The 57671-nt window shown below is 54.8% G+C and carries 45 protein-coding genes, 1 pseudogene and 1 riboswitch (2 of these 47 running past the window's edge); of the genes and pseudogenes, 8 read left to right on the top strand and 38 right to left on the bottom strand.

The genetic code is table 11. From position 1 onward, the window contains the following. From AB1500_01040 to AB1500_01005, 8 genes are all read right to left on the bottom strand, one after another. On the bottom strand, positions 1-418 hold the 5' portion of the coding sequence (locus AB1500_01040) for an ABC transporter permease (protein MEW6181749.1). Its footprint begins 365 nt before the window's first position; only the first 418 of its 783 coding nucleotides appear in the window; its start codon is at positions 416-418; its stop codon lies beyond the left edge, outside the window. Then, positions 418-1434 (bottom strand): ATP-binding cassette domain-containing protein, encoded by a 1017-nt coding sequence (locus tag AB1500_01035; GenBank protein MEW6181748.1) that lies wholly within the window; start codon positions 1432-1434, stop codon positions 418-420. Before AB1500_01035 ends, AB1500_01040 begins: the two co-directional genes overlap by 1 nt. Next, positions 1418-1888, bottom strand: coding sequence for a MarR family transcriptional regulator (locus AB1500_01030; protein MEW6181747.1), 471 nt, complete (start codon positions 1886-1888; stop codon positions 1418-1420). The genes AB1500_01035 and AB1500_01030 overlap by 17 nt, the downstream gene beginning before the upstream one ends. A gap of 219 nt (positions 1889-2107) precedes the next feature. Further along, positions 2108-2965, bottom strand: a complete 858-nt coding sequence (locus AB1500_01025; protein MEW6181746.1) for an ABC transporter permease — start codon at positions 2963-2965, stop codon at positions 2108-2110. Then, complete coding sequence (locus AB1500_01020) at positions 2955-3887, bottom strand: ABC transporter ATP-binding protein (GenBank protein MEW6181745.1); 933 nt, start codon at positions 3885-3887, stop codon at positions 2955-2957. The genes AB1500_01025 and AB1500_01020 overlap by 11 nt, the downstream gene beginning before the upstream one ends. 163 nt (positions 3888-4050) lie before the next feature. Then, positions 4051-5196, bottom strand: a complete 1146-nt coding sequence (locus AB1500_01015) for a zf-HC2 domain-containing protein (GenBank protein ID MEW6181744.1) — start codon at positions 5194-5196, stop codon at positions 4051-4053. 23 nt (positions 5197-5219) lie between these two features. Beyond that, positions 5220-5786 (bottom strand): sigma-70 family RNA polymerase sigma factor, encoded by a 567-nt coding sequence (locus AB1500_01010; protein MEW6181743.1) that lies wholly within the window; start codon positions 5784-5786, stop codon positions 5220-5222. A gap of 333 nt (positions 5787-6119) precedes the next feature. Continuing rightward, positions 6120-6353: a hypothetical protein gene (locus tag AB1500_01005; protein ID MEW6181742.1), complete on the bottom strand. Its 234-nt coding sequence runs from the start codon at positions 6351-6353 to the stop codon at positions 6120-6122. A gap of 490 nt (positions 6354-6843) precedes the next feature. Continuing rightward, positions 6844-7032: riboswitch (cobalamin riboswitch) on the top strand. Between the two features lie 243 nt (positions 7033-7275). On the opposite strand from AB1500_01005, the gene AB1500_01000 reads away from it, so the two are divergent. The 7 genes from AB1500_01000 (at position 7276) to AB1500_00970 (ending at position 18506) form a co-directional block, all read left to right on the top strand. Beyond that, the gene (locus tag AB1500_01000; GenBank protein MEW6181741.1) at positions 7276-11091 is read left to right on the top strand and encodes an S-layer homology domain-containing protein; all 3816 of its coding nucleotides are present in this window, start codon (positions 7276-7278) and stop codon (positions 11089-11091) included. 53 nt (positions 11092-11144) lie between these two features. Further along, positions 11145-11843, top strand: coding sequence for a DUF4430 domain-containing protein (locus AB1500_00995; protein MEW6181740.1), 699 nt, complete (start codon positions 11145-11147; stop codon positions 11841-11843). 186 nt (positions 11844-12029) lie between these two features. After that, the gene (locus AB1500_00990) at positions 12030-13412 is read left to right on the top strand and encodes a stalk domain-containing protein (GenBank protein MEW6181739.1); all 1383 of its coding nucleotides are present in this window, start codon (positions 12030-12032) and stop codon (positions 13410-13412) included. Between the two features lie 352 nt (positions 13413-13764). Beyond that, entirely contained in the window at positions 13765-14694 is a 930-nt protein-coding gene (locus AB1500_00985) for an energy-coupling factor transporter transmembrane component T (protein ID MEW6181738.1), read from the top strand. Further along, positions 14589-16382, top strand: a complete 1794-nt coding sequence (locus AB1500_00980) for an ATP-binding cassette domain-containing protein (protein MEW6181737.1) — start codon at positions 14589-14591, stop codon at positions 16380-16382. Before AB1500_00985 ends, AB1500_00980 begins: the two co-directional genes overlap by 106 nt. A 219-nt stretch (positions 16383-16601) precedes the next feature. Then, a complete protein-coding gene (locus AB1500_00975; protein MEW6181736.1) occupies positions 16602-17321 on the top strand; it encodes an ECF transporter S component in 720 nt (239 codons plus the stop codon). 69 nt (positions 17322-17390) lie between these two features. Further along, positions 17391-18506, top strand: coding sequence for a radical SAM protein (locus tag AB1500_00970; protein MEW6181735.1), 1116 nt, complete (start codon positions 17391-17393; stop codon positions 18504-18506). Positions 18507-18685: 179 nt separating this feature from the next. On the opposite strand, the gene AB1500_00965 is transcribed toward AB1500_00970, so the two are convergent. From AB1500_00965 to AB1500_00925, 9 genes and pseudogenes are all read right to left on the bottom strand, one after another. Then, the gene (locus tag AB1500_00965; protein ID MEW6181734.1) at positions 18686-19141 is read right to left on the bottom strand and encodes a hypothetical protein; all 456 of its coding nucleotides are present in this window, start codon (positions 19139-19141) and stop codon (positions 18686-18688) included. Positions 19142-19509: 368 nt separating this feature from the next. Continuing rightward, positions 19510-19830 carry a nucleotidyltransferase domain-containing protein gene (locus AB1500_00960; protein ID MEW6181733.1) on the bottom strand — a complete coding sequence of 107 codons (321 nt, stop codon included), beginning with the start codon at positions 19828-19830 and terminating at the stop codon, positions 19510-19512. Positions 19831-21152: 1322 nt separating this feature from the next. Further along, positions 21153-21803 (bottom strand): hypothetical protein, encoded by a 651-nt coding sequence (locus AB1500_00955; GenBank protein MEW6181732.1) that lies wholly within the window; start codon positions 21801-21803, stop codon positions 21153-21155. Between the two features lie 449 nt (positions 21804-22252). Then, positions 22253-25063 carry a BPTD_3080 family restriction endonuclease gene (locus AB1500_00950; GenBank protein MEW6181731.1) on the bottom strand — a complete coding sequence of 937 codons (2811 nt, stop codon included), beginning with the start codon at positions 25061-25063 and terminating at the stop codon, positions 22253-22255. Then, complete coding sequence (locus AB1500_00945) at positions 25056-26771, bottom strand: DUF87 domain-containing protein (GenBank protein ID MEW6181730.1); 1716 nt, start codon at positions 26769-26771, stop codon at positions 25056-25058. Before AB1500_00945 ends, AB1500_00950 begins: the two co-directional genes overlap by 8 nt. After that, positions 26768-27919, bottom strand: coding sequence for an SIR2 family protein (locus AB1500_00940; GenBank protein ID MEW6181729.1), 1152 nt, complete (start codon positions 27917-27919; stop codon positions 26768-26770). The genes AB1500_00945 and AB1500_00940 overlap by 4 nt, the downstream gene beginning before the upstream one ends. Positions 27920-28334: 415 nt before the next feature. Beyond that, positions 28335-28640, bottom strand: a complete 306-nt coding sequence (locus AB1500_00935; GenBank protein MEW6181728.1) for a four helix bundle protein — start codon at positions 28638-28640, stop codon at positions 28335-28337. A gap of 1099 nt (positions 28641-29739) precedes the next feature. Continuing rightward, a pseudogene (locus tag AB1500_00930) lies at positions 29740-30702 on the bottom strand (site-specific DNA-methyltransferase). A gap of 570 nt (positions 30703-31272) precedes the next feature. Further along, complete coding sequence (locus AB1500_00925) at positions 31273-31902, bottom strand: hypothetical protein (protein ID MEW6181727.1); 630 nt, start codon at positions 31900-31902, stop codon at positions 31273-31275. Between the two features lie 426 nt (positions 31903-32328). Between AB1500_00925 and AB1500_00920 the strand changes: the two genes are divergently transcribed. Then, the gene (locus AB1500_00920) at positions 32329-33312 is read left to right on the top strand and encodes a diacylglycerol kinase family protein (protein MEW6181726.1); all 984 of its coding nucleotides are present in this window, start codon (positions 32329-32331) and stop codon (positions 33310-33312) included. A 200-nt stretch (positions 33313-33512) separates the two neighbouring features. Here AB1500_00920 and AB1500_00915 read toward each other — a convergent pair whose 3' ends face one another. The 21 genes from AB1500_00915 to AB1500_00815 form a co-directional block, all read right to left on the bottom strand. Then, a complete protein-coding gene (locus tag AB1500_00915; protein MEW6181725.1) occupies positions 33513-35060 on the bottom strand; it encodes a hypothetical protein in 1548 nt (515 codons plus the stop codon). Between the two features lie 252 nt (positions 35061-35312). Further along, positions 35313-37211: a phage tail protein gene (locus tag AB1500_00910; GenBank protein ID MEW6181724.1), complete on the bottom strand. Its 1899-nt coding sequence runs from the start codon at positions 37209-37211 to the stop codon at positions 35313-35315. A 151-nt stretch (positions 37212-37362) separates the two neighbouring features. Next, on the bottom strand, positions 37363-39243 hold the full coding sequence (locus AB1500_00905; GenBank protein MEW6181723.1) for a putative baseplate assembly protein: 1881 nt from the start codon (positions 39241-39243) through the stop codon (positions 37363-37365). Positions 39244-39413: 170 nt separating this feature from the next. Then, entirely contained in the window at positions 39414-42728 is a 3315-nt protein-coding gene (locus AB1500_00900) for a putative baseplate assembly protein (protein MEW6181722.1), read from the bottom strand. Further along, entirely contained in the window at positions 42729-43130 is a 402-nt protein-coding gene (locus AB1500_00895; GenBank protein MEW6181721.1) for a GPW/gp25 family protein, read from the bottom strand. Between the two features lie 206 nt (positions 43131-43336). Next, entirely contained in the window at positions 43337-43612 is a 276-nt protein-coding gene (locus AB1500_00890; GenBank protein MEW6181720.1) for a PAAR domain-containing protein, read from the bottom strand. Positions 43613-43790: 178 nt separating this feature from the next. Next, positions 43791-44453: a phage baseplate assembly protein V gene (locus tag AB1500_00885; GenBank protein MEW6181719.1), complete on the bottom strand. Its 663-nt coding sequence runs from the start codon at positions 44451-44453 to the stop codon at positions 43791-43793. Further along, positions 44450-45520 (bottom strand): hypothetical protein, encoded by a 1071-nt coding sequence (locus AB1500_00880; GenBank protein MEW6181718.1) that lies wholly within the window; start codon positions 45518-45520, stop codon positions 44450-44452. The genes AB1500_00885 and AB1500_00880 overlap by 4 nt, the downstream gene beginning before the upstream one ends. A 4-nt stretch (positions 45521-45524) precedes the next feature. Then, positions 45525-46193 carry a LysM peptidoglycan-binding domain-containing protein gene (locus AB1500_00875; protein MEW6181717.1) on the bottom strand — a complete coding sequence of 223 codons (669 nt, stop codon included), beginning with the start codon at positions 46191-46193 and terminating at the stop codon, positions 45525-45527. Further along, positions 46184-46984 carry a hypothetical protein gene (locus AB1500_00870; protein ID MEW6181716.1) on the bottom strand — a complete coding sequence of 267 codons (801 nt, stop codon included), beginning with the start codon at positions 46982-46984 and terminating at the stop codon, positions 46184-46186. Before AB1500_00870 ends, AB1500_00875 begins: the two co-directional genes overlap by 10 nt. 778 nt (positions 46985-47762) lie before the next feature. Then, positions 47763-48908, bottom strand: coding sequence for a DUF4157 domain-containing protein (locus AB1500_00865; GenBank protein ID MEW6181715.1), 1146 nt, complete (start codon positions 48906-48908; stop codon positions 47763-47765). Beyond that, complete coding sequence (locus tag AB1500_00860) at positions 48901-49515, bottom strand: hypothetical protein (protein MEW6181714.1); 615 nt, start codon at positions 49513-49515, stop codon at positions 48901-48903. The genes AB1500_00865 and AB1500_00860 overlap by 8 nt, the downstream gene beginning before the upstream one ends. 4 nt (positions 49516-49519) lie before the next feature. Then, the gene (locus AB1500_00855; protein MEW6181713.1) at positions 49520-50449 is read right to left on the bottom strand and encodes a HEAT repeat domain-containing protein; all 930 of its coding nucleotides are present in this window, start codon (positions 50447-50449) and stop codon (positions 49520-49522) included. A 16-nt stretch (positions 50450-50465) separates the two neighbouring features. Next, positions 50466-51779 (bottom strand): hypothetical protein, encoded by a 1314-nt coding sequence (locus AB1500_00850; GenBank protein MEW6181712.1) that lies wholly within the window; start codon positions 51777-51779, stop codon positions 50466-50468. An 11-nt stretch (positions 51780-51790) separates the two neighbouring features. Next, positions 51791-52225, bottom strand: a complete 435-nt coding sequence (locus tag AB1500_00845) for a phage tail protein (protein ID MEW6181711.1) — start codon at positions 52223-52225, stop codon at positions 51791-51793. Positions 52226-52296: 71 nt separating this feature from the next. Next, positions 52297-52482 carry a DUF6760 family protein gene (locus tag AB1500_00840; protein ID MEW6181710.1) on the bottom strand — a complete coding sequence of 62 codons (186 nt, stop codon included), beginning with the start codon at positions 52480-52482 and terminating at the stop codon, positions 52297-52299. Continuing rightward, the gene (locus tag AB1500_00835) at positions 52479-52844 is read right to left on the bottom strand and encodes a phage tail assembly protein (GenBank protein ID MEW6181709.1); all 366 of its coding nucleotides are present in this window, start codon (positions 52842-52844) and stop codon (positions 52479-52481) included. Before AB1500_00835 ends, AB1500_00840 begins: the two co-directional genes overlap by 4 nt. A 104-nt stretch (positions 52845-52948) precedes the next feature. Next, a complete protein-coding gene (locus AB1500_00830; GenBank protein MEW6181708.1) occupies positions 52949-53392 on the bottom strand; it encodes a phage tail protein in 444 nt (147 codons plus the stop codon). Positions 53393-53415: 23 nt separating this feature from the next. Continuing rightward, positions 53416-54888 carry a phage tail sheath family protein gene (locus tag AB1500_00825; protein ID MEW6181707.1) on the bottom strand — a complete coding sequence of 491 codons (1473 nt, stop codon included), beginning with the start codon at positions 54886-54888 and terminating at the stop codon, positions 53416-53418. A 119-nt stretch (positions 54889-55007) separates the two neighbouring features. Next, positions 55008-55847 (bottom strand): Pvc16 family protein, encoded by an 840-nt coding sequence (locus tag AB1500_00820; GenBank protein MEW6181706.1) that lies wholly within the window; start codon positions 55845-55847, stop codon positions 55008-55010. After that, positions 55841-57671 carry the 3' portion of an AAA family ATPase gene (locus tag AB1500_00815; GenBank protein ID MEW6181705.1) on the bottom strand. Its footprint extends 371 nt past the window's final position, so the window shows 1831 of its 2202 coding nt (coding positions 372-2202); its start codon lies off the right edge, out of view — the gene reads right to left on this strand; the stop codon is at positions 55841-55843. The genes AB1500_00820 and AB1500_00815 overlap by 7 nt, the downstream gene beginning before the upstream one ends.

Genomic DNA, 57671 nt, shown 5'->3' with positions numbered 1-57671 from the left:
TTGAGACGTGGACCCCCAGCAGAAAACCGATCAGCACAATCAGCAGCGCCTGAAACACCGACTGCACAACCAGGGCCGCGAGTTTGCCGACCGGTATCGCCGCCCTGTGTATGGGCGCGGTAAGCATCTTGTTGAGAAAACCGAGCCTTCTGTCCCAGAGGATCGACATACCGCCGAAGACACCTCCGAAAAGGGCGGTCATTATCATCACGCCCGGCATCATAAAATCGAGGTAATTACCGGTGCCCAGCATTCTCGCCGCCGCAGGGTTGTTTGTCAGCCCCGACATGGCATTGCCCATAAGCACCAGCCACACCACAGGCTGGACGATCGCCATCAGGATCCTGGTTTTCTGTCGCATAAGTTTTTTCATCTCGCGCCAGAACACCCAGTAGGCGTCCGCTATGAACACGACCATTATCGTCTCGTCCTCCTCATGATCATCCTCGAACGCAGGGCGTCTTCCTTTCCGCCGCCGTCCTCCCTCATTTCACGGCCGGTATAGTGCAGGAACACATCGTCGAGTGAAGGCTGCTTGAAGGATATGGAACCTATCCTGGCGGTAAAACCGTTCAGCGCCTCGAATATCGCCGGCACCGAAGCCTCGCCGTTCGTTACCGAGGCGATGTAGCCCCTCTCGCCCGCTTCAGTGACGTCTTTCACAAAACCGATCCCCTTGATTTTATCGAGAGCGGCGTTGATATCCTCCGGGCCGCCCCTGGCGAATTTAAACACGACGATCTCGTTCCCCAGGGAGCTTTTCAGCACGGCCGGCGTGTCGAGCACCTTTATGCTTCCCCTGTCGATTATGGCGATCCGGTCACAAAGGGCGTCCGCCTCGTCCATGTAGTGCGTCGTAAGGAATATGGTCATTTTCGTTTCTTCTCTGAGTTGGTTTATGTATTTCCAGATCTCCCGCCTGGTCTGGATGTCCAGCCCCAGCGTGGGCTCGTCGAGGAACAGCAGCCTCGGTCTGTGGATGAGGCCGCAGGCGATGTCCAGCCTTTTCCTCATGCCCCCGGAGTAAGTCTCAACCAGGTCTTTTGCCCGATCTTTCAGCTCTACCATCTCCAGGACTTCATCGATCCTTTTCGCCGATTCAGCGCGCGGGATGTGGTAGAAACCTGCCTGGAGCCTCAGGTTTTCATATCCTGTAAGAGAGTCGTCCACCGCTAGGTCCTGCGAAACATAACCGATGACCAGGCGGACGCTGTACGCCTTCCTGGCGACGTCGAACCCGGCGACCCTGGCCGTTCCGCCCGTAGGTTTCATAAGTGTTGTCAGCATGGCGATGGTGGTGGATTTTCCGGCGCCGTTCGGGCCGAGAAATCCGAATATCTCTCCCTCCTCCACCGTGAAGCTGACACCGTCCACCGCCGTTATCCCGCCCGGGAATCTTTTTGTGAGGCCCTCGGTCTCAATTATTCTGCTCATTCGCGCCACCTTCGGTGTTGATATTGTTTTCAAGAATCTTCTTCAATGTCTCAAGCCCCTCCGTTATTTTGTCTAATTCCTCTTCTCCCGCTTTACTGAGGAGGATGGTCATGTAGTCGTTCATTTTCGCGTGCATATCGCTGTGCAGCGTCTCGAATTTATCGGAAAGCCTTACGTACACTACCCGTCTGTCTTCCCTGCTCCTTGTTCTTTCAACGAAGCCCTGGGCTTCAAGCCTGTCAAGTATTCCCGAAACCGTGCTGTCCTTGAGTTTTAATTCCTCGCTGATTTCGCTTACCTTCGCCTCTCCCTTTTTCCTTAGCGCGATGACGACACCGAGCTGCGGAATTGTCAGTTCGGTGTCATGAAATACCTTCTTTATCCCCTGTCTCAAAAGGAGATTTATATCTTTGACCAGGCTAGCTATTGCCGCACCTTTCTCAAACCTCCCCATTATTCCATCACCTCTAATTTGCGCTGTTGCTTAGCATACTAATAATTAGCGTACTAAACATTTGCATTTTAACATAAATCAAAAAGACCAACAACAAAATTTTAAGTTATGTTGTTGGTTCACAGTTTTTTAAAGCTAAGCTGGAAGTTATCTTGGGATTCGGAATCGAGAAACGGGAAGGGTAGTTGACCGCGCGTACTTATTGAAAAGGACAGAAAATCAGATGTCCTTACGGGAGAATAGGTACGTGGCGGCCGCCATGCACACCAGGATATACCCCGCGGCGTAGACCACCATCCAGACGCTGGGCGCCGACAGGCTCCCGAAGGGGCCGAGGTTCTGCAGGATGTTGCCCACGGCGCCGGTCTCGCTCGATATGAGATAGATCGAACGGCGGTACAGGGCGTCGACGGGCAGGATCAGGCTGGTGATGATTCCGACGTTCATCAGGACGTTTACGGTGGTCTCGCTGAACCCCCCGGCAAGGGCGCCGACCTGCTCGACAAGCCCTCCCAGCAAAGCCACCCCGTAAAGCAGAAAAACAGTGATGCCGTTGGCGAGACTGGAAAAAAGGACGCTCCCCAGAAAGGAAAGCGCCAGCATCACGAGCGTTTCCAGGAGTAGAAGGGGAAGAACCTGAACGACTCCCGGCACGGAAGCCCCTAACTGCCACACCGTCACCCCCCAGATGGCGAGCAGGACGACGGCGTCATAAAGACCCAGCAGGAGGGCGTAACCCAGATACTTGCCGAGCAGAATCCGGGACCGTGAGACCGGGTTGGCCAGCAGACCGTACGCCGTGCCGGTTTCGATCTCCCCGGATACCACGCTCACCCCGGCAAAAGCGGCAATTACCACGATCAGAAAAGTGGTGACGTATAGCCCCATGCTGAAAAACTGGACCCCCACCAACTGCTCAAACGGCGTCCCGTGGATTTGCCCCTTGATAAAGTGCAGCCCGATGCCGAATAGAAGCACAAAGGCCCCCGTGAGAATCCCGCCGGCGACCAGCACCTTCTTGCGTAAAACCTCCCGCAGGGCAAACCCGGCCAGTATCACCAACGTCTTAAGTCCCATGGTCCCCACCTCCCACCAGGTCCATAAAAACTTCCTCGAGCGAATTCCGTACCGGGCTGAGGTGGTAAAGTTTTACGCCGCAGGCAACCACGGTCTCCGACAGAAGCGGCAGGCGTTCCCTGTCGGTCACCCGCATCCGGAGTTTTTGCATATCCCCCTGTTCACCCTCTTCCCGGTAAGAAACATCGCCGATCCCGGCCAGCCTTCCGAGCAGTTCTTCCGTTACGCCCCCCACATGCATCTCGACCTCGAGACCGCCGCCGAGCAGTTCATCGAGGCTTCCCTGCGCCATAATCCTCCCTTTCTTAATCACCGCCACCCTGTGACAGACCTGCTCAACCTCGGTCAGGAGGTGGCTGTTAAGGAAAACGGCCGTTCCCTCGCTCCGCAGCCGCAGTATGATCTCCCGGATTTCCTTCCGGCCTATCGGATCAAGGGCGGAAGTGGGCTCGTCTAAAAACAGGAGGCGCGGCCCCGGAAGCAGGGCCACCGCCAGTCCCAGCCGCTGCTGCATGCCCTTGCTGAAGGTGCGTACCAACCGGTTTTCGACACCCTGCAGGTTCACCAGCGCAAGGATCTCCGGAATCCTCCTGCGAATCTCTTGCGAATCAAGGCCGTGCAGGGCGCCGTGAAATCGCAGCAGCTCTCTTGCGGTAAGCCAGTCATGATACCGGAAATTCTCCGGCAGGTAGCCGACCCGGCGGCGCGCTGCAGGAGAACGCAGGGGAAGGCCGAGAAGCCGACCTTCCCCTCCCGTGGGTCTAAGCAGTCCCACCAACATTTTAATAAAGGTGCTCTTCCCGGCCCCGTTGGGTCCCAGCAAGCCGAAGACTCCGCCGGGTTCCACCGCTAGAGATACTTCGAAACAGCCCCCGCCGCTAGGATAAACCTTCGTCAGTCTCTTTGTCTCTAAAACAGCCATCCGCAACCTCGCTCGGTCAAAGGATTCAAAGTTCAAGGTTCAAGGTTCAAAGTCAGAATTAAGTAAATAGTAAGTAGAATATAGAATGTAGAATATTGGACCTGAGACTTGGAACTCGTAACTCGTAGCCCGTGACTCGTAACCCGTGATTCGCGACTCGCAACTATTTAACGCATTTCGCTATTTCCCGGGCCTGATCCAGTTCAAAAGACCCCTCCAGGGCGTTCCAGACCGTACCCTGCGGCCAGATAAGCACCCGGTGAGACGATGAAACATCCCCTCCGGTATTACCCGGTATCATGAACACGCCTTTGACACCGTTGACAAGGACCTCCTTCACAGTGCCGTTTTGCGCCGTCCCGAAGTCGGGGATAAGAAGGGTGCTCCCGAAAGGATCGATCCCGGCAAGGGTGTTTTTCATCCGCTCGGGTAGAATCGGTATGTCCAGCAAGGCCGCCCGGACCTGCGCCACGTCCACACCTTCGGGCACACTGAATTCCGGTGAAACGGACCTGAACAGCGTAAAATCGGTGCTCCCCGCCCGGTAGGGTTTCGCCGCCACCGGCGGAATAACGACGGTAAAGGTCTTCCCGTCCAGTTCCCGCGGCATCAGCCTACGGCTCCCCAGGCTGGACAGGAAGCCGTTGATGCCTTCCACCCTGGGTTTTACCGACAGCCTTTCTCCCGGCTCGACCCTTAAACCGCCCGCCGCGGAGAATGATCCCAACTGCTCCGGCAGGCTGACGGACTGACCGGCTATGTTCACCGTATCGGCATCCAGGCGGCTGAAGTCTTTGTTCTCCGCCCGCTCGATCTCCCCGAAGCTGGCGATATCCATGTTCTTGCCGTAGGTCTGCAGCGCCTTCTCCAGCTCCTGGACATCCGCGGGATTAAAGTGAACGATTTGCACCTGGTTTACCCGGAATACCCTCAGAACCTGCGCCGCAAAACTCCTAACCGGTCCGTAACTGAACAGCCCCACGACCACCGCCGCTACGGCCACTGTGGCCAGCGCTCTCTGGTAGCGTTTCATCTGCCATAACACTCCTTTTCTCGTTAAAAGGTTATCTATCCCGCCCGTAACGGGAGAGCCTTGCTTCCCCGTTGGGAACGGTTTCCCGCCGCCCGCCGCAACCGCGGGACGCGCAGCGCCCTCAACCGCGGCTCGGTAGGGCTCCAGTATCGAAGTAATCTTCGCCCGTTCGGTGTCCAACGCCTCAAGCCTCCGAGCGCAACCGGAACACCGCGAAACATGGTCCGCAACCGCGGCCATTTCCTTTGGGGCAAGCTGACCGTCAAGATAAGCCATTAACTTCCCCTCTTTGTAACACATCAGCTTTCTTCCCCCTTTCGCGGGTTGTACCGTTCCAGGAACATGCGCTGGGCACGGACCAGAATGGTCCCGACGGATCCCGCGGAGACCCCCAGTATACGGGCGATCTCCTGGTAGGTCATCCCGCTTTGGCGCAGGAGCAGAGCCATGCGGTACCGCTCCGGCATCCCGTTCAGAACCTTTCGTACCGTCCTGACCGTTTCCTGCCGCCACAAGCCTTCCTCAAGGGGGATCACTTCCCCCGGCAGGCCGTCCGCCCGCTCCTCCCACTTTTGCCTCCGCTTCTCACCCCGCAGGTAGTTGAACGCAATCCGGGCGCCGACGCGGTGCAGCCACCCGGCCAGGTTCTCCCGCGTGGGAGGCGGCACCGTATAAAGCTTTAGAAAGGTTTCCTGAGCGACCTCTTCGGCCGCTCCCCTGTCCCCGATCAGGTAAGCAAGATGCCTGACAAGACGGTCGTAAAAGACCCGGTATACCTCATCAAAAGATCCGTCTGACGGTTCAGCCGCGCCGGCCGGACGATGATCAACCGTTTTCCCCCGGCCGGGCGTGCTTCTTTCAGCCATCTCCACACTCCCGACAAATTATTCTTTGTTTCCTCACATACAAAGAGACTTCTGTATCCGCACCGGTAGTCCTGCCGCAAAGCACCGGTAAAATAGTGTCTCCGGCAAACCGCCCCCTTTATCGGAAGTGACTATTCAGCCGTCACCTAACACTTACGGAACGCCGCGCCCCTTGGAAGTATCTGAATAGTTACTTACGGTAAATGTCCTTCTATAAATTTCAACACCGGCCGCACCGGTTTTTGTGACATAAAATAAAAACGCCGCCGGAAAGCAGCCGGGGCGGTTTTTAGGGCGGGATATCAAGGGTTAATTATCCGTTATATCATCACGTTACCGCAGGGCGCAGGAACGCCTTTCGTCATACAGATTCACGGACATCCTCCCCCTGGCGTCGAGGATGATGCCGCTGGTCTTGAAGTCTTTAAGCGTGGCGATTCTGACCCGATAAGGCCCGCTCCCCTGTCCGAACGCCTGCTCGGCGTACCTTTCGGCGATTTCGGCGGAACCGGCTCTCACCAGCGCCTGATAACCTTTAAAACTTACGCAGTACACTTCCTTTTCCATAAAACGTCCCTCCCGTTGATAATTCTCATATCGGCACAAATCCAGTAAACCTTTACCGCAAATTCTTTTACGTTACGCAGGGGGAGTGTTTAAGGCGCCATTGGTTTATGTAATCCAAAAAGCCTTGATGCACCATAAGCTATCACAAGCCGGCGCCTGAAGAGGTCCGACCCGAAACCCGGCGTCTTCATCGGGATTTCGTTTATAGTCCCACAGAATTTTCTGCTAAAAAAATATCATGCGTTGCAGGAATCGGCATATAAGGTGATGAAAAAGAAGCACTAAGGTTTTGTCAAACACAATTTAATATCTCGGATCAGGTCGCTCATAAGAGTAACCGTTCAGCCTCCCACATTACACTGACGGAACGCGTCGAGAAGTGATGTAGTGCAAGGAAGACCAGGCGGGGACGAACCGGAGTGTACATAGAAGTGCATGAGGATTCGGCTCCACTCGGCTGACGCAGCAATGCGTTGCTTATCGTCGCATCCACTGGAGAAACTGAATTGTTACACAAGAAATGAGCGGTAAAAGGGAAGCCGGTGCAAATCCGGCGCGGTCCCGCCACTGTCAGGGGGATGGCCCTCAAAGAACGCCACTGGGATTAATGGGTCCCGGGAAGGCTTGAGGGGACAAATGAACCCGAGCCAGGAGACCTGCCTGTTCCGTCCACCACCGAAACCTACGCTGGATAGGGAGGTGATGCGGCCGGACCGTCTTGCCGAAAGCAAGCACAGGTTGGCTCAGACCTTAACCCCTTCCGTACTGCGGAGGGGGTTTCTGTTCTGCCGCAAACCGTGATGGATGTTAGGGTGCTATGTTTGATTATTTAAAAGTTCCAAGCTGAGATTAACTTCAGGCAGGCCTGCCCGAAGCAGATTCAGACCGGGGGCCGTTGCCATGTTAAAGTGGGGTGTTTAGTATGAGTAATAGAAAAATGAAAAGACGTTTATTTTTATCAGTTTTGGTTGCCTTGTCGGTAGCCCTGGTTTTGGCCGTCTCGTCCCCGGTCGCAGCCCATGCGGGAGAAACGGCGGAGATCCTGCTGCAAAAGACCGTTGATTATTATACTTATCACCATACCTCCCTCGAACACTGGGAGGAAGTCGTCGGCTTAGACAACGCGGGGGTTGAAGTCGACAAGGCGCCGTGGACGTTGCCGTCATGGGATGTTGACAGCCTGGTACCGACATCATTGACGACCGATTATGCAGGCATTATCCTTGGAATGCTGGCCGCGGGTCAGGACCCGAGGGACGTCAGCGGCCGCGATATCGTCCAGGAACTTGCGTCCAGGCAGACGGACGCCGGCGATTTCGGGGCGCCCGTTAACCAGACGATCTGGGCTGTTATCGCCCTGGACACGGCTACGGAAAGCTATGACACCTCCAATGCGGTTAGTTTCTTAATCAGTCAGCAAATATCCGGCGGGGGATTTGCTCTCTCCGGCGATGCCGGCGACCCGGATACCACCGGTATGGCGTTGATCGCCCTGGCGGGCCACACGGAAGAACCCGGTGTTACAAACGCCGTCTACAACGGAAAGAACTTCCTTCACGGCGCGCAGCTCTCCACCGCCGGCTTCGGCAGCCCGGAGAACGTTGAATCCATCGCCTCGGTTATCCGCGGGTTGTTAGCCTGCGAGGAGGATATAACCGCAACGACGTGGCAAAAGGACGGCCGTACCATGGTCCACGCCCTTATAGACCACCGCCTGGCGGACAACTCCTTTGCCCATGTGGCGGGCGGCGGCAGCGATCCCATCGCGACCCGGCAGGCTCTTATAGCCCTGGGCGACCTTGTTAAGCACAACGTTTCCGTCGACATTACAAGCCCGGGCACCGAGCCCGGCGACGGCGGGTCGGCCGCGGTAAAGGTGCGGGTGGAAGGCGCGTCGAACAGCCTTGCCGAAGAGACGGTCACCGGCTGCGTCTACGCGCTGGATGCGTTGAAAGCGGCGGTCGGTGAAGAGAACGTAACGGCGCCGGGAGGCTTTGTCGCAAGCATCCTGGGTGAAAGCGGCCTGACCGGGGCGGCGCCGGGTATCGACACCTACTGGATGTATTACGTGATACGCAACGGAGAGATCGAGCCGTCGGCCTTCCTGCAGGGGGCGGCCACTTACAGAATCGCCGACGGGGACGAGGTCGTGTTCTATATCGGCGCGCTCGATTCATCCTGGGCCGCCAGGACTTACTTTCCGGCAGTGACCGTAAACCCGCCGCAGCCGCAGGAAGGACAAACGGTTACCTTCAGCGTCTACGCGGTCAAGTATGACTGGGGCAGCGGCCTTTCCGAGCTTACCGCCGAAGAAACCGCCGCCGTAGGCGAGTACACGGTGACGACCGACGGCTCCGGCTTCACCACCCGGGACGGCGAGGTGACGATACCCAACGTACCGGCGGGGGAACTCAGCTTCACCGTAACCAACCCCAACGCCGGGGGGTACCCCGACGTGGTCACCTATAAGGGGAGCGTAACGGTCAACCCTCTTCCTCAGGTGAAAGTGCGGGTGGAAGGCGCGTCGAACAGCCTTGCCGAAGAGACGGTCACCGGCTGCGTCTACGCGCTGGATGCGTTGAAAGCGGCGGTCGGTGAAGAGAACGTAACGGCGCCGGGAGGCTTTGTCGCAAGCATCCTGGGTGAAAGCGGCCTGACCGGGGCGGCGCCGGGTATCGACACCTACTGGATGTATTACGTGATACGCAACGGAGAGATCGAGCCGTCGGCCTTCCTGCAGGGGGCGGCCACTTACAGAATCGCCGACGGGGACGAGGTCGTGTTCTATATCGGCGCGCTCGATTCATCCTGGGCCGCCAGGACTTACTTTCCGGCAGTGACCGTAAACCCGCCGCAGCCGCAGGAAGGACAAACGGTTACCTTCAGCGTCTACGCGGTCAAGTATGACTGGGGCAGCGGCCTTTCCGAGCTTACCGCCGAAGAAACCGCCGCCGTAGGCGAGTACACGGTGACGACCGACGGCTCCGGCTTCACCACCCGGGACGGCGAGGTGACGATACCCAACGTACCGGCGGGGGAACTCAGCTTCACCGTAACCAACCCCAACGCCGGGGGGTACCCCGACGTGGTCACCTATAAGGGGAGCGTAACGGTCAACCCTGCCGGCGGCGGGGGCTCCGACGGCGGCACAATCAGCGTTACGATCGAAGTCACCGGTAAAAACCGGGAGACGCTTTACCCCTTTACAGCGATGAATCTCCCCACCGGGATCACGGCCCTTGACGCCCTGAAGGCGACCGGCCTCGGCGTAACACATGACGGCAGCGGCTTTGTAAGGGCCATAAACGGTATTTATAACGAAGGCGTCGAAGGCTGGAAATATAGCATCAACGGCCATGAACCCGACGTTTCGGCCAAAAGCACGATTCTCCAGAATAACGACAGCATGCGCTGGTACTGGGGCAGCGCCTATGATTCCGGACCATCTTCGACAGAAGACATCTCCGGCAACCAAGGAATCAGCCCGGCGGTAGTCGCGAAGCCCGAAACGCACACTATCAACGTTCCCGGCATTATCACTTCAACCGCCGACGGACGCAAGTCGGTGCTGGCTTCGGTATATACGGAACTCCTGGCGCAAGCCGCGGCAGGTCTTGAAAGCGGGGGTGTCGTTGCTATCCGCGTTTACGCTTACGATAATATAGCCGCAGTCGAAATCCGGTTACCCGGCGGCGGTCTTCAAGCCCTGGCCGGTAAAGATGCGGTTCTCGAACTGATTGCGGGGGATTGGACTTACATTCTTCCTTTACAGGCGCTTGATTGGGGAAAAGCCGCTTCCGGCTCGGGGGTAAGCGGTGGCGATCTTTATCTCGCCGTTGAGATGAGTGAACCGCCGGCGGAAACACAGAAGGCAATCAATAAGCTGGCTGCCACGGGCGGCCGGAAACTTCTTGCTGTCCCGGTGGAGTTCCGGGTCTGGTTTTCAACCCCGGACGGAAAACGTTTGGAACAGAACGACTTCGGCGGCCGTTTTGTGCTCCGGTCGCTGCCGCTCTTCGGCGGCGCAGTTCCCGAACAGGCCACGGGAGTGGTGGTCGGACCGGATGGTTTTTACCCGGTGCCGACGGTATTTATGGATCAGGGCGGCAAAACCTGCGCCTGGATTCGAAGCAACAGCAACTCCATTTATACCGTGATACAGCAGGAACGGTCTTTCCGTGATCTTCAGAATCATTGGGCGCGCCGGGATATCGAAACCATGGCCTCCAAACTGGTCGTACACGGAGTCGGCGGGGAAGATTTTGACCCTGATGCGGCGTTGACAAGGGCCCAATTAACCGCGATGCTGGTCAGGGCGCTGGGGCTCAGGGAGCGCCCGGGAGAAGCCGTCCCTTATAAGGATGTGGCAGCCGGCGCCTGGTACGCGAACCCCGTGGAAGCAGCCTTCGCCGCCGAGCTGGTCAAGGGGACCGGTGACGGGCGGTTCGCGCCGGAAGGACCGGCAACCCGGGAAACGCTTGCCGCCCTATCGGTGACGGTGATGAGGATGGCCGGTCAGGAACCGGACATGACGGCGGAAGAAGAGAAAAACCTGCTTGCATCCTTCAAGGACGGCCGGGAGACTTCACCGTGGGCCGGGTCGGCGGTGGCCGAAGCCGTCAGGTCAGGCGTGATCAAAGGCTACCCCGATGGAACGCTTAGGAGCAAACAGATAGCCAGCCGGTCCGAAGGGGTCGTGGTGGTAAAACGTCTGCTTGAAACGATCGAGTTTATCTAGTCCTCCGCGCAAACCCAACGGTTTTTAGTGGTTAACCTTAGGAGGCGCTTGACATGGGCACAAAATCATCATCCAAATGGCACTGGCCCGTTTTGCTGGTAATCCTGCTGGTTTTATTCGGTTCGCTCGCGTTTGCGGGCAAGTTGAGGCCGCCGGTTGGTCCGGGCCCCGTCACAAGACCGGAAAACACATCCGGACCGGATGCCGTCGAACAGAGCCGAAAAGTCGCAAAACAGCCGGCCGCCAACGTTCTCCGGGCTGCGCCCGTGCCTTCCCCGGCGGAAACAGGCCGGCCGGCGTCACCTTTACCGGCAAAGACAGCGGTTAAGGAACCGGGTGTTACAGAGCCTCCCCCTGTTATAAACAAGGCTGAAGACACCTCCGCCGCAGGAACCCTTGTTCATGTAGCCGTTGTCGGCCAAAACGGCGAAAGCATCTTTTCCCCGGCGCCGGTAAGCATCAGGCGGGATAACAGGTGGGGCAATACCGCCGTGGGAGCCCTGGATGCCACCGGCCTGCGATACAGCATGAGCCCGAGGTACGGGAGCCTCGTCTACAGCATCGCCGGGCAGACAAACAGGGGGATGAGCGGCTGGATGTATAAAGTGAACGAAGAAATCTGCGGAACGGCGGCTACCGAGAAAAAGGTTGAAGCGGGAGACCGGGTCATCTGGTGGTACAGCGCGAGTATCGACACCCCGAGCCCGGCCTGGGAGGAATTAAAATCGCCGGAAAGCCTGAACCACGGATGAACACGGACGAGTACAAATGCGGAATGAGGGATGAGGAATGCGGAATAGAGACGGAACACAGAAATAATACGAACCACGGATGAACACGGATTAACACTGATGAGCAACAGATTATCCGTATACTTTGTTTACCCGCTACTCGTAACTCGTAACCCGTGACTCGTGACTAAGGTTGGGGAGGAAAGCATGACCCTTAAGACCTTTTTCTTGAGGATAACACTGGTTTTGCTGCTCCTGTCGCTTTGCACCCCTCTTTACGCCTGGGCGGTCACCGACCGCGACCGGGCGGACCGTGCGGCGCAAAGCGCCTGTAGTTACCTTTTGGCGAAGGAGAAAAAGGACGGGCCCCTCATGTCCTGGAGCTATATTTCCCTGGCCTTGGCCGGGGAAGACCTGAGTAAAACCATGGCGGAGCAGGCGGCCCGGGAACAGGAAGACCTGGCCTTTGAGAGCGGGGAAACCAACGACTACGCCACCCTGATCTTTCTCCTGCTGGCTACCGGGGGCGATCCCCGGAACTGCCGGGGGCATGACCTGCTCGAGGAAATCGAAGACTCTCAGCAACCCGGCGGCAAGTATCCCGACAACGTGAAGCAAGGAGGAGAACGACTGGTCAACGCTCATATCTGGGCGGTCTTGGCCCTTGAAACCGCCTGCGCCGACGCAAGCCCTGAAGCCGAGGATAAAGCCCTGCAGTGGCTTGTCTCCAACCAGCACACCGACGGGTCTTTCAACTGGGACGCAAAAAGCAAGGATCCGGATGTGGACTCTACCGGGATGGCCCTGATGGCCCTGGGCGCTCTGGGAGAAGACGCAAACAGCTTTGCGGTTAAAAAGGCTGCAGCCTACCTTCAAAACGTTCAGAAGGAAAGCGGCGGCTTCGAATCCTGGGGTGAAGAAAACCTCGAAAGCTGCGGTTTAGCCGTAAACGGATTGTTATCCGTCGGAATGGACCCCCTTTGTCCTCACTGGCACAAAAATAACGGTGATATCCTCGACGCGATTTTAGGATACCAGCTTCCGGACGGTGGTTTTTCGCACACAAGCGGCGGCAGGGCCGATGAAATGGCTACCGCGCAAAGTGTATTAGCCTTGGAGAGCATCGTACACGGTTCACCCTTCTATGCCTTTATGAGAAACGCTTTCGCGAAAAACGATGATGCGGAAGAGCGACCGGAGCGCGAGGTCCGCTTTACGGTCGGCAGGGCCGGATACAGCGTACGCACCGGCGATAATACCCGCAATGAAACGGCGGACGCCGCCCCGTTCGTATCCGGCGGCCGAACTTACGTTCCCGTACGCTACCTGGCCGCAGGTATCGGTGTCGCCGCCGGGGATATTGTCTGGGATCCCGGTAGAAATACGGTGGCGCTGTCTTTTGAAGACACAAGGGTCGAGATGACCGTCGGGGATAAACGCGCCGCCGTTAACGGCGAAACCCGCCTGTTGGATACGCCCCCGCTCCTTAAGGACGGGCGGGTCTTCCTTCCGGCCCGCTTTGTGGCCGAGGCCTTCGGGTATTCCGTTGATTGGAACGCGTCCAGCCAAGAGGTTATAATCTTTAAGTAAGAATACACCCTGCAACCTAACCGCCAAGACGCCAAGTAGTTGTAGGTTAGACTGTGCCCACCGGGTTACGAGTTGTGAGTTTCGTATTGCGCGTTAAGAGTTGCGGGTTAAGTCCCTGGTCGACAGTCCTCAGTCAGGGAACATGGAAGGAAAACGGGGTTGGGGGTCCGAGTCACGGTTGCAAGTTAGGAGTTGCGAGTTCAAAGTTGGGAGTTTTGAGCGGTTACGGATTTTTATTATACATTCTACATTCTACATTCTGACCGTCTCAGTTACTCAGAAGAGGTTATTCTCTACCTTGAACCTTGAACCTTGAACCTTGAACCTTGAACGTTTTAACGAGGCGGTAAAAATGTTTAACTCGGTTTTGCGCCGCGACAGCAATCTCTTTCTGGAAAAGCTGCACCCGGCTGCGGCCCTGGCTTACCTGGCGGTTTTACTGGTCACGGCCATGTCGCTGGATCATCCTCTTTTTCTGGTGGGACTGCTGGCGTTATTAGGACTGACCGCCCTGTCGCTCGGCGGATGGGATTTGTGGAACGGCTTTTTGAAACTGGGCCTGGGCATGAGCGTTCTGATTATGCTCGTTAACCCCCTGATGGTCAGGGCCGGCGAAAACATCTTGTGGTACGGGCCACGGGCGCCGGTGGTAGGCCCTTTGAATGTGTCGTTGGAAGCGGTCTGTTACGGCGCGGTGATGAGCGTCAAGCTGCTCGACGTCGTCAGCATCTTTTGCCTTTATATTTTGATGGTTCATCCGGACAGGATGCTGGACCTGTTTTCAAGGCTGGCGTTCCGTTCGGCGCTGGTGTCCTGCCTTGCCGCCAGGATGTTTCCTACGATGACCCGGCGGCTTGAAGACATCCGCCGGATCCAGGAGTTGCGCGGCGTCGACTTCAGCCGCGGCGGATTTACGGAACGCGCGCGGAGTTATGCCGGGCTCGTCGACGCGCTGCTCCTGTCCTCCCTCGAGGATTCCATGGAAATCGCGGAGGCCATGGAGGCGCGCGCTTTCAACAGCGGGCGGCGCTCCTCCTGCCGGCCGAACCTCTGGCGCCCCCGAGACATCCTCTGTCTCGCGGGAAGCGTAACCGCGCTGGGTGTCGTCCTCTACGGGGCCGCCAAAGGCTCTCTGCACTATAATTACTACCCCGCCCTGGACCCCGTCGTTAAAGGGTGGGAAACGCCCGCCCTTTTGATTTTGGCTTTTCTCCTTTTGTCCATACCGGCCGTTATGAACTGGGGGTGGTCCCGCTGGCCGTATTTCAGAGCGAAGATTTAACCTACCGTTATCCTGAAACCGAGCATCCGGCGCTGCGGGATATCAACCTTGTTGTCGATGAGGGAGAATTCCTGCTCATCGCGGGAGAATCGGCCTCCGGGAAATCGACACTGGCCCGGGCACTGGCGGGTCTTATCCCCCATTTTTACGGGGGAAGGCTCGACGGCAGTCTGACCTACCGGGGAACGGAAATATCCTCGATGAAAAGAGGGCAGTTGGCCAGGGAGGTCGGCATCGTTTTTCAGGACCCGGAAAAGCAGCTGGTGGCGACCGGCGTGGAGGCGGAACTTGCCTTCGGACCGGAAAACCTGGGCCTGCCGCCGGAAGAAATCGGCCGCCGGCTGGCGGAGGTTATGACCTTTTTAAACCTGACCGCCGTAAAAAACGCCGACACCGCGTGTCTTTCGGGCGGGCAAAAGCAACGGGTGGCCCTGGCCGCCGTCCTGGCGATGCAGCCGAAGGTGTTGATTCTCGACGAGCCCACCTCTCAACTGGACCCCGTCGCAGCCGAAGAGCTGCTCGGGTTCCTTAAGCGGCTTAACGAAGATACGGGTCTCACCGTAATTCTTGTGGAACAGCGCCTGGAGCGGTGCTTTCATCTCGTTAACCGCGTCGTTTACCTGGAGAAAGGGACGATTGCCTTCGACGGTTCTCCCGGAGAAACAGCCCGCCGGCTTGCGGAAAAGGGGCTGCCCTGCATACCCCCCGTTGCCCGTTTCTGGGCCATGGCCGGATTTTCACCGGTGCCCGTGACGGTTAAGGAAGGAAGGGACATGCTGCGCCGGATTTTGCCGGACCGGCAAAACGGTGAGAGGTCCCGCACGCCTCACCCCCCAACCGCCGGAGCGGACACGGACAACAGCCGTCGGAAAGCACCTGAAAAGACCCCCGAAGTCGAACCGCAAGAATTGTATGTATCCCTCGAAAAGGTATGGTTCACCTACCCCGACGGCACGGAGGCGCTCAAGGACATTAAGCTGAACGTCGCACCGGGTGAATTTCTGGCCGTTCTGGGACCGAACGGGGCGGGAAAATCAACGCTTCTGCGCGTTATGGCCGGGCTTCTGAAGCCGGGGCGCGGGCGGATAGCGGGGCCGTGGGACAATAACGCTACGAAAACCGGGCCGAAGGCGATGAACACAGCCTACCTGTCCCAGAATCCGAACGATTACCTGTTGCGCGATACGGTAGAAGATGAGCTGCTGTTTACCCTGCGCAACTTCAGACTCCCCGACGACGGTGTCGTCGACCGGGTTCTGGCGGAGCTGCGCCTGGAACCGCACCGCCGGGCACATCCGAGAGACCTGAGCGGCGGCGAGCGCCAGCGGGTGGCCCTCGCTTCCATGCTCGTGGCCGGGCCGCGGCTCCTTCTGCTCGACGAACCGACCCGGGGTATGGATTACCGGTTAAAAAGCGACCTGGGACAAATGCTGCGGCGGCGGGCCGCGGCGGGAGCGGGTGTGGCGCTGGTCACCCACGACGTGGAATTCGTCGCGCAGTACGCCGCCCGGGTGGCTTTGCTCTTCGACGGGCGGATCGTGCGCAGCGGCCCTATATCAACAGTTTTAAGTGATTCTCTTTTTTACTCCACGCAGATCAGTAAGCTGAGCAAGGGGTTCGCGCAAGGTCTCCTTACACCGGAGGACGCCTTGAAAGAATGGGGACCCTATCTCAACAAGGGGCCATAGAGCAGCGCCGTCAGATAAAGAAAACAGCTTCTAAAAACGATGGCCTGTTCTTATCTTTTTAATTTTCCCGACCTCGACATCGGACTATTTGCCTTACGCTGTGTTACGGCAAAACGAATAATGAAAAACGGTGTGGAAATGGCGATTTAACTGTTGTTTTTGATATATAGCGTTTTCTTGGCGTCTTGGCGGTTGATCTATTTTTAGAAAGGTTTGAATATGCGCACGGTTTGGCGCCGAATCAGGGTCCCGCTGGCCGTACTGGTCATCCTGGCGGTCGTCGGGGCGGAACTGTCCGGCCACAGCTTTTCGGGCGGCAGGAACTGGGGCCTCCCGGCCTTCGGAATGGTGGCCGCCGCCCTGCTGCTGATGTTTTGGGCCTTCGAGGAAAAGCGGGTCTCCTCACGGGAAATCGCCGTCATAGCGGTGTTAAGCACCCTGGCGGCGGTAAGCCGTATCCCCTTCGCGTTCCTGCCTAACCTCCAGCCGGTGACCTTCATCGTCGTGCTGTCCGGGTACGTTTTCGGCGCCCGTGCCGGTATCATGGTCGGGATTACGGCGGCGCTGGTTTCAAACTTCTTTCTCGGGCAGGGACCGTGGACACCCTGGCAGATGTTCGCCTGGGGAACGGCCGGGGCGACCGCGGGGTTTTTGCGGTTTCCGCCGCGGTTCGACCGCGGGGGGAGGGTCGTTTGTCTTTTTCTTTGGGGGTACCTCTTCGGCTGGATCATGAACCTCTGGTTCTGGACGGGGTTCATCCGCCCGCTCAACTGGCAGACCTTCCTGGCGACGTATTTGGTCAGCGCTTGGCTCGATACCTTCCACGCCGCGGGCAACGTGGTTTTCTACCTGGTTTTCGGCGAGCGTTTCACGAAAATCCTGCTGCGGTTTCGAAAGAAGCTGAGGGTCGAATCTCCGGCGTTTCCCGCCGCCGGTTGATCGTTTTAGTTCATTCCGGAGATAAACCGTGCAGGAAAAACGCCTCCGACAGCCGAAAAAGATTGAACCATGGCGACGATAACCGAAAAAGAGTTCAAGTCGATTTTAAACAAATACAAATTCATCGACAGCTGGTTCTGGTTGAGGTACGGGATCAACCCGTACCACGGCTGCCGGTTCGGCTGCATTTACTGCGATTCGAGGAGCGGCAAGTACCGTCTTCCCATTGAATTCGAAGACACGATCATCGTCAAGAAAAACATTAAAGAGATGCTGGACCGGCGGCTGTCCAAAGCCAGAACCCTGCTGCCGGACGTTGTCGGCGTGTTCGGTGCGACCGACCCCTATCAACCCGCTGAAGCCGATTACAAAAACACGCGCCAATGCCTTGAGGTCCTCGCAAAGCACAGATACCCCGTCCATACCGTCACCAAATCAAAACTGATTCTTCGCGACCTGGACCTGCTGGAGACCATCGGCGGGAACAACTGGTGCACCGTTTCCGTGACCATCACCACCGCCGATTCGGACGTAGCGCGGTTTTTGGAGAAAAGGGCGCCGTCCCCCCAGGCAAGGTTCGACGTCATAAAGACCATAAAGGAAAGAACGAAGCACGTCCAGGCCGGGGTGTTACTCATCCCCATCGTCCCCGTTCTCTGCGACTCCGGCGCCGCGCTGGAGGAGATGTTTCAAAGAGCGAAAGCCGCGGGGGCAGACTACATCCTTTTCGGCGGTATGACCTTGCGGGACACGCAGGCGCTGTGGTTTCTCAAGCATATCAACGAAAAATGTCCCGTGCTTATCTCCGAGTATGAGGAACTGTACCGGTTCAAGTACGCCCCGGATTCTTACGAAGGGGCCTACGCGCCGCGCGGCGACTACGCCCTCAAACTGCACAAAACGCTCTTCGCCCTGTGCGATAAGTATCAAATACCTTACCGGATAAAACGTTACATCCCGGACGATTTCAGGAGAATCAACTACCTGACCGCCGAAAAACTCCTCAATGAAGCCTACCGGCTCCAGATGACGGGGAAGGCGTGGAACGGCATCTTCTGGGCGGGCCAGAACATCCAGAACCTGAAGGAATCCGTAGCTGATGTGGCCAAGAAGAACGAGCTGCAAAAAATCCTAAACGTTAACGCTAAGATCGAATCGTTCATCAGAAAGAGCATCGGGGTGTGAACTCCGTACGCCAGCCTGCGATAAAACAATAACAGAGGTGGTTTCCGCCACCCCTTACTTTCCCCGCTAAATCCTCTGTAACTCGGGTCATGTTTTTCCGCTCTATATTTCGCTTTAAAACGAGTCAATTTGATTTCCACCGTGCCCTCTTGGAGCCCTTGCGCCCCAAGGGTTTGACATCAGATCTCCATTAACCTATTCAATCCGAGCACCTGATAAACTGTATTTCTATCCTCTCCGCAACGAAGAATACGCCGCAAATACCAGTAATGACCGCGGCGCCCGCCGGAAGGGCTGAGGTAAAACGGTAGATCATCGAAATAAACCCTTGCGTAATCAATTACATTGTCGATAAAATCCTCTGCCGCTTCCCGTCTAGTAGCACCAACACCGTAAACACCCGTTTCTAAATTATATAGAGAGTAATGCCCGCCTTCCTCGCCGGGTTGATCAAGCCACTCATAAGAAAAAGTCTTCGACTCGCACAACTCATCAAGCAAAGCGGTTGAAATAAGCGAAACGGGCTGGTCATCTTTCCGTTTGGCATCTGCGAGTAGAAACTCTTTGCCGGCGGCGGCTCCACGCCTTAATAATGTTAATTTATTTTTGGCCTCGTAAACCGGAATGTAATGCATTAAAGACACCCCTTCGAAAATCTTTGCCTCCATAATAACACAATATGGCCATATTGGCCATATTCCAAAGAGAAGAAAACAAAGCTTTTGCCTTATAAGATGACTCACCGCAACCTGCAACCGGTTTTTAGCCTATAACACATTCCGCCTTTCTTAACTTCAAACGTCGAACGTCGAATTCCGAACTGACCTCCAATAAGGTCCCTAATGGCTGTATGACAATCCTTTATAGCGGGTCAATTGGATTTGTAGGTGATATTACGCCTGCCATACTTCAGCCAAACTCTCTCTAAACAATTCATCCAGTTTTTCACCGAAGATCCTCATCTCCATAAGCGAGCCACTGGATAACCTTTCGCATGACCTCGCTATCGACTACGCTCATAGAGAACTTTCCCTTCTCTCCACGCCGGTCGCGCCACCGTACCGGGGATATGGCGGTCGCGTTCAAATTCTTCCGGAGTGAGCACAATGATATCTCTTGCAAATTTCAACCCGCGCAAGGCCCGGTCCATCGCCACCATGAGCGCCCGTCGACTTCCGGAAATGGGACATACAACAAGAATATCCACGTCGCTGCGCTGATCGGCGGTTCCCCGCGCCTGCGAACCAAAGAGGATTATTTTATGCGGCTGAAAACCGGAAACCAACCGCTCCGTAGCCTTATTCAGATCTTCGCCGTCTACCAATTATTCCACCTCCATGACCTTTACTGCCCCAGGCTCGTAAATCGCTTGAGCTATTTAACTTATTTTACCATCACCGTGTCAAAAGATACACTTATAACATCACAAAAAAGCTCAATCTCCCAACCACAGATTGCAACCATTGGAACTCCTTTACTCCGCAAACACCGCCGCAACCTCGTCCGGCTCCCTGATTACCGCCCGGCGCCAGCGACCGAAACCGCCGTTCGCGTTGACAGCTTTTACCCAGTCGTCCAAAGATTCATGTTTTCTTTTGTCCTGTTCAGTCTCCTGTCCCTTTGTTTCAAGGATGAGAAACTCGCCCGTTTTCAGCCGGATGATGAAATCGGGCCGATGTTACAGTACAATGCTCTCTAATACGTAAAGGGCAAGCAGTTTCAATTTCACCCGACGCTATGGCCACGTGCAACGCAAACAAATTCACAAAGTAAAGCCTGACCCCAGATATGACCCCAGATAAGTTTTCTTTTACTAAGGGTCAATGCTTTCCTTAATAGGTAGGTCTTGCTCCGCCGGATCAGTACTCTTTCTAATAGGTAGGCAAGCTATGAAGCTCGTTAAGATCACTAATGTCATAAAGAACCCAACGATTGCCTGTAGGAACAAGATAAACGCTCCAAGGGGCTCTTTCGGCAATATTTGAAGGGTCGTCCCGAAGGTCGTCGTGTTTATAAAGCTCGAATAAAGATACCCACAAGTTGACCAGTTGTGACCTAAGTTGCTACAAACCCAGTGCGTCTGTAGCTCTTCACTGAAATAAAAGAGTTTGGGTTGAGCCGCTAAGGCAGCCGCAAACCAGAAGACAATCTCAAAATAACTTAAAAAGGCTAAAAGTATCGCGCGTCTACGACTTCTAATCGTCCCTCTTTTAACAAACAAAAAGTTTATCTGATTTATTATGATTTCGTAAAGTCTATATGCTCCTACACACAGAACCCAAACTCCATGTGCCCAGAAGACCGTTGTTAAGGAAAATACCATACATATTGGTACGTACAGGTCTGCTACAAAACCCCTGTTTTCTTTTTCAACACCGCGTTTTTCTACCCACCATAAAATTATCCGATAAATGGAAAACCAGTAAAGCTTACCAAAAAAAAGAGACAAGGTTTTAACGATACTAAAATGTATCAAGCACATTATCATCATGCTTCGTAACTACAAAATGGCTTTTATTTTTCTTCGATAAAGGTTTTCGAGTCCCCTAGTCTGTGATTCCAATCTTTGAACAACCTCCTACGCGCCCCATTGTGGCCATTCTAACGTAAGGGGCTTGTAGGGGCAATTCTGGGGCGTTCCTATTCTCACTTATGGATCGCTTCAATTACGTTCTGTAGGCTACGTGCAGCACTTATACGGCGCTTGAGCTCTTTCTCGTACCCAAGTTCCTTGGAAGAATCATAGTCGCCACCGATACTGACACCCCCGCTGTCAAAGTGGAGTATTTTACAAAGAGAAAACGCTGATGCATGGCTGCTTGTATCATAGGCCTGATTAATCTCCATAAACTTTGCCCAAGCGCCCCTATCCAGTCCCAACTGACGCAGGTTTCTGCTTACGTAGTTCAATGATTTGTGAACTGGATATTTTGGACCCAGCCTTTTGAATTCAGAAAAGAAGTTGAGATTATCATTTGAGAGTAGTAGAGCCATTGCGACGGACTCGCCGAATTGCCTTGTCAGGTGCCCCGAAACTATGAGATGGCCTGCAAGTAACAAATTAGTGGAGACTACCAGGTTGTCCAAGGCGTTAAATAGAAATGCTGCCACGTAGGCTATTCTCTCATTATTAATGGGTTTGTCAATGGCCCGCTCAAAGGCTTCGTAGGCAGCAAAAATTGCCTCAACAAAAGCGTTTATTTCTGCCGAAAACCGGTTCTGGAATCGCTTCCGAACTTCCTCATTGTCGGAACAAACTAACGCAATGAAATCCGCTTTCTGTAACCGATTCTGCAAATTGTTCCCCTCTTCTTTGACAGGAAAACCCCCTAAGCAGTTATTCTTTTAACTTCCGGCGTTCCCACGAAACGGAAACATGCGGGAACAAATCTATGCGAAACAGGAATCAAAACGAGAACGTCCCGTCTACTTGACCTTTTCGAGTTTGTCTTCATTTGGCACACGAGTCAACAACTCTCCCAGTTGAAGTTAGCACCACCCACCTTAAAGGGTAGAGTAATAGGCTCATAGCAGTTCGCCCACAAATGTCAGTGGGGCGGTTCTGTCAACATTACCAAGGTGGCTTTGCGTACAGTTTCTCTTTTATCGTAGCCTATTTATATATATGTTGTCACCCGAACCGTCCCCGTGGCCATTTAACTTTAAGGGCCAAAAAGTTTAATAAGGTTTTAGGGATTCCCCCGAAGGTGAAGGACGGCGCATCTTTTAAAATTATCCGATAAACATCACGCAGGGCAATGTATGGCACTCCCGCATTCCACAAGCACCACCGTAATTTCGCCGGGTTCACGGGTTACTGCCCAGCGCCAGCGGCCGAAACCGCCTTGAGCGTTAACCGCTTTCACCCATTCGTCCAAAGATTCATGCTTTCTTTTGTCCTGCTCAGTCTCCTGACCCTTTGTTTCGAGAATAAGAAACTCGCCCGTTATCAGCCGGATGATGAAATCCGGACGGTACTTACGTACGACACCCTTATATACATAAAGGACCTCGAACCCCAGATGGTCGTTCTTCACCCACGCAGCGACATTCGGATTCCGGTCCAATTCAAAGGCATCGCTGGCTTCCCAGGCGCTGTCAAAAACACACAGGTTGATATGCGACTTCTTTGTATACTCGCAGGGTTTTGATGTGTACCATGGCCGCATATCGCCTGTTGAACGAATGGGCCTTTCGCCGTCGAACACCGGGACCACGGCTTCCGTATTCTCTGAACGGATGGCTCCCCAAATATGGTGCACCACTTTGCTCATGTTAAGCGTCAGCAGTATCCGGCGCTTTATTTCACTATGATTAAAAAGAGCAGGGGAAATGTGAATCTTGTCAGACTTAATGAACCTTTCCACGAGCCGGATTACCTGGGCAAGCAAGTACTCTCTTTTCCCCTTCCAATTCGGTTTCATCTGGTCGAATACTTCTGCCGCCGATTCAAACACAATCTTTTGGGTTCGGTATTTCCGGCCCAGATCTTCGAGATTAATCTCCGAAATCTTGGTGACATCGGGCTTACCCTCGATAATAGGCGCAAGCTCCGCTAATGTCGGCGTTTCATAAGCATTTAATTCCAAGGGCTTTACTTCATTTACATTCAGTTTCAGTTCCGGCTTGTAAACATGATCAATGCGAATGATATTCGGCCAGTTGATCTCATACCGCTGCTTTTCCTTGACAGGTTCTATCTTAGTCTTCGGCGGCGGTGGCGGAGGCGGTGGCCCGTCCTGCGATTCGTGCGGCAGAAAAGTAAACGGGACGCCGAAAATGTTTACGTACTCCGCATCGAACAATCCCGTCTCAGGGTTGATCTCGTAAGATGTTCTCCTCAGACCCCTTCCTACTACTTGCTCACACAACAATTGGCTGGAAAAAGCACGCAGGCCCATTACATGGGTAACGGTCTTTGCATCCCAGCCTTCCGACAGCATGCCGACCGAGATCACCTTTTGGATCTGCTCTCCCGGTTTTCCTGCCTGCCCCACCGTATCGACGGTTTGGCGCAGAAGTTCTGCCTTTTCCTTCTTGGACAGCTTCCGTGCAGAGTCGTCTTTCGTCTCCTCATCTTCCACGGCGTCGATAAAGAAACCGCTCTCTTCCTGCGCCTCTGCCATATCGAGTACCTTGGAGTCAATATGCAGCGTTCTTTCGGGAATACAGAGTTCATCAATACGGATCTTTTTGTGGTCAAACGCATATTTGATGCGCGCCGCTGTTTCCGTCCGGTTGGCGACGGAAATCATAACCGGGGGCGTCCGGAACCCCTGCGCCCCCCATGTTTTAGCCGCTTCCAGCCAGTCTTTTCCTAACAGGTAATACCCGTTGATGACCAAATCCGGCAGGGGCTCTTGCTCCTCCGCCTTCCGGTTCAGGTCGTCTTTAACCCACTCGTAAATGTGGTAAAGTCTCGATTTATACGTCTTGGCGTCCGGAACCCCGTCGTCGCGAACCACAACCCGGGGCGTCTTGACCAGCCCGGATTCGATGGCGTCGTTCAGTCCGAAATCGCTTACTATCCAGCCGAATAACGCTTCTTCCGAACTTTTCTTTCCTGACGGAGCAAACGGTGTCGCCGAAAAATCGTAGCACGAAAGGATTCCGCGGCCGGTATGAATCCGGTCCAGACCGCCGATCCATTTAGTGGCCTGCTCTATATCCTCCTTTTTCAAACCTTTTACTTTTGATTCTGCGGGCACACGCCAGGCATGGTGCGCTTCATCGTTGATAACAATAATATTTTTCACACCCGCAAGCTCACCGAGAACATCCCGAATATAAGCTTCGTTACTTTTGGCGCCCCGTTTGTCCACGCTTTTCTTCTTGGCGACCTGCTCCTCCGTTTCCCAGTTCAGCACGTGCCAGTTGCGGATAAGCACCTTCCCCTGCCGAAGCCTGTCCAACAGACCCCCGGGGCAAATGTTAAACTCCTCATAATAGTTATTGGTTCCAGCCGGAACAAGAACCTGTAAGCGGTTTTTCACCGTAAGTCCCGGCGCTATAACAAAAACGTTCTTAGAAAAACGAGTGTCCTGCGGGTAAGTAACCTTGTTCAGCACCTGCCAGGCGATCAGCATCGCCATAACAATCGTCTTGCCCGTGCCGGTAGCCATTTTAGCGCAATGCCGCAGAAACGGCCCGCCGTCCGACGGGATTTCTATGCCGACCTTTTCCGCCGCCGGCGCTTCGGCAAGCCAGATAAGCGTCTCTATCGCTTCCAACTGGCAGAAGAAAAACCGCCGGTATTCCCGCTCCTCCGGGTTCAACCAGTGTTCCAGCAACCGTTTGGTTATTCCCGTGACGCCGGGGTATCCCGCTTCACGCCATGCCTTCACGCGGGGGCGAATCTGGTTTACGAGGGGCAGTTCGATAAACACTCCCGGATCATCAAAAGTCTTGGAATGTTCAGAGGCAATAACGTACCCGGCCGGACGCCTGCCTTCTTTTAACGAGAACAAACGGGTCTCCCGGTCGTAGCTCCAATACTGCTTAGGCTCCTCGTAGGGGGAGTTAATGATAAGTCTATTGATAGTGTTTCTACTACTCATTTTCTCTTTTCTGTAGCCGCCAACGATTAGCTATCTCAGCTATTCTTTCATTTGTCATCGGCGGGTTCTGCCAACCTTTTTCAAAATCAATATCATAGGAACGCGGTAGTTGTTCTGTAACTAAAGTACGTATCAAAATTCGCGAAGGTAGCATTGCTGCTTGTCCTACAAAGATTGCTTCTTGACGCCTCAACCCTGATAATACCTTGGATAAACCAGCAAGGGAATCGGGAAGAATAGATCGAACATGCTCCCGATCAATATCGTTAGTAATTCTCAGAACTATCCACGTATTACATTGAGACAAAACTGTTGCCTCTACCTCACTCGGACGCTGGGAAACAAGAAACAATCCCAGCCCATATTTACGACCTTCCTTGGCAATTCGGCGGATCGCTTCTTGAGCGGCCTCGTACTGGGCCTCGCCTCGATTGGGTACATAGCGATGAGCTTCTTCGCAAACTAATAATATAGGTTCTGCCTCCCGTTCTTTAACATTTTGCCAAATCTTAAAATTAAAAAGACTTCTGGCAATTACTGCGCTGGTGATTCCGGCAACTTCATTTGGAACTCCCGACAAATCTACTATTCTAATAGGGTTTCCTTCTCCAATGAACTGCGACATTATACATGAGAAAGGATCTGAAGTTTTATCCCATGGCAACATGAGGAAATTCATTCGAGCGTCGCGTTGAAGAACTTCCAACTTATTAATAACAGAATCAAAAGGTTCCTGCTCTTTTTTATTGTGTCCAGGTGGTCTTTGCGAATTAATTTCTTCTTTAAACTTATCAAGACAATAGGGGGTCGGTGAATCGACTGTTAATTGTTTGGGATCAAGGCTAATCCCAGCAGCCGCAGCAGTTCTGGCATTAAGCAATGCCGTCTTAACAATATTTGCCTGAGAAGTCGCTACAAACTCAGTCTTTCCGATAAAAAGCGAAATGGTTTCCTGTAAATTTAAAAGCCAATAAGGCAGGGATAGCGAACCTTCATCAGTAGATAAACGTTTGTGTAAAGGAAATGCTGACCCATATTCGTTATGGGGATCTAAAACGACAATGCGAGGCGTCCAACAACTGTACTTCATTGTTGTACCGCGTTCAAGCAAAGAATGGAGTATAGCAGCAACAGCACCCGACTTTCCGGCACCCGTTGAGCCAAGAATTGCGGTATGCTTACCTATAAATTCATTAATATCTGCATAACACGGAGTACCTCCAGATCCAACGTGTTCACCGATATGGATCGTTGCGCCTTTACCATGTCCGTAAATAAAGCGCAGCTCTTCACTAGGCGTTAAATATATTGTTTGTTGCGGCAAAGGAAAGGTTGAAACACCACGATCGAAGCATAATCTCCATTCTGACGGAGTTACTTTGGTGTCGAGTACCCATTCTCCTTCGCCAAATAGGTCAGCTTCTATTATTCGAGCGTCCGAGGGTATAGGGGTAACACCTATTTCCTTATCGTACTCGGTCTTCATTCTTAACCGGCCAACATAACCGTAAATAATACGCCTACCAAAGTGAACTTTGACGATAGAACCGAATTGCCCGATTCTGTATGTTTCCCCACCAAATATCCGCGACAGTTCGTGTATATTAGAGGCAAGTTCAGCAACAATGTGATTCCCGTCAACTTCAATTATCTTTCCGATAGCAAGGTTTTCTACTGGATCATTAGGATTATGGCTATAAATCATCATCGTTCTCCTCCAAGCAATCTCACAAGGGTCTCAAACTTCCACCATGGCAAATCTACGCTGGAAGCAATAGCCTTCTTGCCGTGAAAAAACCCGCGCTTCGCGTAAATCCGCACCTGGTCCTTTATTTCCGGTGTTTCTAACCATTCTTTAATTACACCTGCTGGCTCGTCAAGTTCAGTAAAGATAAGATAGGTTAGGCGACCGTCTGATTCATGTAAAGCCTTTTCAAGTTCGATATTCACATGCGAATCACCGAACCGGTAACCACATATTGTAAGAACGACTTCGGATCCAACGTACGGCCTTAAGGAACGCCTCATAACTTCCAAAACTTGTGCATAAGGATTGAGTTGGGTTTCCTGGTATTTTGTAGCCGCAGGCCAGATCAAAACCTTTTCTCTAGGAAATATGGTTGATAAAGCCTTTCCTGAACGTATGCGCCGCGGAAGTGTATCATCTTCTAATAAACACCAGTCAAGTGATCCATGAATTTTTAACACACGTGCAACTACTTCATCATTCTCAAAAGACCCTGCGTCCCACCATCCGGTTGCGCCACCGTTAAAGCCATCAACGTAAGATAAGCGCTCTAGGGCAAGTGCATCTTCAATCAATGTATCGTAGTTAAGTATAAAATAGTCAACTGCTTTGATTTTGGCTTTCCCTGTTCGCAATGTTCTGTGTATAGCTGTGACAAATCGTTTATGCATATCAATACTTACAGGCTTGTCGATACAGTCAGATATTCTTTGTTTGATTTCATCCAATGCATTCTCTAGATCTGTCAATTCATACGTTTTCCCAACCAAATTAATCGTGGCCTGAGATACACCACATTGTTTTCGACGTTTAGCAATAGCCAGCAAATCAATAAGTTCGCTCATATAATCTTCGATAGTGACTTGATCAGCGCCCGCAAAGCAGTCTATTACGGATTGTAAAAGTGTTCTATTTGTTGATCCATCTTTTAAACTTTTTATCACTTCTTCTGTCAATTCTATAGTTAAAGGAAGTCCTGCGCAGCGACTACACCCGGCACCAAGTAAAAACGCCCGATCACTTTGTGACATAAGGTTTTCAAGTTCGCTAATGGCATCAGAAAAAGACTGGTCATTGAGTAGACTAAGATCATCAATGATTTCTGTCATCCTTAATAGTCCACCTCCATGATCTTTAAGCTTTCAATGCCTCGGTCGTCTACGATCTTTATAGCAATGCGCCGGTTTTTGCCTGCTTCAAAGGGCAGGGACACCGTGCCCCGGTAAACTTCAATCAAATCAACCTCTATTTCGGCTTTCATGTTCTTCGCAAGCCGCGACCAGCCGTCCTTTTCCCCGGCCATCGGGAAGAAGACCTGCTTGGGGAAAAGGCTCCTGCCGTCGTAATCCGTATCCAGCATCCACATGGCGATCCTCTCCGGACTGCCGGATTCGATTACGCCGGTCTTTGTGTTGTAGTAATCGAATCCCAGAACCTCCACTTGATAATAGTGGCAAGTGGTTAGTGGCGAGTGGATAGTGATTTTAGAAGCCCGTTCAATAATTTGTTTATCTCCTCGCAGTTCTACAACAATTCTTCTGCGTTTGTCCTCTCCAAGAAGGTCAATTTCTCTGATAAAATCAGCAGCGTTTCCAATTCGGCCAGCGAGCCCTTCGCCATCCCGAGGAACTGTTTGAACTCTCCCGTGCTGTTCCTTGCTTGTCCCTCCGCTATGTTCGCCGGAATCGATACCGCGGCCCTTCTGATTTGCAATGTTAACCCATAGATCTCTTCTTTGGGAAATCGCTGCGTAAACTGATAAGTCTTTTGCACCAAGTCGATTGATTTCTGCCAAACTATCAAATCCTGATAACTTTTTACAGAGCTCATAAGACAAGAGCCTCCTGTTTGAGCTATCCACCAACCACTCCTCACTCACCACTTTTACATCCGGTTGACCGATGAGCCAGAAGCTTTCGTTGCCGGTGCGTTTCTTCTTAAGATCGTCGGTAAGAAGATCGGTGTTCATCTGCACCTTAAGCAAGGTTACGCCCGGCCAGTCGGTCTCATCGATGTCCTTCGCCGCCTCCGGGTCAAACTGGAACGCGGCGAAAATGATCATTTTCGGTTTAGGAACAAGCGTTTGCGCCTCCTCGATAGCAAGCGCCACCTGCCGCTGTTCCAGCGGCCCGTGTTCCGGACCGAACGAGATCACCGCCCTTTGCGGACTCAAATATGTCCGTGCCTGATCTTTGACGGAATCGGCACCCAGTTCGTTGGGTTTGGTCTCCGCATCGGCGTGCAGCCAGCGCGTTCCTGCAAGCGGTTCAACACGCGAGAAAAGTAGATGCTGCATGTTCTTGCCGCGGATGCCGCACTTGAACAATTCCGCCCGCCATTCCGCCTGCCGTAAGGTCTCACCGGAACGGCCGATTGAATTATCAAAGTGGTTAGTGATTAGTGGCGAGTGGTCAGTTAAATCGGCCTGATCCTTTGCATTCGCCTTTTCACTCGCCACTTGCCACTCGCTACTATCCAACGGCAAAACCGCCGGAACAGGTACCGCTTCAACGGTGAAAGGCCCAGTTACTCTTGTTTTGGAGTTGTCCACAAAAGGCTGGTCGTAAAGGGTTTCCGGCTGGGCATTGCGCTGAACACTTTCATTCATTTTGTCTTGCATCCGCTTTTTTAATCTCCTAAAGCGTTCAAAAGGCTCACGGACTCCTTCTGGCCAGATAGGGTTAAACTCGAAAGGCATTTCCCATTCCTTCAAAGATAGCCCTGCCGCTATGCTTAAGTCAGCCAAAGCCTTCTCAATTTCAGGATGATATTTATTCCAGATTCGGTCAATGTCTTCGTTATTAGCGATGGATTTTAAAGTAATATGTGGCACAGTCTTGTACTTGAACCCGCTTCCTACCCCTTCCTCCGGGTGGGAAAGCTCATAGTAATCAAAGACCGCCGTTATCAACCGTTGCTTTGCCAGTGTGACCGCCACCCGCGACGTATCGCAGGTAATCCACCGTCTGCCCCACTGCTCAGCGACGCAAGCAGTGGTACCTGAACCGCAGGTAGGGTCAAACACAAGGTCGCCGGGATCAGTGGTCATAAGCATACAACGCTGAACCGACTTTGGGGATGTCTGAACTACATATGTTCTATTTATTGCGTAGGCCGTATCCGACCAACTATTGTCAAGCTGAATCAAAGGGAAGTCCATGTAATATTGCTTGAAATATGGGCTAGTACCTAGAATAAAAATTCTATTGTTAGTAATAAGTGTTTCAATTCCCTGCCGAGTAGTTCTCCAACTTTTGTTTCCAAATGGCTTACAATCAATTCCCTTGAACTTAAATTCAAAGGTGCATGAGGGCGTAAATCCAGACGACGTAAGAACAGAACGTCTAAACAACTTGCTATAATCATTCTTTGAAAGATTACTGAATTCTATTTCTGTAAGTTTTCTATATCCAATTTGTGAATCATCATCGATAAACCGGTATTCCCTATCATCAGTTATATTTTGTTCCTTAAATAATGGCCGAAACTTAATTCTTGTCTTATCTCGTGCATACCAAAGAATATAATCGTAGACTGTTGCCATACCGCTTTGACTTAATGCACTCATGCTTTTGTAGTTGATCTGAGCGACAAAATTTTCTTTTTTAAAAACTTCATCCAATAGGTTACGTACCAAATGCACATTTTCATCCGAAATCTGCACAAATATGCTTCCGCTCTCATGCAACAACTCTCGAGCTAAAAGCAGCCTGTCCCGCAAATAAGATAAGTACGAATGAATCCCCAATTCCCAAGTATCTCGGAATGCCTTAATCATTTCCGGTTCCTGGGTCAGGTCCTCGTCCTTACCGTCTTTAACATCACGCTTGTTTACAAAAGGTTGGAAGTTAGAGCCATATTTTATCCCATAGGGCGGGTCAATATAAATCATCTGTACCTGACCGGCCATGCCCTCTTTTTCCAGCAGTGAGTTCATCACCAGAAGCGAGTCGCCTGCAATAAGACGGTTGGACCAGTTGTGCTTATGCTTGTAGAATTCTATGGCCTCTCGTAGCGGCGGGTTTTCTTCCTTTGCAGCAAAAAGAGACATTTGTTCTAGGGACTTGCCGTTTTTCCTGCGGACCGCTTCAATGATTGTACGCGGATCAATTCGCTCATGAACGTGCAGTGAAACAGTCGGCACCTCAAATGAGGTGCGTTCCGCCTTCCCTGCCCAGTCGAGATATGGCTCCTGAAGCCTCTTTAATTCCTCAAGCGCCGCCTTAGCCTCTTCAACCGTCGCCACCCCGAGTCCGTCATCTATTATCTTCTCTACCCTGCTCCGTTGACTATTAAATTCCAAAGCTGGGTCGATATGCGGGTCATAAGCATACCTCTTCTTCTCCGCTTCTTTATCGGTTTCCGGCGTAACCAACCCCACCGGCGGGTTATTAACCCGCTTTTTTCCCTTGTGATCATATTGCTCGATTGGTTTTTTACCTGACCCCTTGGCTTTCACCGTTTATTTCATCTCCGTATGACATTTCTCTTGATTATATTCTTTTTCGGCTATACTTTTGATTGCGTTCAAATTCCTTGTGTAAATAGCAAAAGCGATAAATAAGCAAACCAAATTTATGATCGCAAATATCAGGAATTCCGTAAACGAATTGTCATATTTAGAAGGAAGCATCTTAAACAAAGGATTGAAAATGATCCATAGAACAAAAGCTGTTCCTATCCATAGTATAGCAACGAAAATACACAAGAAGCCTTTGTTGAAATCTCGACAAATAGCCTCAATAATGCTATAAGCTGGAGCTTTGTCTACTGCGCATTGAGCGGCTTCAGAAAGCAACGGCTTGATCTTATTGTCGATATAACATCTGTACTTAACCAATGAATATTGGTACTCCATTAGAACTTTCGTTGATATAGAGGCGATGGCTAAAGCGATAAAAGCTGCAATTATCATTTCAACCTGGAATTCGTCATTCTTAACTAACAATTTATCAAATCCTGCGATCGCAGCCTGTAATGACAATACGTAGTATGTAGTAAGCCATTGCTGGTTTTTTGCATGGCGAATATCTTCCGTGTAAACTTGATATACCACTCTTATGTCTTCGTCACTCTTGCAACTTTCGCCCATGATTGATTCACCTTAATTTATATATGTTTTTTCCCATAACCATAATAATTGGTTCTGTTCTTTTAAGTTCATATGTAACGCACTTACGGCGGCAGATGTCGAAGTTGCCGATCTTTCCATATATTCGACTAATTTTCCATTTCCCCTGCTAAATGCTAAAGGACGACATTGGTACTATTTAAACGCGTAAGCCTGGCTTCTTTTTAAACTATGACGAGGGTAAAAAGAGGTCCTAAGAGGTGACCGATGCCTGCCATCGTTGTCATAGGGAATGTTCTTTTGACTATAACTACCCGGCCGCCGTCGTTCGCCTCACAAATAGAGCTGCCGGAGGGCTGTTTGCGCGGATATTAACGTCGGTACAAAGGAAACCACTGGGGATGCGTAGAAACCATACAATGTCCAAAGACCCTCGCGAGGTAGGAAATGAATACACGCAGACAAAAATCGCCGGGAGATATGCAACAACTATCCGGCGGCGTTCCCGCGTGCCCCCCAAAGAAAATCGGTTTAGTGGTGAATCCGGCTGCCGGCAACGGGTCGGTACGGCGGGTCTGGCCGGAAATCGCCCGGCTCTTAACCGGCGCCGGGCTTAATTTCACGTACGGGTTTACGGACCGGCCCGGCGTCGGAGCAGAGCTCGCGCGCAAAGTCCTGGGCCAGGGTTGCGACTGCGTCGTCGCCGTCGGCGGGGACGGCACGGTCAACGAGGTCGTGAACGGTCTGCTTGCGGAGGACATCCCTGCCCGGGCGCGGCTGGGGATCATCCCCTGCGGTACAGGGAGGGATTTTGCCCGTACCCTCGGCATCCCCCGGTCACCCGCCGGGGCGGTCGCGCGGCTGGTCGAAGGAAGGGCGCTTCTGGTCGACGTGGGGCTAATCACGTTCAGCACGGAGGATAACGGCGCTTCCCGGCGTTATTTTTTGAACGTCGCCGACGCCGGTCTGGGGGGTGAAACCGCCGCGCGCGTCAACGGCGCCGGTAAACAACTTGGCGGATTCTGGTCTTTTCTGAGGGGCGCGCTCGTTACCGTGTCCGCCTACCGTCCTAAGACGGTGCGTATCGATATCGACGGAGACGTTTCCGGACAGATCGACATAACCACCGTCGCTCTGGCAAACGGCCGGTACTTCGGCGGCGGTATGTTTATCGCCCCGCAGGCGAGGATGGACGACGGACTTTTTGACGTCGTGGTCATCCGCGGCATGCCGCGCCTCGAACTCGCGCTGAACCTTTTAAAGGTATACGGCGGCAGGCACCTGGACCACCCAAAAGTGAACCTCCGGCGCGGGCGCTGTATAGTTATCGACTCCCGTGAGCGTGTCTGTGTCGAAGCCGACGGCGAGCCGGCAGGCTATTTACCGGCTGAATTTTCATTAGTTCCGGACGCCGTCCGGGTGATCTGCTGAGACGGTGGGCACACCCCACCCTACAAACTCGGTTATTTAACTTATATTACACTAACGGAACGCGGTGAGAAGCAAGCAGAGCACGAAGGACCGATACCGGACGGAGCGGAGCGTACCTAGAAGTACGTGAGCATCCGGCCGGTGGCGGCCGACAAAGCTATGCGCAGCCTATCGCCGCGCCCAACGGAGTGCCTGAATAGTTACAATTCCTTGACCGTCTTCGCCGCCCCAATCCAGAAGACTACGGTATAATCCACAAATTCCTTTAAGCGCGCCTCCGCAACCCTTCTGTCCTGCAGGATTATACTCAGTTTCTTCCCCACGCGGTCGATACGCGCCGCCAACGCGGGAGCGGGGATCTGCTTAAGTCCCACACCCAGCAGGCCCTCCGTCGGCTGGCGCACAACCACGGGCGCTGTCCCGACGCCGATTACCAGCGCCCACAGACTCATGAGCGACAGGTCTCCGGTATAGTACTCGTTGATTTCTTCGATTTTGTTTTCTTTTATTACGGCGGTGATTTGCTCCAGCCATTTTTTCAGGGCTTCTTCGTCGGGCTTGTATTTTTCCTTAATCCCCTCGATAAACTTATCAAAAATCTTCTTGTTGAATACCACTTCAACGCCGAGGACGACCGGCTCGTTGTAATTCAGCTTTATCTCGATATCCTGTTCCTTCCTCTGTCCCTGGGCGACTTCCGAGATTTTTATCTTATAATGCTTTATGGGCTCCGGCGGATTTTCCGCCGCTTTGTTCCACTTCTCGGCGTCCTCCGTGGAGACGTGCTTCTTCCGGCTCTTTTTATCGTTGGGGTCGCTCGCGTCCACCTGGTCCCAGCCTACCGGTCCCGTCTGCCCGTGCTTGACCTGGTGGGGATTGTTGAAATCGCCCTTGTGCGCGGTGATCGCCTGCGCCGCGTTGTTCCATTTCCCGGCGTCCTCGGTGGACAGGTGTTTGCTCCGCTTGTTTGCGTCGCCGGCGGATTCCGTCTGGTCCCAGCCGGCGGGTCCCGTCTGCGCGTGCTTGACATCGTGGGGATTGCTGTGATCGCTCTTGTGTTCGCTCAGAAGGCTGTACAACAGCGGGTTATTGTAGACATAGCCCCGGTGCTTCTTGGTTTCCGCGGCGTTTACGGCGGCCGTTTTTGTCTCCTTGTTGATGTCGAGCGCCGCCAGCAAAACCCCTTCGTCCTCGCCCAAGGGGCACGGATCGGATTTCTCCGGGTTTACCGGCTCTTCCGCAGGAGGCTCCTGGTCGCTGAGAATGAACTCAAATCCTTCTTTGATCCTGCTGTTGCAACAAACCTCTTCACAGTTCGAAGCGTTCGCCAGGGCGGGAACGGGCTCACCGAGCGACTCTTTGTATTTCAGGAACAGATAAAACTTCTTCGTTCCGGTCAGCGATTCGATCCCCGGAATATCAACCTCTTCCTCGTTCACGATCCTGTCCACCACAATCTCACGCCCGCAGCCGTCGAGCGCCGCACCGGGCGTGACGGACACCACCAGTTTCTCGCTCGCGCTTCCGGTACCGAATCCGGTTCCCTTTACCTCAAGCCCGCAGACTATCCCTTGACCGTGGATCAGTCTTCCGTTGAGGAACCTTTTCTGGTTGAAATAACTTTGCTCGAGCTGGAAGTCCCGCACCGTCATCAGCTTGCCGTAAAAGTAGGCGTTACGCTCAAACCTTTGCAGCGCAAAAAGGTTATTCGTCGTCTCTCCCCCGCATTTGCTGTCACTTCCGGCCATTTAGTAAAAACCTCCTCTTAAAAGTTCAAGGTTCTAAGTTCTAAGTTCTAAGTTCTAAGTTCTAAGTTCTAAGTTCTAAGTTCTAAGTTCTAAGTTCTAAGTTCTAAGTTCTAAGTTCTAAGTTCTAAGTTCTAAGTTCTAAGTTCTAAGTTAAAGCTCAGACGGACAGACCTTTGAGGTCTGTTCGACGTGCTGAAAGTCAGAATAAAATTTGACCCCGGAGGCCGCAAAAAACAGTTATGTAACGGCCTCTTACGTAATAACGGTGTCCATTCCCGCTCTTGAACGAACCTCCAGCTCACCGCCTTCCTCCACCTCGTCCACCATCGTATCGCGGCTTAAAATGCTGCGCCCGGCCACGAACTTCTGTTCCGCAAGGCCGGTGTTAATACCAAGGTAGGTATGCCAGTCAAGGAAGAACCAGGGCTGCAGCACCTTGACCCCCGCGCAGGTATGCGCCGGTTTTTCGTATTCCACAATCGTCTTTACGACGCCCAAATCCTGTTCGGAAGCGACCTGCTCGGGTTTAAGCAACACGCAGAAACAATACGGATTGATCCCGAACAGCTTAGCCCAGATCGTTCCTTCGCGGGCTATACCCGTAAAGCGCGAAGATTCCACGATAATCGGCTTTCCGCGGCTCTTGACTACCTCGCCCGTCTCCGAAACGTCGCTCAGGTAGAGCGCGATCATCTCCTCTATGCCCCCGCGCGTGCCCCTTTTACGGTACATCTCCGGGGCGTTTCGAAGCAGCGTGCGGGTCTTGGCCGCCGGCCAGTTCTCATAACGGGTGACGGCCAGCCACGAAGAAAGCCAGGAGAGGAATTCGCCGGGCGTGGCGCCGGGATCCAGGTAGGCGGTTATATCATGGATTTTTTCTTCCAGTTCTGAGACAAAGGTTTCGGCGAGGGATAAGAACCTTTCGAGGAAATCCCTGCTTTCCTCGTCGTCCTGGTAAACCGCCGGCAGATAGCGCAGATAAGAAACGCGCGGGAAGTACACCTTCATACTTTTCAGACGGGGCGTCCGTGAGGGATCCTTGGTGTATAAGCGCAAGCGGAAACGTATGTATCTCCCAGGCGGACCGGTGATCAGAGCATCCGTGGGGTTAACCGCCTCTTCCCCCATAACGGCGTCGTCCGCATCGCCGGGGACGGCGGTAACAGCGTAGCTCACCGCGATCCGGGTGTTCTCCGGCGCCTCCGCGTCAAGTACAAACCTGTGCCACCGGCAGTCAACCGTTGCGCTGTCGAATGCCCGTGAAACGTACGTGCCTTCACTCAAGTAATCATCCGCCAGTTCGAGCCGGGAGATTTGTTTCCCGGCGGATTTTTTCTCCCTGCCGAGCAGGTACAGGTCGCCCCGCTCGTTTAACGCCATCCGGTAGACGGCGCCCCGGTATCCAAGGCGCTCCGGTTTTCCTTCCGTATCCAGCCGGCAGGGGAACCCCTCCTCATCAAGGCCGCCCAGGTAAACGGCGCCCTCCCTGTCGGCAGCCAGGCAGGCCGGTTTAAAATCTTCGCGGATGCCGGACAGAGAAACTGCCCCTTTAGGCACGCCCTGGGACGTATACCATAAAACCTCGTTCTCCGTTAAAATATACAGCAGGCCGTCCAACCCGCAGCAAAAAGCCTTGGGAGAAATAAGGTCTGCAATAAGCCCGCTGACGGCGCCGCCGCGATCAACCTTCAGAATCCCGCCGCCGGTCCGGTCCAGCAGGTAAAGGTTTTCCGTCCCGTCGAGAGCAAGCAGAACGGGCGCCGGCACCTTCACCTCCCACCTGATCTGGAGGTTGACCCGCGCGACCGCGAGAACCCTGCTCTCATCGGTGACATAAATATCCGCGGCGCCGAGGGCGATATCCTTGGCCCCGGAAAACGGGAGAGGCCGAGGTCTGCTTTCCATGCCCACAGACGGGTCGAAAATCGAAAGCATTCCCGTCGGTTCGTCCAACAGATAGATCAAACCGCACCGGTCCAGGGCGAAACACGCCGGATTCCCCTGGATCTCCCCGTAGCTCCCCGCAAAACGGTAGGAAGCTGTTTTTTCCAGTGTCAATCCTTCTGTCCCCGCTGTCAGGTTGTCGAGTGTACCTTCCTCCCACAGGGACCGGGTGTTTAGCGTAAGAAACTGAACTTCTCTTTCAGACATCACGTCTTCCCCCTGCGTAACTCTATGACCTAACACTTACGGAGCGCGACAAGAAGTAATGCAGTGCCAGGAAGACCGGCGGAGACGAACCGGAGCGTTCTAGCACGTACATGAGGATTCGGCTTCGCCGGCTGACACAGCAATGCGTTGCTTATCGTCGCGTCCCACGGGAGGCATGAATAGTTGCCCCCCTGCACGCGGTTTCCGGCGCGGCCACGTCCACCGCATGCCGCCCGGAACAGACAAGCGTCGTTTCATCGATCGTCCCGTCAAGAAAGAACGACAGCCCGGTGATGCAGTCAACGCCGTTGGCACCGGCTGCTGCCGCGTAAAGCTCGGATTGAAACACCCCGCGCCCGAACTCCCAGCCCGCACCGTCCACTCCGCCTTGCAAGGGATGCAGAAAACGTCTGAGGGCCGTGAGAACCCCCTCCTTTACCGCGCCGGGCTCGGCTCCGGGATCCGCCCTGACCGAGAGCGATACGGACACCCTGACGTAACGCGGCGGCGCCGTTTCCACCACCGTGGTAATTAAACGATGCCGGTTCAGGTGCTCCTTTACGGTTTGCAAAAAACCGTTGCCCGGCACCGGTTCATTATCGAAACTGAAAGGGACCACAATCACTTTTACCACGTTTCTTGCCGGATCGGCTACCGCTTTTGCGCGCGCCACCCTGAGCCCCGGCGTGTGCCCGGCGATGGCGGCAAAGTCGTCCGCCGTTACCGCGCGGGTAGATGATTTCAGCGTTTCTCGCGCCCGCAGAACTGCGGCGGCAAGGGTTTCCGGATCACCGCCCCCGGAGGCCGGAAACGGATTCGATACGGACACTCCCGTTACGCCCGGAAGCACGGTTATCGTTCCGGCGGCGACATTCCCCGCCGGGCCGCCGCCGCTGCGGTAACGCATCCTTATCCTCCGTTCGCTTGGAAGGACCATGCCGTTTATCCCGTCGCCGAAGGTGACCGTTCCGGTCTGCGCGTCGAGAAGGTAGTGTCTGTCTTCCAGACGTGACGCCTCCAGGTCATCGACCCCCGTCCACGGCTCCCAGCCGCCGCCTGCTTTCTCCACCTCAAGCACCCGGCTTCCGGATAAAACCGGCGTCATGCTTGCGGAGAGCGTCTGTCCCGGCAGGCTGTTGCCGGTGCCCACAACCTCCTCCACGAATACTCCCTGTGTCGCCCCGGTAGTGTTTAGAAGGATGGTATCCAGACGAGGCGGGATCTCGTACCCCTCCTGCACAACCTCGGCGCGGATCCAGAAGTATTCTCCGAACTCATAAAGACCGCTTGTTTCAATATTCGCCGGAACCTGAAGAACAAGACCACCCGGACACGCGAAGTTTTCAACCAGCCCGTCCCCCGTGGGCTTAAACTCAAACCATCCGGCGCCATTCAGGTATTCCCACCGCACCCGCGCCGACAGCCGCATTGTTTCGGGATCGGCTGGCGCCGGCAGCGGCGGGAGGTCCTTATCATAGTGGCAAAGATACAGCTTAAGCTCTTTTCCTTTTACGGCGGCACCGTCAAAAGACAGACCCAGGTACATCCCGGCGTCGGCGCGCGCCTTCTCCCCGAAGGCGTGGTAGAAGACTCCGGTATGCCGGCTGGCATCGGTACAATCAAGAAAGCTGTAACCGTCGAAGACTACAACCCTTTCAAGGGAGACCGGCAGGACGTCTACGGCCTCATCCGTTTCAAAGACGATTCCTTCCGCGGTAACCGCCTGCGTCGACCGCGGCAGAAGGACGTGCGTATCAGCGGCGGTAAAATTGACCAGCGCCCTGGCGGGAGCCGCCGGCAGCGGCGTAAGTCCGAGAAGACGCAGGTACTTCAGGTAGTGCCGAGGGGTAATCTGATTCAGGCTGTAGATCTGTGTCTCGGCAAGCCATGCAAACAGCTCGAGAAAGGTTATCCCGGGATCGCTCAGGTTGTGGTCGGTCCACTCCGGGGCATACTGCGGGATAAGCCTTACCGCCTCCGCGATCAATTGGGCAAACGTCTTATCGTCAAGGTTGGGTATGGGTAAAGGCACCGGTCTCACCTCCCTTGGGAATAATTCACGGTTCTAAGTTCACAGTTCTAAGTTCACAGTTCTAAGTTCACAGTTCTAAGTTAAGGGACCAAAGCAAGTTTTGCTGTGGATAAAACCGCCTAAATCACTGCTATTTTCATCCTCCGCGGTGCCGCTGAATGCCGGGCATGTCAGACTCCCTTGAACTCGACCTTGAGTTCGTGGCGCCCGCTGCTGCATATAAGCCCCCAGGGAGGCATCTCCGGCGCCGTTTGCTTCCCCGGTTTTATTTCCGTCACCGGCATCCCTTCCCCGCCCACCGCCAGGGATAAACCATCCACATGATCAACATCCGGGATTTGCTCGAAAAGGCTGTAGAAATCGGTAACGCAGGGCGCGCGGCCGAATTCCCAGCCGTTTCCCTGCCGGCCGCCGGTAAGAGGATGCAGAAAACTTTCAAGCTCCCGTAAGGCCTGGTTTTCAATCGACGAAACCGCATTTATGTTCCGGGTGACCAGGACTGCCCGCAGGGAAATCTCCGCGTAGACCGGCCCGATAACCTGCAGTCTTCCGGCTGCGACCACCACATTGGACATCAACGTCTTCAAATAATCCTCAATCCGTCTTTTCAACTGCGGGGTCAGGGCCGGTTTGTTCTCCCGGCCGTCCGGGATGACGAGCACAGTCGTCCACCCCGGCGCATAGTTCCCCTGCCGGTCACAGTTCGGGAGGCACCTGGCGCGCGCCACATCCCGCGACGCCTCTTTCGCCAGTTGTTCGAAATCCTCGCTTGTAACGGCCCGTCCCCGATGCCTGACGCTCCATGGACCTCTGGCCAGCAACGCCGGCACGCTTTCAACTTCCGTTCCGCCGCCCGCGGCCTGCGGGTTGCGCACCTTGTCCACAAAGGCCAGCGCCGTTTTCAAGGTGGAGATACTGTCTTTATCAACATTGCCCTGAACGCCGCCGCCGCACCGGTACGTCGCCTTTATATTCTTCCGTCCGGTCGGCGGGATCGCGCCGCGGACCCCGTCCCCGAACACGACCACTCCCCCGGCCGCGTCGATGATGTAATTGCGATCCGCCGCTCGTGAAGCGCCGAAGTCGGCTACCGGCCGCCATTTTACCCAGACGTCCTTTGTTTTGCCGTCCCGCCCGGCGACCTCAACGACATCCGTGCCCGCCGGCAGCTTCAGGTCTCCTGCGACAGCCCCGCCGGCTTCGTTCACCCATATTTCTTCTTGGACGACGGGAGTCTTGGACAACGCAAAAGACTCGCCGGCCGCCCCGCTGCCTGAACCCAGGATTTCATCCTGAATCGTTTCCAACTGCTCCACCCAGGTTGTATTCAGGTAAATTCCTTTAATCCGCAACGGAGGAACAGGCATTGAAATCGCCGCCGAAACTTTGGCTGTGATTTTGACGGGGATTTTAAGCACCGGTTTGGCCTTGAGCGACGGCTTACCCGAATACGAGCCGCCGTCAGGACCCGAGTTGCAAAATCTGTCCTTTATGTCCACCGCACGCAGGTAATAAAGCCGCGCGCCGAACCTGTAAAGCCGCGCCGCGTCCTCCGGCACAACGAATGCCACCGCCCCGCAGACGGTCATATTCCTCGTGCCGTCCTCTACTTCCAGGCGCACCCACTGGCCCTGTCCGTCCTTTTCCCGGTAGTACTGCCACTCCCAGCGAGGCGCGTCCTCTTCTTCATAAACCTGTTCTTCCACAGAAAAGAAGATACTGACCGGCCCCCTGTCCACCTTCCGGTCAAAGCCCAGATAGAGTGTCGGATGAGTCTCCTCCAGAGAGGCGAAAGCTTTAATAGGTTCGCCGCCTCCCCTGCTCGCCGCCGTGATCGGGCAGAATTGCAGCGCGTTGTAGGTAAGCGCGCAATCCAGGTAGTGCTTTTGCGGTTCCGCAAGCTTTACCCTGACCTTATCAAGCAAGGGCGGCCGTACCGCCGTCAGGCTTTTGTAAATCATCTTTTCTATTTCAAGAACCTGTTCCAAACCGTAGCCGCCGCTTAAGATTTTAACCCTCAGCCAGTAATTCTTCTGTCCGTTGACCTTCGTCGGTTCAAAATCCTTCGGGCAGGTGAAACAGACGCCGCCGTCGCCCTGAAACTTATACTCGACTTCTTCTTTGGTTGACCGCCGTTTCAGGTAGCCGCGGACGTCATCGACCGCCTGCCATCCCTTTCCGTTCCAATACTCCCAGGACAGTGACAGGTCTTCGGTTGGCGCCGGACTGCTTGACGCCGCTATCCCGAAATGAATGTCGACGGTTTCTCCTTTTTTCGTAAAACTCTCCTGACTGGCCAGGTAAAAGGTATCGTTAACCCGCGGGGTTGCCCCGAAGGGATAAAAATCGCTTTCGAGGTTTACGGGTACGTCGTTGGCGAAGGCCATATCCACCCCCGCCAGGTTGAAAACGGCGGCCCGGACGTGGGAAAGAGCGGGAAGCGCGAGCTCCGCCGCCGAGGCAACAGCCCTGACCCAATAAGAACTCACGCCGTCGATCTCTTTTTGCAGCGTCTGCCTGCCGCAAATCTTCCAGAGGCCCACTTCCGCCGTATCCGGCGCGTCTTTCAGAGTCGTCACCCTGTAGACACGGAAAGGCAGCCATTTTTCAGCGCCGGTTCTCGCCTCCTCACCGCAGTACTGCCAGCGTAAAGCCTTCAGCGCCGTAAGATCGGCGGGCTGCCACCGTCGGGACGCCTTGAGGTACAGCTTGATCAGAACGTGCCCCCTGCCGGTACCCTTCTTAAGGTTAAAAAGGTAATCATGACCGAGGTAAAAAGCGTGCTCCTGAACGTTCAAGCCGGTATACGGCTCAAAATCCAGAACCTTTTCCACGGTTTCCCCCGGACCGTAAACGGCGGAAAGCTTTTGGCGCAAGGTCACCCGTTCGCCTTCGACGGCCCCGACGGTACAACACTCTTTACCACCGATTTTAACGTAATCCCCCACCGCCAACCCCGAAGCGTCTTCAAGAAACAGCTCATTGTCGCCTGACTTGGCGGTAGCGGCAAGAGCCGTCACAAAAGGAGTTCTTTCTTCGTCAACCATAAAGTACGGCGGCGGCGTGAAAATGCCGTCAGCCGACGGGTCTACCCCGTACATGACCGAAAGCTGTGCGGGTGTCGCCCAGAACTCCCCGTCCGTTTCGAAGGTTACCTCACCCGCGGCGACCTGAGTGCGCGCCGGTATCCGCACATTCTCCCCGGCGCCCTGGGAAAGTATGAAGGTTAGCGGCCCTTTAGAAGGCTGCGCAGGCAGTTGTTTGACGCCGAGCATTTCGAGAAAGGCAAGGAAATGCTTGTCCGAAACCTTATTCAACCGGTTGATCACCGTGCCGAGCAGGTACCCGAAACACTTCCACAGGGCGAACGAGGCGTCTTTGTCCTCCATCCGCCACTCCGGAACGTAAAAAGGCGTAATTTCCCTGAGTTTCTTAAATATCGCGGCAGAGTCCCTCGGCTCGATCTGCGGCGCTTCCCCGGACATCTATTTTCCCTCCGTCAGGTAAAAAGGATAAACCATGTTAAACCGGTTGTTGGTGCTTCTCACCCTGTAATCTATGTTTAAAAGCAACTGGCCTTCGGCCAGCCTTTCGGTGGACACCTGCACCCCGGTTACCTCCACGCGCGGCTCGAAGAGCGTCAGCGCCTCCCGGACACTGCTCTCGATAACGCTTACCGTGGCGGAATTGACCGAAGCAAAGATAAAATCGTGAATGCCGCAGCCGAAATCGGGACGCATCACCCGCTCCCCTTTTGCAGTGCTCAGGATTATCCAGATCGCTTCTCTGATATCTTCCTCTTCCCGGGACATCTTAACCCTTCCCCTATCGTCCGTTCCCACCGGAAAGGCCCAACCCCGCCCGAGAAATTCCCGCGCCGTTTCCATACCGCCACCGTTCCTTTCAGCGCAAATGCTCAGTTAACCACGTTGGTGTTTTGACGGAGCACGGTCAGAAGCAAGCATGGCACGAAGGACGATGCTGGACGGAGCACAGCGTACTGGGTTGGTACGTGAGCATCCGGCCGGCGTCGCCGACAAAGCCAGGCGCTGCTTATCACCGCGCCCTGCAAGATCGTTGAAATACCTGCATTTCAGCCGATCAGTACCACCGGGCACCCCATGGTGATGCTGTTGGGAGGCCCGCTTTCCACGATCATGTCGCCCTGCCGCGCCGCGGGCATGCCGTTTATCAATACCGTCATGCTGCCCAAGGACACCATTCCGCCGACGTGCGGCACCGTACCCGTAACCAGGGGACAGGTATGGAAGTCCGCCCCCACACGCCAGGCGGGCATCCCACCGATCAGCACGTTGGCGCTGCCCGGTCCGGGCGACAGGGGCGTTCCGTGGCTGGTCAAGTCTCCCATACGCGCCGCCGGCAATCCCACGCTTTAACCTCCCGCGTTCAGCCAAAGATGATGGACCATTCGGGTCCGTTCAAGGTTCAAGGTTCGACGTTCAAAGTTCAAGAAATCACCATTAATAGAGCCCGGATTCCGTCTTCTACTTTCTATATTCTGACTCGCAACCCGTAACCCGTAACTTTTAATTGATCTGCACGAGCGCCCCTTTTATCGTAAGCGTCGCTCCGGCCTTGATTGTCATCATCCCGCCGGATTCAATCTCGACCATCTGCGCCTTTATTTTCAGATTCATGGCGCTCTCGACGGCGATGGTGTTTTGCACGGAATCTATCTTAATCGAGTTACTACCCGTCTTGTCCACAAGCTCGATTTTCTCGCCGCCTTTTGCGTCGTCTAGAAGGATCTTATGGCCGGCCGCGGTGTGGATCTCCACCTTTTCCTTGCCGCCTTCGGCGTCGTCGGCGAAAATTATCTCGTGCCCGCTACGCGACTTTATTTTCCTGACGTTGTTCTTGCCGTCCGCGTTGGTTTCGGGGGGGGTGTCCACCCCGTTCCAGAGCCCCCCGAGCACGTAAGGACAGCGGATATCCCCGCGGTCGAAAGCGACCAGCACCTCATCCCCTACTTCGGGCAGGAAATACGTTCCGCGCTCCTTCCCGGCCATCGGCACGGCCATGCGCGTCCAGAAGCTCTCGTCGGTATCGTCACGCCAGGGAAATTTCACCTTTACCCGGCCCATGCCTTCCGGGTCCCGGTTGTTGGTCACGATCCCGACGACAACCCCGTAAACACGCTGCTCGCCCGGTTCCCGTGGATCTGTTGCCAGCAAATCCGTGATGTTCATATAGTGTTTTCCTTTACCCTAAAGGATGTGGTGTATCCGGAGCCGCTTATGTTGTGGGTTGAGCTTTCTACGTAATAAGTACGGCTGAACGTCTTGCCGAGACCGGTTAGCTCGACGACCGTCCCCGCTCTGATTTCCGTCAAGCCGATGCATTCCGCTTCTCCCTTGACCAGCCCCTCGGACAGTCTGTTTAGAATAGACCGGGCCAGGTTATCGGCTTCCTGCCGGCTGAACACCGGCCTGTCCAGCACCCGTTCCTCGACATTGCCGTATATCTCCTCCACCATTTCCCCGCCGCTCGCCCGCGTCTGGTCCCGCGCCTCCTCGCTTCCCCTGCGCGCCCTGCCAACGATAGCCTCTCTGGTCTGCGGGTTCCAACCTCTTACGACAACCTCGCTTACCTGCCCGGCGGTATTCACCTCGGGGCTAAAACTCGTCAGCGACCGGCCGTACTCGAGCGTCACCGCCGCCTCCTCCTGTGGCCGGGACCTTTGGAAATACAGGGTTCGCTCCCGTACCAGAAATTCGAAAAAATTACGCTCGGCAAGCATAGTAAGAAACTCATAGTCGGTCTGCCGGCTCTGAACGATAACCGGATGTATGGTATCGGTATCCTCGATCTCCGTGTTCAACTTGTGTCTGGCCTCGCCGGCAATGGCGGCCGTCGCCTGGCTGTCCTTCATTTCCCGGAAGGTCCGCTCGCGGCGGACCCTGGTAAACTGATGCGACAGGTCATAACCGCTGACTTCCAACTCAACCGTTCCGGCCGCGGGGAAAACAGTCCGCAGGGAGACGATCTCACCCACCAGCGTGGTATTTAACTGGTCTGAATAACCCATTTTTATCTCCACTTCCCCGCCGAGCTCGAAAAACCCGCTGTCGGTCCATTTTGCCCCCGGGTCGTTAACGATAAATGAAAACCGGTCGGCCCCGTCCAACACATCTTCCACCGTGACGCCCTTAATCTCAATTAATTTGTCTCGCGCCACGTTTGTATCCGCCACAAGAACCTCGTAGCGCGGCACGTAAAAGTTCTTATACTTTTTTGCCAGAGCCGTGAAATCCATTTTCCTATTCCAGCGGCGGGATGGTCAGTTCCCGCCCCGCAGACAGCACCCGCGGATTTTCGATTCCGTTGGCCTCGGCGATCGGCCGCCAGAGAGCCGGGTCCCCGTAAGCCTTCGTCGCAATAAGCCACAGGCTTTCTCCCTGTTTTACCGTCCACCTTTTGGTCCTGTCCGCCGACTGGTAACCCACCTCTTTCACCTGGGTTTCGTAGTCCCGATACTCCTTCAAGGAAACGTTCAGGGTGGCCCTGACCGGAACGCCCTCCGGCAGAAACATGGTAAATCTTTTGCTCACCCTTTCGATGATGCACTGAAAAACGAACGTTCCCCAAACGAACAGGCAGACCGGCGGGGCGTGCAGGTCCGAATCGAGGTCCATCAAGCCTTTCTTGCCGCCCTGCAGTTTGCTGAACATCGCCCCGGCGTCCCAACCGGTGATCCGGTCCGTATACTGGCGCACATCCGTCCCCTGTTCGTAAGTATCGAAAAACAGGTCCATGGTAAGGGTGCGAGCGCCGCCTTTGACGAACTGCAGGATTGACGAAGGGAGGCCGGGAATGTTGACCTCTGAAAACTCGTTGCTTTTTTCCACCGTAAACTCGGCGGGATTGAACAAAAACGTTACCGCCTGTGACGGATCATCCTTGCGTGCCAGAAAAGCCTTTACCAGCACGGCTTACCCCTTCTTTCCCGCTCGATTCTTAACTTTCGCTCGATCAGACCGTAGAGCCGATCGGCAAGGCGGCTCAGATCAACCCCGTGCGGTTGGGGTATCTTTGTAACCGAAAAATCACGGGCGCCGGAAATCGGCGGTTGTTCCTCGACTCGGTCGCGCCGGTCTGCCTGGGGGCGCACCGAAACCGCCCCGTCCGGCAAAACCGCCGTGGCGGTGTTTTTTGAATAAGCCGATCTTGTGAACATTTGCACCGGCGGGAACGACATAATCTTCCTGCCGGCCAGCGGCTTCCTTACGAAGTTGTTTTCAGCCCCGTGATAATCCGCTCGTTCCGGCAGTTTCAATACCCTTCGCGGCAGTTTTAGTACCCTTCCTCCCGACAGCGGGTGCCGGAAACCGCCCCCCGCTGTAAAACCGAGAATCCCTTGCCGTGAAACAAGACCTTGAAAAATCTTCCGGCGGTCAGGAACAGCAGCGCTTGTGGCGTACCGGCGGCTGTCCCGCACTTGCATACAGCCGAAAGAATTTTTCGAAACCTCGCCGACAAAAACGGCGGGCGGCTTGCGGCTTCCTGAACGAGACCCACCTGCCGTCACGGCACCGCGCAGCCTTTCTCCGACAGCCCCGCGGAAGGATCCGTCGACCACCAATCGCAACCTTCCGGTACCACAGCGATACATGGTTGCGGACCCCGTTTGAAAACAACCCTGACCCATTCCCGGCCGCGGTCCTTCCTTCGTCCAGCCCTCATTGTAACGGACACCCGCTTCACGCCCGGGTCCTGCCACGCGAATCCAGACATTCCCGGGAGGTGGACACGGCCCTCCCCGAACAACGGTTTTGGTCTTCCCGCCGGTTTCCGGTACCGCCGCCTGCCGAACTCCTAAGAGAGTGAACATATTAATAGGTAAAAAGATACCTTGCGTTTTCCGGCGGTCAAACTTAGAAAAGGTCCCGGAGGCCGTTTGAGCAGTGGGATGTGAAATATTGGTAGTGGGAAACTTAATGGAATTCGTCGTGCGATTTCCTGAAAAAAGTCTCACCTCTAATCTCCGATTTCGCACTTCCCAATTATCAGGCGTAGTTTTGCATCGACCTCCCAACCCACACGACAGCGGAACCGCCCCGCCGACCCCGGCAGGCCTGGCATTCCATGCCTGCCTGCCCAAACCGGTTCCAAAACCCTGGCTGTTTATTACCGTCTCCCTTTCGAAAAATATTAATTTATTAAGGCGATGTAATCCGCCAGCAGCTTTGGAAAGCACCGTACCGATTAAAAAATCAAAGCGGCTTAAACACTGTCCTGCTTCCCCCGCCGGAAACTTAGGACGTTGGCACTTATCGCGCACCTGGTTAACCTGCGCCGCGGAAATATAGGAGACGGATGAATCAGCCCGGCCTGGTCTTGTCCGGCTTTCGAACAGCATCCTCAGATTATGCGGCAGGTGGTACAGGCTCGGAAAGCCGCGCCAACCGCGGACAAGCTGGTATTTCCTCAGAATGCTCCGTATAAAGCCGGCTGAGGCCGGCTCTTTGACAAGCTTAGTTCCGCACCGGCCACTCATGCTAATTCCTCCTGATGTAAGGAGCAACGTGCTGCGGGCCGAAAATCAGCGAAGGGGGCCTGAGCCCCGGCGGCACCGGTGTCCTGATCATGCGCACGGTTCTCCAGACGGTGTAAAACATCCTTATATAATTCCGCGACCCTCTTTCCATCGCCCCATCCCGCGCCATTTGTTCCGGATTGACGCGATAATCGTCAGGGTAATAACCGAGCAGCGCGTGCCAGACCGCCGCCCCCCGGCCATAGTTAGTGTTCGGGTACAGCCTGTGGATTTGCAGCAAAGCGTCTCTGGCTATACCAGTGGCGCCGTCGCGCGCGTGTGAAAGATCGCTTAACGGCGCGCCCGGTGGAAAGGAGTGCGAAAAACTGTCTTGATAACGGTGCAGAGCCCAGCCGAAAGCAGCCGGGTCCGCCCTGTTCATCGCCTCGTGAACGGCCGCCTCCGCCGTCGGCCGCGAGGGGAAGTGCCTCAGGTCGTTGTCGCTGACGGGGAAGAGAAACGCGGCAGGTGTCGTAATATGCGGGTGGGACCAGCCTTCGTCCACAGCCTGGTCCCGCCTGGCAATTGTTTCCGCTTCCGCGCTGCCGCGCCCGAAAACGTCCTCCGCCCAGGTCTTCGTATGTTCGTAGTGGACGTTCCTGCCGTACATCTGTACCGCAGGCGTATTCCGCTGTTGCGCCACGTGCGCCAGTTCGTGCGCCAGAAGCCTCCTGCCGCCCGGGGTGGCCGGGCTGAACCGGCCCGCCCCGAAGAAAACATGGCTGCCGGCGGTAAACGCCTGGGATCCCAGCGCCCTGCACGCCCGCGCCGCAAAACCGCCGGTATGCACCCTTACCCCGCTGAAATCACGATTGAAACCTGATTCCATCGGCCTTCTTATTTGCCTGTCGAGCGGCTCTCCGCCGTCTTTCGTTTGGAAGAGACGGGAAAGAAACCGTACGCCCGCTCCTCCTTCCCGCTCCAGAGAAGACGGGCCTGCCCCCGCCAACCTTCCCACCGGTTTTCCCGCCAGAACCCTCTCCGCAAGGTTTTCCGCCTCCAGTTCATGTCTGTCCGCCGGCCGGTATACCGGCAGCGTCTTGCTTCCGGGCAGGCGCTTGCGATCGAGGAAAGCGCCGCTACGTTTCTGCATCCTTGTTTTAAACACCGGCGACCACCTCCTCCTTCTGCGGCTGCGCCCCGGGGTTTTCGACCGGCACCAGCCCGATTTCCCCGACAACGTTGCGGGACACGGCCGGCGGCTTAGAATCAGGCGCGCAACCTTTATTGTTAACGAGAGCCCGCATAACCTCCCAGGTAGGTATCTCGATTATGTTGCCTTCTTCATCGAACCTGATGTGCGTAAGAATGGCCTCCAGCCCTTCCATGTCGATGCGGATAAGGCCAGGAGCATCCTTGCTTTCAAAGCTGCGCTTATACCAGCAGCGGTGCGGGTTGAAAAACACGCAGGTTTTGGGCTTCCGCGCGGTATCGTGCACCGTGCACAGATTGGTCTCCTCGTTAAACAACCGGCATGTCCGTTCGATAAGCACCTGCCATTGCCCGTCGCTGTTCAGGATCACCCGGACGCTTTCGAAACCGATCATGTACCGTATGTAGTCAAGGTCCATGTACGTGCCCGGCGTAGGATGCGGAATTAAAAGCAGCCGGCAGCACGGTGCCGAACACCCGTTGCAAGGGTTCTCTTCCGCCTTCTCGAAAAAATTCTTACTCCGGACGGAAACAGATTCTTCGTCATTAATACCGCCGGGCATTCTCTTAATCTCCTTTATATTCAGCCGGATCCGGGCCGTACAGGACGCCCGCGGGCCGGCCTCCGGCGCCGAGAGACACTTCGATCCCCCAGCGGGCAAGCCATGAATACTTTCCGCATTTCCGGAAGAGCTCCAGAAGCACATTCTTTGCGATTTTCCGTTCACCCGCAATCCAGAGCCCCAGCATCAACCGGACCCGGAGATCTTCATCAGCGTTCCACAGCCTTTCTTTCAGCAGGCCTGCCGCCGTCTCGTCGCCCAGAATGGCCAGCGCGCGAACCGCGTGACGGGCCACCCGGGGGTTGGGGTCGTCCAGCGCATCAGTAAGCGCCGGGATCAAGCAGTCCTTCTCTTTCGGCAGGGCGGTGTACCACCTGACGGATGAAATTACCGCCTCAACCTCCGCCGTCTCATCCCGGACAAACGGCTCCCCCCGTTTGTCGTAATCCGTCATTAAGAAACTGCGCATGCCTTTTTCCCCCGGCGCAAATTGGTACGAGGGCCGGCGCAGATGCTCATAGGGCAACTCCGCTGAGACCCTCTTCAGGAAGAACAAGCCACGGTCACCTCTACAAAAAACAGGCGCGAACTCCGGACCGCCGGTTTCCCCAACTGAAGAATAGGCGTAAGCGATCTCGATCTCTTCAGACTCTTCGACGCCGAACAGTCTCCTCTCAACCTTCACTCTCGTGAATTGGACCGAAATCCGGTTACCCGCCCCGGCCTCCCCCGACAGCCACGGCCGCATCATGACAAGGTCTGCGCGCCGCACCGGCAGGCTGTAGATCTCGGTCTCCCGCACCTTCCCGACAAGAATCACCGCTGAACGGTCCACCCGACTCCCAACGGTGTCCGCCGTTCTCTCGAAAAGGTAAGACATGATACTCTTCGTCTCGTCCGTAAACGAAACGATCTTCATAACCCGCGTACTCATCTTTCAAAGACCTTTGTCAGTATTTAATTACTGCGGGGGATTTGACCACATTAACCTTCGTTGTCCCTTTGATTATGTCGTAAATAACGTTGCCTGCCTTGTCAGTCCTGCGGTTGCCAAGTTTAAAAGTGTGCCATCCCTTAGCATCACGATCACCGGTCTTTCTGAACAAGAAATCGTATTTTGCCGCCCATTTTGTCTTATCATTACCCAATTGCGGATGGGTGAGCTTATTTTGAATCCTGTCCAGTATCATTTGCTTAACATCGGCTTCCGTGTTCTTGGGTCCGAACAGCTTGCCGACCACGTACTTTTTCAATACAGTTTCCGCCTCTTTAAGTGAAATCTTATAGGCGTATTTATGGTCGTTGCAGTGCTCTTGCTCTGCGGCCCGGTCCCTGGCCGACATGGCGGCGGAAAAGTTCCAGAAAACGTCTTTGCCGCCCTCTTTGTGCTGCGTTTTATGCTTTCCCACGCTGGCATAATAGGCGTCTGCGTTCCCCTCAAAGGCCTTGGTTTTAAGCGTCGGCCTGGCGTACCACTTGAGAACGGTTTTGAATTCGAAGTCCGGGGCGATAAACCCCTTGGGGAAATAGGTCCACCCTACCGTCCATGCACTGCCGGAATGCTTCTGGATTGTCAAGAGGTTTGTCGCCGCCGGCGGGCCTGACGCCGGACTCCCTGTGATCCCGGCTTCCCCGTCTTTTTGCATCGCTCCCCATGAGACCGCTTTGGGATCCCCTATCGCTTGGGAACCGGCAGATGCACCCCATGAAGCACTCATTGTGGAGTCTAAGTGAAGAACTGAGCGCTTGCCAAAAGCAGGTTTTTCACCGTCGAAATCCTCGACCGATGCGTTAAAGCCCCGTTGCACCCGGTACCCGGCTGGAGCATGCGGCGTTACGTTTTGTCCCCAGTAGAGCGGCGCACCCTGCTGTGTCGCACGTGTCAATTCCTCCCCCGGCGGCCGCTCAAACGGGGCCGTTATCATGCCGCCTTCTTCCGTAGCGGAACCCAACGGATTCCCGCCGGCGCCCTCGCGAAAAATTCGTACGAGCAGCCGCCCGCCGGCTCCCGCCTTATCCCTAGCGGCCGGAGTACCAGCTTCAATCGCCAAACCTTCCGAAACGGGCGACCGTACCGACAACGGCCGTAAATGTTCCGCCACCGGCATGCTGTCTTTTTCTTTGTCGTCCCCGGACTTCGCGGTATAAAGCAGAGGGGCTCCGTAAGCCGTGACGGGCGCAGCCGCCCGCTGCCTCGCCGCGGAGGCGCCTCTTTCCTGCCGCTGCGCCACCCTTTTCCGCGATTTCAGAACCTTCTCCGGCATTATCTTGCCCCCTATCCTTTTCCTATCCCCATGTGCGCCAGTTCTAAAACCTCCACCGCCACGGTACCGGTGTCTCCTTTAAACTCCGGGCCGCTCCACTTTACGGGGTAGGCGTCCTTAAAGGTCCAGCGCCACTTTTCGCCTCCCGTATCGTCAAGCAATATCAGACAGCCGCTCTTGCGGCTCACCCTTCCCCCGACAACCTGCCGGTACCATTTCCAGAGGGCATCCGAATCAGTGAGGCCTCTTTTTAACAAAAGGTTGGGGTGCCTGGTGACTTTCGGCAGCTTGTGAACGCAGTCGTTTACCCCGCCTTCCCGGTACTCCTCGGTTTCGGTTTCGACCTCCAGGCCGGAAACCTCACTGAAGCCGCCGACAACCAGCCCGGTTATCTCTACCAGAAAACGAAAAGACTTGTAGGGATCCTTCCTGTCGCCCGCAACCATAACAATCTACCCCTTATCCGCAGATCCTGGATTAGACAAGCCGCAACGTACAACCGGATACAACTGGTCTGTTAATCTATTTCGAATATATTCTTTGGCTGACCGCCGCTTATTTTCTTATTGATCTCGGAGATTTCTTCGCACCACCGGCGCCGTTCCCGGTGCTCCATGTTCATAATCTCTGTGTGAGACCAGTTGAAATAATAGGCGACAAAGGCTACCTCCTCGTAAAGCCGGTCGAGGGGGTAGCCCTTCATTCCCCCGACCGGTCGGGTTCCGCCTCGAATTCGTGCTCGCACTTCGGGCATGAAACCTTTATCATATTGTTGCCGTCGGTGTTTATCCTGTTGTATAAATTCTGAAGATAGGCGAGGTCCGAAGCGAAAAGCCCCTCCACGGTCTTCGTGTTGATTGCGGGGAGCGTCCCCAGCCTGGTTATCACCCGCGATAAAAGGATCACTGTATGGTAGGCCGGGTTTTGTTGCACCCGGGGGTCCTTCAGCGGAAGGATTTCGTCCGCCGCGGTGGCCAGACGCATTACGCCCTCACGATGCAGACTTCCTTCCTGGTCAACGTAACCCTTGGGTAAAACAAACTCGAACTCCGTTTGTAAGACCATGGTTTTACCCCCGTGAATTGTAGTCAGTACATAGTAGCTTCTGCAACCGGTGAGCACAGCCCACCCCTACGATTGTGCATTTGAACTCGCGACTCGCGACTTCTTTACTGCACCCTGACAACGCCTTCGTGGACGATCTCGAGAGTTTCCACGGCCACATCGTTCCCCTTGGCGTTGAAATCCGGCGGGTCATACTTGGTGGGCCAGGCCTGGGAAACCTCCCAGCGCGCCTTGTTGTTGCCCGCCTCGTCGATACAGACGATGGCGATGTTCTTCCGGTTCCCTTCCGCGCCTGACTGAATAACCTTCTTGCGCCACTCGTGAAGCTCCATGGAATCGGTTATTCCCCATTTTAGAGTGACGTTACCGTATTTCGTCAGTCCGGATAGCTTGCGCACCGTCGTCTGGTCGGGACCCTCTCGGTACTCGATTACGTCCGTGGTGGCGTCGAAGCCGCTGCAGTCGCTAAATCCCGCCTGCGTAATCCCGTCTATTTCCACCAGAAAGCGAAAATTGCGATAAGGATCCTTTCTTCCTCCTGTGGGCATGTTTCGGATAACCTCCTTCTTCCCTATTCAGTTACCGCCGAACCGCCCTGCCACTGGGCGATGCGGAAGATGACAAACTCCGCCGGTTTCACAGGGGCCACCCCGATCAGACAAATCAGCCGGCCGTTGTCGATATCGTCCTGCGTCATGGTGGTACGGTCGCATTTAACAAAGAAGGCCTCTTCCGGTGTCTTGCCCATCAGCGCGCCGTCTTTCCACACCCTGGCCAGGAACTCGCTTATTGTTTGTCTGACCCTGGCCCACAGCTTTTCGTTATTCGGCTCGAAGACGACCCACTGGGTTCCCTCGTCGATCGATTCCTCGAGAAACATAAACAGCCTGCGCACATTGACATACTTCCAGAGCGGGTCACTGGACAGGGTGCGCGCGCCCCAAACGCGGATGCCCCTGCCGGGGAAAGCGCGAATGCAGTTCACGCCGCGGGGGTTCAGAATATCCTGCTCGCCCTTGGTGATTGCGAATTCGAGGTCTACGGCGCCCTTGACCACCTCGTTGGCCGGAGCCTTATGCACTCCCCGCTCGGTGTCGCTGCGGGCATATATGCCGCATACGTGTCCGCCGGGAGGGGTCAGTTTGAACATCTTGGAAAGAGGGTCGTAAACCTTGACCCAGGGGTAGTAGAAGGCCGCGTACTTGGAGTCGTAAGTGCTGCGGGGGTTCAACGAACTGATGCTGCTTTGCCCCTGGTCCGCATCGATCACTGCAAACCGGTCTTTGAGGTTTTCGCAGTGTGTGATCAGCGCGCCTGTAAGTCCCGCTACGCTGCCGGCGTTAGGCGCATATACGATGGAAATATCGTCGATCTCCTTAAAAGCGGTCAGTCCTTTGCGCTGACCAGGGGTATCGATATCGGTGCGGGTGAAATCCGCCAGGTCCAGAGGTGTTGTCCCGTCGCCGCCGCCGTCAAGGTTTGTGAGGGAGGCAGGCCCGTCCGGGACCGCGCCGGAATCGCCGGTCTCTTTAGATAGGACCACCAGGTTGGAAATGCCGTTGACCCTTTTAACGTAATAATCACTCGAGCTTTCGCTGACCGATAGATTATCGAAAAGCTCTTTTATCACACCGTACTCGACAACCAGCTTAAAACCGTTCAAGGTTCCGCTCTCGACCTTTACCTTGACGTTGTCGCCCCACGCGCCGTCACCCACGGCGGCTACGGTCAACGCGTCGTCGCTTCCGTTCGTGAGCTTGGCGGTCGACGCCGTGGCGCTCTGGTCAACAACCCGCGCCACGTAGAGGCGCTGCCCGCCGTTGGCGAAGAAGCCCTCCGCAGCGTGCGGAAGGTATTTGCCGTCGGAAAGGTAGCCCCCGAAAACCCTCTGAAATTCCAACCAACTCGTTATCAACCGGGGAGCGGTCGGCCCCCTTTCAGTTTCCCCCAGAAACCCCGCCGTACTGGTACTTACACCCTCGATAGGCTTGCTTCCTATCTCGATTTCCTCGACATATACACCCGGTGACAAGTATTCAGGCACTTTACCTCCTCCTTCGAAAATAGTAGTTCTTTTGCTGGGCGCCGCGATAAGCTTCGCATAGCTACGTAAGATTCGAGAACCGCAACCCTATTGGAATTACCCTCAAAATAGTTCTACGTTCATACTTCTATAATGTACTTCCCGTCGTCGGCAGACACATTGAACACAACCTCGACCGACCTGCCGCCTGCTTCAGCCTTTATCGTCCACGCGCCGCGCGCCAGGCCGGAAAACTTGTAATAGCCCCCCTCGTCGGTTACCGCATACAACCCCCTTTCCTTCACCGTTACAGTGGCGCCGGCCACACCCGCGTCCGGGTTGCCGGCTTCGACGACCCGGCCTCCTATTTGCAGCAGTTCCTCCCGCGTTTCCGGGAAGCCTTTCTGCTCGTATACGGCCACCTTGGTGGTTACGATGGGGCCGGCATCGACTTCCGCCGGAGAGAATCCTACAGTGACGATAAGAGATATAGAAGGCTTCATCTTATTCCCTACCGCGGTCCAGAACTCACCCGGGTTCTTGGGCCCGTCCGGCTGGGCAGCAACCACAGGCAGCGGGGGCTCCTGCCCCAATAACCGCCCGTGGAGCACATCATATGGTATGGTAGGGCACCGTAAGACCGTATCAAGAACCTGGCTCAACAGGCGGTGTTCTTCCAACGCGGCGTCCACAGTGGCAGGACTCCAGGCTGTAATCAGGTAAATGCAATTAACGCGGATCGGAGGCGGTTTCAGGGTCACCACCCCGTCCGCACGCCGCTCCAGGACCGGCTCGTTGTTCCACAGTTCCTTGTTTTCATGGATGTCGTACAGATAAAGGTTAACGGTTTGTTTCTGTGTTGATATACCGCCGGCCCATTTCTCGTCGGGACGGTCGAAGCTGATATCGTAGTTTTCAGAAGGAAGCGGCACCTTTTGCCGCAGCAGGTTCGCCAGGGTCAGATCCAAATCTTTCAGCATACCCTCTGCACCCCCAGCCCTGCTTCCGGTTTGGCGTCAACCAACTCCGAATAAACGCCGAAATCGTCTTTCTTGCACGTCCTGCCGATTTTCTGCAGTTCCCGCCTGACGGCTTGAAGCAGATGCTTCATCCCGACTGCCTGTCCCTCGCGCGCCGCGAGGAAAGCCCCATCCAGAGCGATATTCCTTATGCTGCCGCCGGTAACCGCGAACTGTCCGGCCAGAAAACCAAAGTCGATATCCTTCTCCAAAGGCGTACCGGCCGGAAAGATCGCCTTCCAGATCCGGTAACGGTGCTCTTCCGCCGGTAGAGGGAATTCCACAATAAAATGCAGCCGCCGCGTAAAGGCCTCGTCCATATTCTTTTGGCGATTGGTGGCCAGGATCACCAGACCTTCGTGCTCCTCCATCTTCTGCAGCAGGTAACCCGTTTCGATATTGGCGTATCGATCGTGGGAGTCTTTTATCTCGGTACGCTTGCCGAAAAGCGCGTCGGCCTCGTCGAAAAACAATACCGCGCCGCCGCTTTGGGCGGATGTGAAGACCTGCTCGAGATTTTTCTCGGTTTCGCCGACATACTTGCTGACTATGAATGCCAGGTTGATCTTGTACAGGTCTATCCCGAGTTCGTAGGCTACAACCTCCGCCGCCATGGTCTTTCCCGTCCCGGGAGGACCGGTGAACAGTACTTTAAGTCCGCCGCCCCCCGAAAACTTGCGCCCGAACCCCCATCTCTCGTAAACGGTAGCCTGATTCTTAACCCGGCTGACGATGTCCCGCACTTGTTCCGTCTGCCAGGCAGGTAAAACGATGTCCGAAATCGCGTACCTCGGGCTGATCCTGGATGCTAGGCCGCCCAACCCCTCGAAGGCACGGCTTCTGCAGGCAAGAAAGAGGTCTTCCGTACTCGGCCCGCCTGTGCCAGGATTCATTGAGGCAAAACTCCGGGCGGTGTATACCGCCTCGCGTATCCTTCCCGGGGTAAAGAAAAACCTGCCGGCCAGGGCCGGTATATCGATCCCTTCCCCCCCGGCGCCGCTTTCCGCCAAGAATTTACGCCAGAGTTCCTCGCGCTGTCGACAGTCCGGAAGGGGAAACTCGACGGAGCAGAAGAAATGGTGTTGTGAACTGAACTCGGGGCGCCAGGATCTGCCCGTCTCCAAGACGGTCAGCCATGAGAGTTCCTGCAGGGCGTTGAGAAAAGCGATTCGTCCCTGTACAGCCTTCCCTTCGTCGCCGAGCAACAGATCAAAATACTCAAAGCAGACAACGGCAGGCAGCAGCAAACTCTCACGGAAAAGGAGATCGACAGCCGTTGCCGGGTCAATGTCCGCATTTAACATACCCTGCGTGTCCACAAGCAGCAAAGGCAGATCCCACTGCCGGCACAGCGCTTCGGCAGCAACAGTTTTTCCGGCGCCGGCAGGACCGTGAAGACAAAACAGCAGCCCACCCTGCAGCGTTCCGGAAACGAAAGAAGGCAGTCCTGCGATAGAAACAAGCCTGCGTCTTGCCTCTTCGCTAAGGATCAAATCGTCGGGGGTCCGCGTCGGCGTTACAATCCGGGCAAAACCACTCGTCCTGCCTTCAGCCGCCTCATAACCGCAGATAAAGCCCACTACTCGCTCGCTGACGAACACGGAACGGGACATTAGTGATCCTCTCAGCGATGCGCGGTCATCCGCAAACTCCAGAAGGCGGTACCTTATCAGCGGCGCTTGGGCCGCGAAACAGTGTCTAACGGTTTGCGCGTCTTTTTCTTCAGGGGAAAGCAATCTGCAAAGGAGTCCTACCGTTATCCTCTCGCCCGCTGTTTCGAGGCGG

This window comes from Bacillota bacterium, assembly GCA_040755295.1.
Taxonomy (GTDB): Bacteria; Bacillota; Desulfotomaculia; order Desulfotomaculales; family Ammonificaceae; genus SURF-55.
The sequence above is the reverse complement of the archived record's forward strand: the minus strand, read 5'-3'. Positions and strand labels throughout refer to the sequence as shown.

Excerpts from the sequence above, each read along its gene's own strand:
- AB1500_01035 (MEW6181748.1), bottom strand. The coding sequence starts at position 1,434 with ATGAGCAGAATAATTGAGACCGAGGGCCTCACAAAAAGATTCCCGGGC.
- AB1500_01030 (MEW6181747.1), bottom strand. The coding sequence starts at position 1,888 with ATGGGGAGGTTTGAGAAAGGTGCGGCAATAGCTAGCCTGGTCAAAGAT.
- AB1500_01025 (MEW6181746.1), bottom strand. The coding sequence starts at position 2,965 with ATGGGACTTAAGACGTTGGTGATACTGGCCGGGTTTGCCCTGCGGGAG.
- AB1500_01020 (MEW6181745.1), bottom strand. The coding sequence starts at position 3,887 with ATGGCTGTTTTAGAGACAAAGAGACTGACGAAGGTTTATCCTAGCGGC.
- AB1500_01015 (MEW6181744.1), bottom strand. The coding sequence starts at position 5,196 with ATGGCTTATCTTGACGGTCAGCTTGCCCCAAAGGAAATGGCCGCGGTT.
- AB1500_01010 (MEW6181743.1), bottom strand. The coding sequence starts at position 5,786 with ATGGCTGAAAGAAGCACGCCCGGCCGGGGGAAAACGGTTGATCATCGT.
- AB1500_01005 (MEW6181742.1), bottom strand. The coding sequence starts at position 6,353 with ATGGAAAAGGAAGTGTACTGCGTAAGTTTTAAAGGTTATCAGGCGCTG.
- AB1500_01000 (MEW6181741.1), top strand. The coding sequence starts at position 7,276 with ATGAGTAATAGAAAAATGAAAAGACGTTTATTTTTATCAGTTTTGGTT.
- AB1500_00995 (MEW6181740.1), top strand. The coding sequence starts at position 11,145 with ATGGGCACAAAATCATCATCCAAATGGCACTGGCCCGTTTTGCTGGTA.
- AB1500_00990 (MEW6181739.1), top strand. The coding sequence starts at position 12,030 with ATGACCCTTAAGACCTTTTTCTTGAGGATAACACTGGTTTTGCTGCTC.
- AB1500_00985 (MEW6181738.1), top strand. The coding sequence starts at position 13,765 with ATGTTTAACTCGGTTTTGCGCCGCGACAGCAATCTCTTTCTGGAAAAG.
- AB1500_00975 (MEW6181736.1), top strand. The coding sequence starts at position 16,602 with ATGCGCACGGTTTGGCGCCGAATCAGGGTCCCGCTGGCCGTACTGGTC.
- AB1500_00970 (MEW6181735.1), top strand. The coding sequence starts at position 17,391 with ATGGCGACGATAACCGAAAAAGAGTTCAAGTCGATTTTAAACAAATAC.
- AB1500_00965 (MEW6181734.1), bottom strand. The coding sequence starts at position 19,141 with ATGCATTACATTCCGGTTTACGAGGCCAAAAATAAATTAACATTATTA.
- AB1500_00950 (MEW6181731.1), bottom strand. The coding sequence starts at position 25,063 with ATGAGTAGTAGAAACACTATCAATAGACTTATCATTAACTCCCCCTAC.
- AB1500_00945 (MEW6181730.1), bottom strand. The coding sequence starts at position 26,771 with ATGATGATTTATAGCCATAATCCTAATGATCCAGTAGAAAACCTTGCT.
- AB1500_00940 (MEW6181729.1), bottom strand. The coding sequence starts at position 27,919 with ATGACAGAAATCATTGATGATCTTAGTCTACTCAATGACCAGTCTTTT.
- AB1500_00935 (MEW6181728.1), bottom strand. The coding sequence starts at position 28,640 with ATGAGCTCTGTAAAAAGTTATCAGGATTTGATAGTTTGGCAGAAATCA.
- AB1500_00925 (MEW6181727.1), bottom strand. The coding sequence starts at position 31,902 with ATGGGCGAAAGTTGCAAGAGTGACGAAGACATAAGAGTGGTATATCAA.
- AB1500_00920 (MEW6181726.1), top strand. The coding sequence starts at position 32,329 with ATGAATACACGCAGACAAAAATCGCCGGGAGATATGCAACAACTATCC.
- AB1500_00915 (MEW6181725.1), bottom strand. The coding sequence starts at position 35,060 with ATGGCCGGAAGTGACAGCAAATGCGGGGGAGAGACGACGAATAACCTT.
- AB1500_00910 (MEW6181724.1), bottom strand. The coding sequence starts at position 37,211 with ATGTCTGAAAGAGAAGTTCAGTTTCTTACGCTAAACACCCGGTCCCTG.
- AB1500_00900 (MEW6181722.1), bottom strand. The coding sequence starts at position 42,728 with ATGTCCGGGGAAGCGCCGCAGATCGAGCCGAGGGACTCTGCCGCGATA.
- AB1500_00895 (MEW6181721.1), bottom strand. The coding sequence starts at position 43,130 with ATGGAAACGGCGCGGGAATTTCTCGGGCGGGGTTGGGCCTTTCCGGTG.
- AB1500_00890 (MEW6181720.1), bottom strand. The coding sequence starts at position 43,612 with ATGGGAGACTTGACCAGCCACGGAACGCCCCTGTCGCCCGGACCGGGC.
- AB1500_00885 (MEW6181719.1), bottom strand. The coding sequence starts at position 44,453 with ATGAACATCACGGATTTGCTGGCAACAGATCCACGGGAACCGGGCGAG.
- AB1500_00880 (MEW6181718.1), bottom strand. The coding sequence starts at position 45,520 with ATGGATTTCACGGCTCTGGCAAAAAAGTATAAGAACTTTTACGTGCCG.
- AB1500_00860 (MEW6181714.1), bottom strand. The coding sequence starts at position 49,515 with ATGCCCGGCGGTATTAATGACGAAGAATCTGTTTCCGTCCGGAGTAAG.
- AB1500_00855 (MEW6181713.1), bottom strand. The coding sequence starts at position 50,449 with ATGAGTACGCGGGTTATGAAGATCGTTTCGTTTACGGACGAGACGAAG.
- AB1500_00850 (MEW6181712.1), bottom strand. The coding sequence starts at position 51,779 with ATGCCGGAGAAGGTTCTGAAATCGCGGAAAAGGGTGGCGCAGCGGCAG.
- AB1500_00845 (MEW6181711.1), bottom strand. The coding sequence starts at position 52,225 with ATGGTTGCGGGCGACAGGAAGGATCCCTACAAGTCTTTTCGTTTTCTG.
- AB1500_00840 (MEW6181710.1), bottom strand. The coding sequence starts at position 52,482 with ATGAAGGGCTACCCCCTCGACCGGCTTTACGAGGAGGTAGCCTTTGTC.
- AB1500_00835 (MEW6181709.1), bottom strand. The coding sequence starts at position 52,844 with ATGGTCTTACAAACGGAGTTCGAGTTTGTTTTACCCAAGGGTTACGTT.
- AB1500_00830 (MEW6181708.1), bottom strand. The coding sequence starts at position 53,392 with ATGCCCACAGGAGGAAGAAAGGATCCTTATCGCAATTTTCGCTTTCTG.
- AB1500_00820 (MEW6181706.1), bottom strand. The coding sequence starts at position 55,847 with ATGCTGAAAGATTTGGATCTGACCCTGGCGAACCTGCTGCGGCAAAAG.